The following is a 56707-nucleotide window of genomic DNA, read 5'->3' as shown; positions in this document are numbered from 1 at the left end:
AGATAGTGGCTCTGCGGATCGCGCCAGACGGGCTGATCGGCGTGGCGCAGCAGTTTACCTTCCTGCATTTCCGCACGTGCAATCAGCGTTGACATACTGATGCCAAACGCGCCGGAAAGCCGTGCCAGCAACGCCGCCGTCGGGCTACTTTCGCCGCGTTCAATTTTGTGGATCATCGCCCGCGACACCCCGGCGCGCTCCGCCAGTTCGCTCAGCGACCAGCTACGTGATTCACGTTCAACGCGAATTCGCGCACTGATCCGTTGATTTATATTGTCTGAGATAGTATTCATAACGTAATACTATAGTGTACAAATTTGAGGTTCAACCATGAATATTCGTTACGCCGGGAAAGAAGATTGCGCGGCTATCGCCGCCATTTACAACCATGCAGTGGTTAATACCGCAGCCATCTGGAATGACCAGACGGTCGATGTCGACAACCGTATCGCCTGGTTTGAAGCACGCGGCGCGCTCGGCTATCCGGTGCTGGTCAGCGAAGAAAACGGCGCAATTACCGGCTATGCCTCGTTTGGCGACTGGCGCGCTTTTGACGGTTTTCGCCACACGGTTGAGCACTCGGTTTATGTTCATCCGGAACACCAGGGCAAAGGCATCGGCCTGGCACTGATGGAGCGCTTAATTGAGGAAGCCAAACGCATCGGTAAACATGTGATGGTCGCGGGTATCGAAGCGCAGAATCACGGCTCGATTCATTTGCACAGCAAACTTGGGTTTGTGATTACCGGGCAAATGCCGCAGGTCGGCACGAAGTTTGGCCGCTGGCTGGATTTGACGTTTATGCAACTGCAACTCGATGACCGCACCGAACCGGACGCCATTGCATGAATCAGTCGCTCACCCTCACCTTTTTGATTGCTGCCGGTATTGGCCTGGTGGTGCAAAACACCTTAATGGTGCGCATTACCCAGTCGGCCTCGACGATCCTTATCGCCATGCTGCTGAATTCGCTGGTCGGCATTGTGCTGTTTGTCTCTATTTTGCTGATCAAACACGGGGTCGCCGGGTTTCAGGAGTTGTACGCCAGTGTGAAATGGTGGACGCTTATTCCCGGTCTGCTGGGGTCGTTTTTTGTCTTTGCCAGTATCAGCGGTTATCAATATGTCGGTGCGGCAACCACCATTGCGGTACTGGTGGCAAGCCAGCTTATCGGTGGTCTGGTGATGGATGTGGTGAGAAGCCAGGGCGTGGCGCTGAAAGCGCTGATTGGCCCGGTATGCGGCGCGGTGCTGCTGGTGATTGGCGCCTGGCTGGTAGCCAGACGCCAGTTTTAATTACAGTATCTCGCCACCTTTGGTGAGCTGTTCGCGTCGCGCTTCCATATCTTCTTTGTGCTGCCGACCATGGTGCGCAATTGCCTGACGCAGGCGCTGTTGCTGGGTGTAGCGTTCATCCCGGCTCAGTGCCGCATCATCGCTGAGTTCGACCAGTAACGCATTCATCCCGATAATAACGCCCTGTTCGATAGCCGCGTCGACACGTGCGATAACCTCATCCAGATGTGACATAGCCTCTCCTTTAATTCAGCTTCGCTTTAGAAAAATCGCTGCCCATCAGGCTGACGGTATAACCGCTGACATTACTGCGGGTAGCGTAAAACGTTTTGCCGTTAGCCAGCGCGATCCACGGTGCCTGCTGGTAGAAAATCTCCTGTGCCTGGCTGTAAAGTTTGGCGCGCTCGGCAGGAGCGGCAGTGACTTTGGCTTTCTGCACCAGGGCATCATACCCCTTATCGCACCAGCGGGCGGCGTTGGAGCCGGTTTTGATGCTGTTGCAACCGAGCAGCACATCAGCAAAGTTGTCCGGGTCGCCGTTATCCGACATCCAGCCGAACAGCGCGGTATCGTGTTCCCCTTTGCGCATCCCGGCCAGATATTCACCCCACTCGTACGAGACGATCTTCGCCTTCACGCCAACTTTCGCCCAGTCCGCCTGAATCATCTCGGCGATGCGCCGCGAATTCGGGTTATACGGACGCTGCACCGGCATCGACCACAGCGTGGCTTCAAAGCCCTTTTCCAGCCCGGCCTGCTTGAGCAGTGCTTTGGCTTTTTCAGGATCGTAGCTGTAATCCTTCAGATCTTTATTAAACCCGAGCATGTTCGGCGGCAGCGGTGATTTTGCCACCGTACCGGAGCCGAGGAACACCGCATTGACGATAGCTTGTTTGTCGGTCGCATAGTTCAGCGCCTGGCGCACCAGCACATTATCAAACGGCTTTTTCTCGGTGTTAAACGCGAGGTAGCCCACATTCAGCGCATCAATGGTATGCAGCGTTAAGTCTTTATTGTTTTTGATCTGATCAAACTGCACCGGTGCCGGGGCGGGAATAATCTGGCATTCATTGGTTTGCAGCTTCGCCAGACGGGTTTGCACATCCGGCGTAATAGAGAAGATCAGATGTTTGGTAGGCACTTCACCCTCCCAGTAATTTGGGTTGGCGATATAACGGATTTGCGCGTCGGTTTTGTACTGCTGCAAGGCGTACGGGCCAGTGCCGATTGGCCAGTTATCGACGTTTTCCGGCGTGCCTTTTTTCAGCATCGCATCCGCGTATTCCGCAGAGAGAATCGAGGCGAAATCCATGCCCCAGTCGGCAAGAAACGCGGCATTAGGCTCATTCAGTACAAACTGAACATGGTTATCATCGATTTTTTTCACTTCTTTGATCAGCTTATCAAGGCCGACATCGGTGAAGTATTCGTAATTACCTTGCGAAACATTATGATAAGGATGTTTCGGATCCATCTGGCGCATCACAGAGAAGACGACGTCATCGGCGTTAAAGTCGCGCGTCGGTTTGAAATATTTATTGCTGTTAAATTTAACGCCCTGGCGCAGCGTAAAGGTCCAGGTTTTACCGTCTTCAGAGACTTTCCAGTCGGTCGCCAGCGACGGCACCGGTGTGTTTTTCACCGGATCAAAGGTGACCAGGCGGTTATAAAGCACCTGCGAGCTGGCAACAAATGTCGGCCCGGAGCTGGCAATTTGCGGGTTGAAGGATTCCGGTGACGCTTCGGAGCAGTAAATGATTGTATCGTTGGACGCCGCCCATGCGGCACTTGCCGGTAACAGTGTGCTCAGCGCAAGGGCGAGCAGCGTTTTTCCCGTGGACATTATCAGGAGCCTTCTTTTTTTATATGGAGCATTAATCTCAGCACAGCAGATGAGAACTGGCAAATAATGATTCCGCATCAGGTTATTCTAAAGCATTTGTTTTTGCTGAAATATCCACCATTATTAATGAATAAATTTGCGTTAAATAAATTTCGTGCCGTCAAGCGTGTTCGACGCGCTCAATGCGTCGAGAATTCAATGGTTTTGCGCTTTCTTCTGCCTTTTACTGGTAAGAAGTTTGCGTATAGTAGACGCGTGAAGAAGTCTATGGGATGAAAACGTGGCAAAAACTCTCTTGCGTAGCGGCGATTTGGATGATTTCCAGGCCGTTGGCGGCGGCGGTCAGGCCGTATTCGATTCGGCATTGCAAATTCGTGAAGCACTGCGTCTGCGTAAGCAGCAGGCGCTGGTAGATTGCCTGGCAATACCCCAGGTCAATGATGAAGGGGATCGTGTCGACTGGTATTCGCCCATTGATGGTCGCGCCCAGTCATGGAAAGCGGCTGAACCCGAGGCGCGCGCCCGTGCGCTGCGTTACCTTGAGAGCACGCTGGACAGCGCCGCCGCGCTGAGCCGCAAATGCCTGCAATCACCGAAAACCGCGCAGCAACTGTTTGGCTCGCTGCTGGAAAAAGCGCTGCAATTCCCCGGCGAAAACCATGTTTTCCTTGTTGATGGCAAACCGGTCATCACCTTCTGGGGCTTTGTGAATCTCAATGAAAGCGCCCGCGAAAATGTGCTCGAGTGCCTGCAAGAGCCGGAACCAGAAATCCCTGAAATTATTATCGAACCGGAGCCAGAGCCGGAAGAAGAGCCCGCTGTCGAGGTGACATTCAGCCAGGCAGATGCGCCGTTACTCACGCCGCAAGCGGAAATCAAACCGCAGCCCGTAGCCGCACCTCCCGTGCAGGAAGCAGCACCGGTGGTTGCCCCTGAACCCGCTCCTCAGCCTGAACCTGCACCGGTGGTAAAAAAACGCCGCCGCTACGGTCTTTGGGCGTTGCCCGTTGCTGCGGCAGTCGCGGCGGCAATTGCCGTGCCGCTGGTGCTTAATCAGCAACAACAAGCGCCTGCCCCTGCCCCCGCCGAACCAAAAGCGGAGCCGGTCGCTATTGCGCCGCCGCCGATGCAAGCCGAGCCGCTGCCTGAACTGGCGGGGAAATTGCCGCTGCATCAGGCTGAAATTGTTGCGCCTGCGGTCAAAACACCGGAAGTCAAACCGGTTGACAAAGGGACGGTGGTTATCGCCTCTATCCCGAAAGATGTACTGGTGATGGATGCGTTAGAAGTGAAAATTGGCTCCACCAAATTCCTTAACGGTAACTGGCGTGTGGCGATGGATGTGAAAGATCCGGTCACTGGCAAAGCCCCTGCCGTGCGTTACCAGATCCAGAACAATAAAGGGACGGCGCGTATTGTTATGGGTAAAAATGTGACCTGTCGCGCCGATCTGTTCTCCGGCCTGCATGAAACCGGCGAACTGCTGATTAAGAGCCGCAGCAACGCACGTTGCAGCGACGGGACGCGTTACCCGATGCCGGAAATTTCCTGTAAAGCAAGCAGCAATGACGTCGCGGAATGCAGCGCGCGTTTTGACGCCAACACCACCGTTCCGGTGACGTTCAGAAAAACAGGTGACTGAGTTTATGCTGGTTAATCTTTGCGACTACAAACAGAGCGTGACGCTGATTGCCAATAGCGGCGTGCAGTTTCTTGATTTTGGCCTGACACCCCAGGATTCCGCCAATAGCGGTCGATTTGTGCGTAAAACCGCCAATGGCCCGCTGCTGCGTCTGGATTTCGATCTGGTCAACGAGCGTTATACGTTGCCGAACCGCGACGGCGGTCAGCCGGAAGTGGTAAAACCCGAAAGCACACATTCGCTGCAATATTCGTTGTCGATCCTTGATGGTATCTGGCTGCCGATCCCGTTCCTGCGTTTCAACCCGCCCCGTACTTTCGTTGAAGGTCCGGATAACTGGGCACGCGTGCAGATCCGCAAGCTCAGCGAACCGGACAGCGCCGGAAATACCCACCGCGTGGCGCTGGCGCTCGACAGCCAGATTAACGGCAACTCGCCTGCCGCACTGGCGCCGCAGGAAAACGATATTCTCAATGGTACGCGGTTCTCACTGGCCTGGCGTGACGACGAAGTGGCGGATTTCCTCGATCAAACCTGGGTTGATGGCTGGTTGCGCGAAGCGTTTTTGCAATTTATTACGCAACACGAAACCCGCAGTGAGCGCGAAATTAACCAGGCATTGCGCGGTTTTGAATACCAGGCGCACTGGCTGAATCTGATGAGCCTGCTCGGCATGCAATTGCAGGTGCCGGAAGTCAAAATCGTCACGCACACGCTGAGCACCCCGGCGATCCCGGTCGATCTGATTCTGGATGTCGGCAACACCCACACCTGCGGCGTGATCATTGAAGATCACGGCGATGCCAACGATGGGTTGCGCCAGACGGCGGAATTGCAGGTGCGTTCGCTCAGTGAGCCTCAGTACCTCAATGAGCCGCTGTTTACCAGCCGTCTCGAGTTTTCTGAAGCGCGCTTCGGCAAACAGCACTTCTCGGTCGAGAGCGGTCGCGAAGACGCCTTTATTTGGCCTTCGATTGTCCGCGTGGGCGATGAAGCCCGCAAACTGGCAACGCAGCGCCTCGGTACTGAAGGCAATAGCGGTATCTCCAGCCCGCGCCGCTATCTGTGGGACGAAACACCGGTATTGCAGGACTGGCGCTTTAGCCAGATGAACAGCAAAACCCAGCGCGAACCGCTGGCGACCGCCTTCCCGTTAATGAACCTGATGAACGACGAAGGCCAGCCGCTGTATAGTCTGCCGCTTGATGAGCGTTTACCGGTCTTCTCCCCCCAGTACAGCCGCAGCACGCTGATGACTCACATGCTGTGTGAATTGCTGTCGCAGGCGCTCGGGCAGATCAACAGTGTTGCCACGCGTCTGCGTTTGGGTTTTCCGGCGTCACCGCGCCAGTTGCGCACCATTATTCTTACCCTGCCCTCGGCGATGCCGAAGCAGGAGCGTGAAATTTTCCGTCGCCGCATGTTTGAGGCTATCGCGCTGGTATGGAAAGCCATGGGCTGGCATCCGCAGGATGAAGACTTTGCTAACCGCAAACAGCAGGAAAAAAGCGTGGTGCCCGTACCGCACATTCAGATGGAGTGGGACGAAGCCAGCTGTGGCCAACTGGTATGGCTGTATAACGAAGCGATTTCCCGTTTTGCCGGGCAAACTGAAACGTTTTTCGCCTCGCTTGCCCGCCCGGATCGCGAAGAAGCACCTGGCGCGGTAAAAGGCCGTTCGCTGCGCGTGGCCTCCGTCGATATCGGCGGTGGCACGACAGATATGGCGATTACCCATTATCAACTGGATGATGGCACCGGCAGTAACGTCAAAATCACCCCGCAACTGCTGTTCCGCGAAGGGTTTAAAGTCGCCGGGGATGACATTCTGCTGGATATCATTCAGCGCTGTGTGCTGCCGGCGCTGCAAACGCAGATGCAGAAAGCGGGCATTACCGATGCCGCGGCGATCATGGCGACGCTGTTTGGCGATTCCGGGCGTATTGATACTCAGGCCGTACTGCGCCAGCAGACGACGCTGCAACTGTTTATGCCGATTGGTCACGCCATTCTTGCCGCGTGGGAAGAGAGCGACATTAACGATCCGCTCGCCGGATTGCATGCAACCTTCGGCGAACTGCTCACGCAATTGCCGACGCGCAATGTCATGAACTACCTGAAGCAGGCGATCGATCATGCGCTGCCGTCCGGTTCAGCGGAATTCGATGTGCTGGCTGTCCCGCTGCAGGTCAATTTCCGCGAGTTGCAGGATGCGATGCTGGCCGGACAATTTACCCTGACCGCCCCGCTGCATGCGGTTTGCGAAGCCATCAGCCACTACTGCTGCGATGTGCTGCTGATCACCGGCCGTCCTGGCTGCTTACCCGGCGTGCAGGCGCTGATTCGCCACCTGCAACCCGTGCCGGTTAACCGCATGATCTGGCTTGATAAATACCGCGTACATGAGTGGTATCCGTTCAGCCAGCAGGGTAAGATCGGCAACCCGAAATCAACCGCCGCCGTTGGCGCGATGCTGTGCAGCCTGGCGCTCGATTTGCGTCTGCCGCGTTTTAACTTTAAAGCGGCGGACATCGGTGCCTATTCCACCGTGCGCTATCTCGGTGTGCTGGATAACGTCGTCAATACCTTGCGCGATGAGAATATCTGGTATCACGATATCGACCTTGATAAACCCGGCGCAAAACTGGACGCGCGTTTACACTTCCCGCTGCGCGGCAATGTTACGCTCGGTTTCCGCCAGCTCGCGAACGCCCGCTGGCCAGCTACGCCGCTCTACACGCTGAGTATCAACTCGCAGGAACTGGCGAAAACCATCGCGGGCGACGGCGTGCTGAATGTCCGTTTGCAATTCAGCGGCGGCAATAAACAGCACGGGCCCGAATCGTTCACCTTGAGTGAGGCCTGGCTCCAGGACGGTACGCCGGTCGCCGCAGACGCGTTAACTTTTAAACTGAATACGCTGGCCGATCGCCGCCATAGCGGCAGCCATTACTGGATCGACAGCGGGAGTGTGTATCTGAAATGAGTGCGAGCGTAAAAACCACCCAGGCACTGGCGACATGGATCAACGAAAACCGCCAGCACGCACCTTTACTGGATGATGATGCCGACGCGCTGCTGTCGCGTCTGACGACTGCCGCCGCCGAGGAAAGCGCGCTGCGTGAAGCGGTTGACGCGCCCTGCACCGTTGGGTTGTATGGTCATTCACAAGCGGCCAAAGCGCATCTGCTGACAGCCCTGTGCGGCAGCGGTAACGGGCGGCTTAATGTGCGTCCCGGCGAAAAAACACTGGATTACTTCACCCATATCAATCCCGGCCATGCCCTGACCAGCATGGCGCTGCGCTTTAGCCAGCATCTCGCGCCGATGGATGAGGGTTTCCCGCTGTGCCTGCGCATTATCAGCGAAGCCGAGCTGGTGCAGATCTTTATTGCTCATGCCGTTCAGCAGCCGGAATTGCGCGCCGTTGATAAATCGGTGATCGAAGACCGCGTCGCGAAATGGCGCTCACTGCGCCAGCCGAATGCAGTGCCGGGGATCACGGCGGAAGATATCGGCGCGATTGCCCGCTTCTGGCGCGCGGCAGTGCCTTCGTCGCAGCAACAGATGGATGATGCGCTGTGGTATCAGTTTGCCTGCCTGTTGCCTTCCCTCGATCTCAGCGCCCGTGCCAGCGCCTGGTCGCTGTTATGGGGCGAGCAGCAGGAACTCACGCAGCAGTGGTTGTCGCTGGCGCACACCCTTCACCAGACCGGGAACGCGCAGGAACTGGCGGCGCCGCTCAGTATTCTGGTGGATACCTTTGCCCTGCCAACCGACGGTTTCTTAACACCCTCGGAACCCGGTAGCGATGAGATCCATGACGAAGTGGTGGTTCACCCGTGGTCAAACGAGCAGTTGCACAATGCGGTCAGTATTCCGCTGGCCACCCTTGCGCTGATTACGCGCGAACTGGTGTTGCCGGTGGAAAACGCGGTGTTAACGACCGTGGATATTCTCGATATTCCGACACCTGGCCCACAGGATGGCCAGCCGTTGTGGCGTAGCAAATGCCGCTGGTTGCTGGAAAGTTACCGCCAGCGCCTGCAACCGGATGTGTTGATGATTTGCAATGCGACGCTGGAGCGCTCAGCAACCGCAGCCACTGCGCGCGCATTATTAAACTGGGTCAAGGAGACACAATCCGGTCAGGAAACGGCGCTGCCGGGGCTGGTCTGGGCGATTACGCCGCAGGATGCGCGCTTTACGCTGGCACAGAATCTGGACGAAGCCGTACAACAGCTCATCGGTAAACCGGGTCAGCACTGGGGAACGTTGCAGGCGCTGGATGCCAGCAGTCTGCAGCGTCTGCTGGAGTGGCTGGTGCAGGCGACAGCGCCTGGCCTGCGTCAGCAGCGTCTGAAAGCGCTGACTGAGCGCCATCAGCGCGCCCTTCGCGATCTGCTGCAACCCTGGCTTGCCACCGCCGCGAAAGACGCGGCGGCGCAACGCGCGAGCGCGGAGTCCGTGGTGCGTGAACTGCAAGGCCAGGCTTCACGCCACGGTGAATTACTGGAAGGTTTACAGCCGGATATGCAGCAGTTCGATACGCTGTGGAAAGTTCAGCAGCCGCGCGAAGAGAAAGTCAGCGGCTTGTTTAATGAATCTATCGATCTGTTTGCTGAATCCGCAGAAAGCAGCGAACCGCAGGCGGTGTCGAAAGATATCGGTCAGCAGGCGCATGCCTTGTGGGTCAACCATGTTCGCCAGTGGAGCCGCAACGATGATAATGCCGCGCGTCTGGGGCTCAGCCCTGCCACGCTGCGCCAGATGGCGGAGATTGTTATCGTCAGCAGCTACCGGCTGAATTTACCCGATCAGTTGCAAAAAATTATGCAGCGCGATACCGCATGTGCCGCGCAACTGTACGCCGCGATTGGTAACTTTGTCGCCTGGCTGGGTTATGCGGAGATCGCACAAGCGGATCGCCCGGAAAGCCGTGTCAACAAAGGCAGTACCATTTTTTCCAGCGGTACGGATGGCGCTACCCAGGCGCGGTTAACCCGTCTGAGCGAACAGCCGGTACACGCCGCCACCCGCTATGTTTATGACTGGCTGGTGGCGTTGTACCACCGGGCTATCGAAAACATTGGTTACAGCCATCCGCTGGATATCAGCCCGGCGGCGCGTAAAAAACTCAAATCCCTGCTTCCCTGAAAATCACCCGGCCATGCAAATGTGCCGGGTTTCTTTTTACTCATATTCCGCAATAAATGCCGCTAATGACTGTGCCAGTAAGGCTGGCTGTTCGTCAGACATTGAATGACCCGCTCGCGGAATAATGCGCAGCTCAATCCCTTGTTGCAGCACACTGTCGGCATCGTTATCCGGTAGTGACAGCTCGCCAAAAATCAGCGTTTTGGGGCGCGGAAACCGGGCAAATAACGACATCCATGACGGCTCAATACCATCAACCAGGCTTTTCGCGCCGCGCCATACTGCCCAGGGCGCGCTGCTTTGCAGGCTTCCGGCCCAGGCGGTTTTTTCCTGCGCCAGCATCGCCGCGTAGCCGCAGGTGACAAAATCGGCCTCATCCTGGGCCGCGATAATGCGGCTAAACGCCCCGCCACCGGCGTGAAAATTAGGTTCAGATACCGCCAGCGCGTTGACACGCTGCGGGATACGCGAAGCGACTTCAATGGCGATACTGCCGCCCATGCTGTGGCCGTATAACCAGAATGCGTCGAGCCCAAGATGATCCAGCAGTTCAATCACCACTTGCGCCTGATCGCTGGTGCGATAAGAGAAGCTCGCCGGACGTTCACTGTAACCGTAGCCCGGCAAATCGATAAGAATGGCGCACCTGCCAGCAAACGCCGGATCGGCGACGATGCGCGGGTATTCGTACGAAGACGCGCAACCCAGACCATGAATAAAAACCACCGGATCGCCTTTGCCCGGTAACGCGTGCCAGCGCACCTGCGCCTGCGCGTGGAGTGAATAGAGACTGTTCATACCTGCCCTCTCTGCTGCAATACTGTTTTTATATACAGTATCACAGCATTATGGCAAGGACACGATTAAAAGAGAGAAAAAAGTAACGCGACGGGAAAACTGATGGGCCAGGTCGCACCGACTAACAAAGCGCTAAGCAGGCGGATTTTGCGGCTATCTTTGACGAGAAACCAGGTTGCCACGGCACATAACACCGCCATGACAACGTAGAAAATAAGCAGTTTGGTGTAGAGTTCCAACGTCTGTCTCCTGTCCTTAGGTAAAACATCCGCCTAACATGTTGCACTAATTTTCAAGGCGTTATCGCTTTCGCCGTCACGCTTTGCTGGCAAAATTTAGAATATGGAAAATAACAGCGCAACCGGGAAGCTCATGGGCCATGTCGACCCCACTAAAAACGCGCTCAGCAGGCGAATACGTTTACGATCGTGAGAAAGAAACCAGGTTATCAGCGCGCAAATCAGCGCCATGACAAAGTAGAAAACCAACATTTTTTGGTATAACGACATAACAAACATTAACCCAGAAATAACAAAACGAACGCAATATGCTCTTTTTATTGATATATATCAAGTCGAATAAGGATTACCACGAAAGGTGTAGCGGCGAGCTTTGATTTAACAGGCTGATAGTTCGAAAGAAGCAGTAAGCACTGTCTCGGCCTTCGACCTGCCAATACGCTTCACGCCGCTGCGCCACAATCGTGTAATTTGCTGAACAGAATGCTGATTTTGTCAGTGACAAAACGTTTCGGGGCAAAGCGCGCTGGCAATCGCTTGCGACATGACGGTATGAAGAAAAAGAGAAGCATGGTAAATCTTGCCTGTATTAAGGCGGTAGACACTGCCGGGTTGTCCCGGACGAAACAACCCAGCGCTCATTGCAAGTTTCTGCAAAGCTGCCGAGCCAGCGATCTGGCGACGCCAGTGAAGGATATTGCAGACCCTGCTCTGCCGCAGATAAGCGCTGAACAGCATAGCGTGTCACCAGCGTTCGGGTCTGCTCAAATAAAAAGTTTCGTGACGCCTGCTTAATCCCTGAATTTCCCAGGCATCATTCTTTTTAACGTGTTATCCCGCCAGATATAGTGATGCATCAGGGCTGCCGCGGCATGTATACCAATGATGAAATAACCGGTGTTAGCCAGTAGTTCGTGAATTTCCTTCAGGCTGTGTTGTAAAAAGGTATTTTTAACGGCCGCTACGGGCATAGTAATAAACAGGAAAACCCACTCTTTCTGCCCAAAATAGAGCGAAACTACACCAAGAAGAGGAAGTACGATAAAAAGCGCATATAAAATAAAATGAACAACAGTGGCGCTGAGTTTCTGCCATTGCGGTAAAGGTGGGATAACCGGTGGCTCCGGCGTAACAAACCGGAATATCATTCTGACCAGCATCAGAATAAATACAGAAACGCCACACGTGTAATGCGTAATAGCCATCCAGTAACGCCCTGCAGACTCTTTAGGGAAAATACCCTTAAATTCCATCGCTGCGTACGTTATCGCAATCAGTAATAAAACCAGCCAGTGTAACGCTATCTGACTACCCGAATATTTTTTCATTTCTTATCTTTCCTGAGAATTAAACGATCTTCTAAGCCAGTACATGGCCGGCAAGTGTGCCTGCGCCCATTGATACAGCCATTGCCATGGCACTCCAGAAAGTGATTCTGAGTATCGCTTTCAGTGGTGATGCTTTGCCCACAATCGATGAGATATAGCCAAGGAGAGTGAGTGAAAAGAGTGTGGAAAGGATGACGAAGGGAAAAACCAGTGTTGCGGGCGCCAGCCATGCAACAATCAACGGCAACACCGCGCCCGCAGAAAAACTCAGCGCCGAGAAAATGGCCGCTTGCAGAGGTTGTGCCGAATTGGTTTCCGTCAGTCCCAGCTCCTCACGGGCATGCGCGTCCAGCGCATCCTTTGCCATAAGCTGCTGTGCAACCTGATGAGCAAGAAGAGGCTCCAGACCCCGCTGAATGTACAACGAAGTCAGCTCCAGCACTTCGCCCTCATAATCGTCAACCAGCTCCCTTTTCTCCTGAGCGAGAGCTGCGTTTTCTGTATCCGTCTGGGAGGAAACGGAGACATATTCTCCGGTTGCCATCGACATTGCGCCCGCGACAAGCCCGGCAATCCCTGCCAACAAAATACCTGATGATGGAGTGCCCGCCGAGGCAATACCGAGCACGAGACTCGCCGTTGACACGATACCGTCATTTGCCCCCAGCACTGCCGCCCTTAACCATCCCACTGTTCCGATACTGTGTCGTTCCAGATGCATTGTGCGGTTTTCCTGTTAATCAATAATTAATAATTCATACATTACTGATATTAAAAAGCTGCGTTAGCCGATAATTTATTCTCTCAGCCTTAACACCACATTAAGATCACCTGAGTATAATCCCAAATCTGTTTTTTATTTCGCGTGGCAGCCATATGCGTAATGATAATGGGTGTCAGTAACGTTCAGCCCGTACACAAAAACATCTGCCGGCGCTGACATTAATTTTCTTTCACCGCTTATGCGGATGCTTATTTGCATATTATCAGGATCGCAGGGGTTGATTGCTGATGGTATTCATTCTCTTTCTGATTTAGCCACTGATTTTTTTCGTGTCGCCAGACAATAAAAAAATCTGACCGCTTTCACCATTATGGGCAAAGCAGTATTTGCAAGATGCTTCAATGCGTTTGGGGACGATGTTAATGCAAATAAATTGCGGTATCTGGCAACGCTTGCTGAGTTACATATTGCCACTTTATGGCTGACGATGAGGGCAGTAATAATAAAACAAGGCTAATCCGGGGTGCCCTGTGTCTCCTGTTTGCAAACGCATGGCATCGCATCAGCGTGGTAGACGAAGGACAATGAAACGATATATCCAGTAATTTAACTTAAGGATTAACTGATGTGTTATTGCGGCCGCTAATAATGTCGGGAAGTTTGGCGAGCCGCGATCATCTCTGATATTGTCTACCGGCAAGGCAGACATCAGATGAAACAAGGTAAGGTTATGCAGAAATATGACGACCTGTGGCAAGCCATAGAAGTTCGGGTGCGTGAAAACAATGACATAACGCACGTCGATATGACCACTGATACCGCCCGGGGCAATGCGGCCCGGCAGCGCATCGCGCAGATATTCGTCCTTGAAGTGTTGCTCTCTCGCCACCGGGAAAAGTACGCCAGCAGCTTCGTTCCGCTTGCGGGTGAAGAGGCGCTTTATCATTTAATATTTAAACGCACCGGCTGGAAACCCTTTGAAGTAAAACAACTCTCGTTTATTGATGCCATGTTCGTGCTGGCGGAATTATTCCGCGATGAAACGCTGCCGGCGGAAGTGCGCGCCGTTCTGCGTTCGCAGGGCGTAAAAGATGAGCCCTTCTCGACATATGATTTTTCAGAGAAAGATTGGGCACCGCGTGAAAATGAGGTATTCCTGAAAAGGTAAGCCTGCAAATTAATTGCATTGTTAAATAAATAAGGGCTCTGATGAGCCCTTATTTTTTAATTCAGCATGGAGGGTGCCGTTTCATTACCCGCGAGACTTTCAACGCGGGCAAAATAAAACTCTTCACCTTCGCAATAGTAGGTTTCGATAGGCATGCTGGCACTTGCCGCCCCGCCATCGAGCCCCGCTATCGCCCATTGTACCGAGGTTTCGCCATCTTCAACGGTCAAAAATTCAGACGCGCCCCCTGGTACGAGCACGACTACGATTTTACTCATTACTCTTTTTTCCTTGCCTGATTTTTTTAAAAGCCAGACATTCTTGCCCACGGTAATGACTGCCATTTTTCGCGCTGATGACATTCATGTGACAACCAATCGGGCCAATGTCTGTGTGCGGTTTTATTTAAATGTTTTTATTTCGCCACTCCGCTGATGGCTGGCTATTATTAAACCAGTTTTTCATTAATAACAACACACTTAATTTACTATGCGATTTACCTCATGTTTCCTAAGGAAATAACCGCGATAAACGCCGTCCGTGGCGTTTATTTGTGGATTAATGTTTGATCATCACATGGCGAACTACGGTGTAATCTTCCAGGCCGTAGAGCGACATATCTTTGCCATAACCTGAGAGTTTCTGCCCGCCGTGCGGCATTTCACTCACCAGCATAAAATGCGTATTTACCCAGGTGCAGCCATACTGCAGACGCGCACTCAGGCGATGCGCGCGCCCCACATCCCTGGTCCACACCGATGACGCCAGGCCATATTGCGAATCGTTGGCCCAGCTCAACACCTGCTCCTCATCATCAAACACCGTGACGCTCACCACCGGGCCAAATACTTCCCGCTGTACAATCGCGTCCTCCTGTTTTGCGCCTGCCAGCAGCGTTGGCGGGTAATAATAGCCTGCGCCTTCATGCCTTTGACCACCGGTCACCACACGAATATGGCTGAGCGCTTTGGCTTCATCGACTGCCTTGCTAACTCGCGCCAGATGCGCTGCGGAACTGAGCGGCCCAAGCTCTGTCGATTCATCGTCCGGCGCGCCCATTTTCAGGCTGGCGACCGCCGCACCCAGTTTTTCTACCAGTGCGTCGTAAATACCTTTTTGCGCGTAGATACGGCACGCGGCAGTGCAATCCTGCCCGGCATTGTAAAAACCGAAGGTACGCACACCTTCCACCACCGCATCGAGATCCGCGTCGTCAAAGACGATCACCGGCGCTTTGCCGCCGAGTTCCATATGGGTGCGCTTAATCGACGAGGCAGTATGACCAATAATGTGTTCACCCGTGGCAATCGAGCCTGTCAGGGAAACCATGCGCACTTTTTCATGGCCGGTCAGCGGATCGCCCACGGTGCTGCCGCGCCCGAACAACACATTCAGCACACCCGCCGGGAAGATATCTTTCGCCAGTTCCGCCAGTTTTAACGCGGTGAGAGGCGTAATTTCCGACGGTTTGATCACCACGCAGTTACCCGCCGCCAGAGCCGGGCCGAGCTTCCAGGCCGCCATCATCAGCGGGTAGTTCCACGGCGCAATCGAGGCGACTACGCCCAGCGGATCGCGGCGGATCATCGACGTGTGCCCTTCCAGATACTCGCCCGCCGCCAGTCCATTCAGGCAACGCGCTGCGCCAGCGAAGAAGCGGAACACATCCACTACCGCCGGAATTTCGTCATTCAGGACACAGTGCAGAGGCTTACCGCAATTGAGGGATTCCAGCCGGGCGAAAGTTTCCGCATTATCCTCAATCACCTGCGCCAGTTGCAGCAGGCATTCGGCGCGCGCCTTAGGCGTCGTTTGTCCCCAGCTGGCAAACGCGCGATCGGCAGCCTGCACGGCGGCGTCGACTTGCGCGGCAGACGCTTCGGCGATCTCCAGCAACACGTCACCGGTAGCCGGGTTATAAACGGGCTGCTTCTCGCCTTCGCCGTTAACCTGTACTCCATTGATAAGCAGTTGATGTTGCATAGTTCAGTCCTTTTAGCATGGTCAGTTATTTGCCGGTTCCGGCAATCGTGTCGGTATCACGGGTCAGCCACCAGGCCCCCAGAATCGGAATCATCGTCACCAGCATTACCAGCAACGCCACAACGTTAGTGACGGGCACATCGCGCGGACGCCCCAACTGGTTGAGCAACCACAGCGGCAGCGTACGCTCGTGACCTGCGGTAAACGTGGTGACAATGATTTCGTCAAATGACAACGCAAACGCCAGCATGCCACCCGCCAGGAGCGCCGAACCCAGATTGGGTAACACCACATAACGGAAGGTTTGCCAGCCGTTCGCGCCCAAATCCATTGATGCTTCGACCAGGCTCCAGGAGGTTCGCCGAAACCTGGCAATCACGTTGTTAAACACCACCACGACGCAGAACGTGGCATGCCCCACGACGATGGTGAAAAAGCCCGGCTCCAGATTGACCGTTTTAAACGCGGTCAACAGCGCAAGCCCGGTGATAATTCCCGGTAAAGCAATCGGTAACAGCAGCAGCAAGGAAATGGCGTTTTTACCGAAAAATTCGCTGCGCCATAAGGCCATTGCAGCAAGTGTGCCAAGAACCAGGGCAATTGCCGTCGCCAGCGCCGCGATTTGCAGTGACAGTGTCACCGCATCGAGAATATCTCCCCTCGCCGCCGCCACGCTAAACCAGCGCAGCGTGAAGCCCTGCGGCGGGAAGCTGAACGCGGCATCCTCAGTATTGAAAGCATAGATGGCGATGATCAAAAGCGGAAAGTGCAGAAAGATGACGCCGCCCCAGGTGGCGACTTTGAGCAAAAACGGTGCGCGTTCAGAGTGCATCAAACGCTCCCAGGCGTTTCACAAACGCCAGATAAAGGGCTATCAACACCATCGGGACAAGGGTAAACGCGGCGGCCATCGGCATATTACCAATCGCCCCTTGCTGCGAATAAACCATATTGCCGATGAAATAGCCCGGCGGGCCAACTAACTGCGGCACGATAAAATCTCCCAGCGTCAGCGAAAAGGTAAATATCGAACCGGCCGCCACGCCCGGTACCGCCAGCGGTAACACCACATAACGGAAGGTCTGACGCGGATGGGCGCCTAAATCGGCTGAAGCTTGCAGCAGCGACGGGGGTAAGCGTTCGAGCGCCGCCTGAACCGGCAAAATCATAAACGGCAGCCAGATATAGACGAACACCAGAAAACGGCCCAATCCTGAAGTGGAGAGCGTATTGCCGCCCACGGCGGGTAGCGTCAAAAACGCAGCAAGTAGCGGCTCCAGCCCAAGATGGCTTAAAAACCACTGCGCCACGCCATCTTTCGCCAGCAGCAACGTCCAGGCGTAGGCTTTAACGATGTAGCTCGCCCACATCGGCAACATCACTGCGATATAAAAGAAGGCTTTCCATTTGCCCTGCGCATAACGCGCCATATACCACGCCATCGGAAAAGCGAGAATGGCGCTCGCTACCGTCACACATAGCGCCATCAGCAGGGTACGAAGAATGATGTCGTAATTGGCCGGATTAAACAGCGCCAGCAGATTGGCGAACGTTAAATCCGGCGTGACCGACATGGTGAAGTCATCGAAGGTGTAAAACCCCTGCCATAACAACGTGAGCAGTGAACCTAAATAGACAATGCCAAACCACATCAGCGGGCCGAGCAGCAGCAAAAGCAGCCCGTACACCGGTTTGCGCCAGAAGATGGCGCTAAGATTGCCGCGGCGCGGCGAGCGTTGCGCAATACTCATCACCCTTTCACCCCGCTCCCTGTAACGGCACCATCGCCTCGCGCGACCAGGAAACCCGCACCGATTGGCCCGGTGCCAGCGTTTCCGGCAGTAACGCATCGGAGAGGTTCGCCTGGCTGACTAACAGTTTTTCTCCGTGCGGCAGCGCCAGTTCAAAGCGGGTAGCTGCGCCCTGATATTGCACCGCCTGCACCACCGCGCTGGCCTCGATCTCCCCTGGCGTATTCAGGCGAATATGTTCCGGTCGCAGCGAGTAAACCCCGTTCATGCCGCAGAGTTTTTCCGAAAGCTTCGCATCAAACACATTTGAGGTGCCGACAAACCCGGCGACAAACGGCGTGCGCGGGCGCAGGTAAAGCTCGCGTGGTGTATCGATTTGCTCGATACGGCCATTATTGAACACCGCCACGCGGTCAGACATCGACAAGGCTTCGCCCTGATCGTGGGTAACAAAAATAAAGGTGATGCCGAGATCCTGTTGCAGCTTTTTCAGCTCCAGTTGCATCTGTTCGCGCAGCTTCAGATCCAGCGCGCCCAGGGGTTCATCGAGCAATAACACTCTGGGTTCATTTACCAGCGCGCGGGCGATGGCGACGCGTTGCCGCTGGCCGCCGGAAAGCTGCGAGGGTTTACGCGCATGCACAAAACCGAGCGCCACTTTTTCCAGCGCGTCACGGGCGCGGGCATGGCGCTGTTTTTTGTCCATGCCTTTCACCATCAGCCCGTAGGCGACGTTATCGAGAACAGACATGTGCGGAAACAGCGCGTAATCCTGAAAGACGGTATTCACGTCCCGCTCCCAGGGCGGCAGCTCGCTGGCTTCGCGGCCAAAAATACGAATGGCACCGCCGCTAAGCTGTTCAAACCCGGCAATCAGCCGCAGGCAAGTGGTTTTGCCGGAGCCGGATGGCCCCAGCATGGAGAAAAACTCCCCGTCGTTGACGGCGAACGTTACGCCGTCAACCGCCCGGACATCACCAAAGACTCTGGCGACATCCAGGAATTCTACCGCATAGGTCATAGCGCGCTCCTGGCAGGTTAACGGCCGCCCATTATGGCGATGTAATCCTGCGTCCAGCGGCTGTAAGGCACATATTTGCCGCCTTGCGCTACCGGCGTTTTCCAGAAGGCGATTTTGTCAAAGAAGCTGTAACCGTTGGTTTCGCAGCCCTTTTCACCCAGCAAGGTGCTGGCTTTGCACCCTTCCGGTACCACCGGCAGTGAACCAAACCACGCCGCCACATCGCCCTGCACTTTTGGCGTCAGCGACCAGTTCATCCACTTATAGGCGCAGTTCGGGTGTTTCGCGTCGGCATGCAGCATGGTGGTATCCGCCCAGCCGGTTATCCCTTCTTTGGGAAAGACAGTGGCAATCGGCTGATTTTCACCTTTCAGGGCATTCGCCTGATAAGGCCACGCGCTGGAAGCCACCACGCCTTCATTCTTGAAGTCGCTCATCTGTACCGTAGTGTCATGCCAGTAACGGTGAATGAGCAAATGCTGATCGCGCAGGGTTTTCAGCACCGCCTGATACTGCGCTTCGGTAAGCTGGTACGGATCGTCAATACCCAGTTGCGGTTGCGTGGCTTTCAGGAACAGCGCGGCATCGGCGATATAAATCGGGCCATCGTAGGCCTGCACGCGCCCTTTATTACTTTTGCCATCCGGCAGATTTTGCTGCACAAAGACCACCGACCAGCTATCCGGCGGCGTCGGGAACGTTTTGGTGTTATACATCAGCAGGTTGGGCCCCCACTGATACGGTGTGCCGTAGGTTTTTCCACCGACGTTAAACCAATCGCCTTTGACCAGCTTCGGATCAAGCGTTTTCCAGTTGGGAATAAGCGCGGTGTTGATTGGCTGGACGCGTTTCCCCATGATCAGGCGTAAAGAGGCATCGCCGGAGGCGGTCACCAGGTCGTAGCCACCTTTCGCCATCAGGCTCACCATCTCATCGGACGTGGCAGCGGTCTTCACATTCACCGCGCAACCGGTCTCTTTTTCAAAGGCGGTCACCCAGTCATATTGCTTATCGGTCTGGCCGCGCTCGATATAGCCGGGCCAGGCGATAATATCCAGCCGACCTTCTCCCTTTCCCACTTCGGTTGGTTCGGCGGCGTGTGCGGTCATGACGGTCAGACCCAGCGCACACAGGCTGCTGCGGGCAAATTTCTTGCTCATTATTTTCTACTCCTGTCGCAATGAAAAAAGTGCGGCAGCCTTGCCGTAAATATATCTCCCTTAATAAAAATAGACGGCGCGCTGACGGCATGAATGTGGCCCGTCGGAAATTTCGCAAGGATGTGACAGATGACGCATTGCGTTAACAACGAAAATGCTACTGCGCGCTCTTTTGGAGTATAGACAAGGGGTTAGCGAACGTCCGTTAATCTGTGTTGTTATTCACATTTCCTATGAATACCAGGTTCGGGAGCGCAGAAAATAATGACGGCGCACGTCATATTTTCGCCGCCGTTATTTTTAACGGGAGAATAAGTTATTCATAAAATAAGAAAGACGGGTGCGTTTAATTCATCATCTGGCGAATTAATTCACCCAATTGCATTGCCGCCCGCTCCTCTTTATCGCCCCAGACCCAGGCGCAATTAAAGCGGAAAAACGAACGCCAGTTGTCGGATGTCGAAAACATTTTTCCCGGCGCAATGCTGATATGGTGCGCCAGCGCCTGCCGGCTCAGTTCACCGGCATCCAGCCCGGCGGGCAACTCCAGCCATAAGAAATAGCCGCTCTCATTACGATAGATTTTCACTTCCGGCGGCAGATGCCGCAGCAACGCCTGCCAGGCCAGATGTTTGCGCTCGGCAAGCTGTCGACGCAGGCGGCGCAAATGAGCGTCGTAGTGGTGCGTCGATAAATAATCGACCAGCGCCAGTTGCAGCGGTGAACTGGTGGATAAAGTGCTCATCAATTGCAATTGCTGAATGCGCCTGGCGTGGCGTCCGGCCGCAACCCAGCCGACGCGAAACCCGGCGACCAGACATTTAGAAAAGGAGGAACAGTGCAACGTCATGTCTTGCGTGTCCCAGGCTTTGGCCGGTAACGGCTGTTCACGCCCGTAGTAAAGCTCGCTGTAAACATCGTCTTCAATCAGCGTGACGTTATGTTGTGCCAGCAGCGCGACCAGTTGCGCCTTTTTCGCAGCACTTAAGGTAAACCCGAGCGGGTTCTGCGCATTGGTCATCAGCCAGCAGGCTTTGACCGGATAGTCGCTTAACGCCTGCGCCAGCGCCTCAAGATCGATGCCCTCTTTTACATCAGTCGGTACCGACAGCGCTTTTAACTTCAGCCGTTCCAGCGCCTGCAACGCGCCGTAGAAACAGGGGCTTTCAATAATTACCCAGTCCCCCGGTTCTGTCACCGCCTGCAGGCTGAGGTTCAGCGCTTCCAGCGCGCCTGCGGTGATAACAATCTCATCCGGCGAAATGTTCATCCCCTGGCGGGCATAGCGTTTGGCAATGGCGTGGCGCAACTGGCTGTTTCCCGGCGGCAGGTTTTCTATCACGCTCATGGCGGTGGCGCTTTTGCTCACCTTTGCCAGCGACCGGTTGAGCTGCGGCATCGGGAACAGTTTGGGGTCGGGAAAGGCGGAACCAAACGGCAGCACCGAGGCATCGCAGCTGGCCTGTAACACGTCAAAAATATAGGTATTGATATCCACCGCTTCGTCACGCGTGATCCTGGCCGCCGGCGCACGCGGCAAGCCAGGCGCTGGCGCGACAAAATAGCCGGACTGTGGCCTGGCAATCACCCGTCCCTGGCTTTCCAGCAACTGATACGCATGACCGACGGTCATAAAACTCAGCCCGCTGCTGACGACCTGCTCGCGCAGCGACGGCAGCTTCTCTCCGGGTCGCCAGACCCCAAGCTCAATTTGTTCTGCGATTTGCTGCGCCAGGCGCTGGTATTTTTTCATGATTTTTCACGTGTTAACAAAACGACTACATCATGGCACGCGGTGCGCCATCTTGCTATATCAGTTTATACAAAACAGCCCATTATGCGCACTGTTATGGTTACGGGTTACCGCTTCGTCTGGACTAATCCGCAACCTGCCATACCCTTTACAGGGAACTGTTATACGAAAATTACCTGTATCTGTTTCTGCAAGTTCACGCTTGTGCTCATTAACATTGACGCCACAACATTGACATTGGGGTTGTGCATGTTCGGTTTAGACGCGTTTTACCTGGCGAGAATACAGTTCGCCTTCACCGTTTCTTTTCATATCATTTTTCCGGCAATAACCATCGGCCTTGCCAGCTATCTGGCGGTGCTTGAAGGTTTGTGGCTTAAAACCCGCAACCCGGACTGGCGCACGCTGTACCATTTCTGGTCGAAGATCTTCGCCGTTAACTTCGGTATGGGGGTGGTGTCCGGGCTGGTGATGGCGTATCAGTTCGGCACGAACTGGAGCGGTTTTTCCCAGTTCGCCGGTAGCATTACCGGGCCATTACTGACCTATGAAGTGCTGACCGCCTTCTTCCTTGAAGCAGGTTTTCTTGGCGTGATGCTGTTTGGCTGGAACAAAGTCGGCCCTGGCCTGCACTTTTTGGCCACCTGTATGGTCGCGCTGGGCACCATTATGTCCACCTTCTGGATCCTCGCGTCCAATAGCTGGATGCATACGCCGCAGGGCTTTATCGTTGAAAATGGGCAGGTGGTGCCGGTCGACTGGTTTAAGGTTATCTTTAATCCCTCCTTCCCGTACCGGCTGATGCACATGACTATTGCGGCATTCTTAAGCAGTGCGTTGTTTGTCGGCGCGTCTGCCGCCTGGCATCTGTTACGCGGCAATAATACGCCAGCTATCCGCAAGATGTTTTCTATGGCGATGTGGATGGCGCTGGTTGTGGCACCGATTCAGGCGATGGTCGGCGATATGCACGGGCTGAATACGCTTGAACATCAACCGGCAAAAATTGCCGCCATCGAAGGCCACTGGGAGAACCCGCCCGGCGAAGCGACGCCGTTGCTGCTGTTTGGCCTGCCGGATATGGAGCAGGAGCGCACGCGTTATGCCGTGGCGATCCCGGCGCTCGGTAGCCTGATCCTGACGCACAGCTTCGACAAGCAAGTGCCGGCGCTGAAAGATTTCCCTAAAGATCAGCGCCCCTATTCCCCGATTGTCTTCTGGTCGTTTCGCATTATGGTCGGGCTTGGCGTGCTGATGATTGGTCTGGGCGTCGCGGCGCTATGGCTGCGTTTTCGCGACCGGCTCTATCAGTCGCGACCGTTTTTACACTTCGCGCTATGGATGGGGCCCGCGGGGTTGATTGCCATTCTTGCCGGTTGGGTCACGACGGAAGTGGGTCGTCAGCCTTGGGTGGTATACGGCTTGTTGCGTACGGCCGATGCGGTTTCCGCCCATGGCGATCTGCAAATGAGCCTCAGTTTGCTGGCGTTTTTTGTTGTCTACTGTTCCGTTTTTGGCGTGGGTTACAGCTACATGGTGCGGCTGATCACCAAAGGGCCGCAGGAGCGTGATGAGCACGCCACGCAAGGTACTCCGGCGCGACCGCTGTCTGCGGCGGGCGAACATCTCCAGGCGGATGAGGATAAATAATGGGCATCGATCTTTCGTTAATCTGGTTTGTCATTATCGTCTTCGCCACCCTGATGTATATCGTGATGGACGGTTTTGACCTTGGTATCGGTATCCTGTTTCCCGTCACGCGTGACGCTCACGATCGCGACGTGATGGTCAACAGTGTCGCGCCGGTCTGGGATGGCAACGAGACCTGGCTGGTGCTCGGCGGCGCGGGGTTATTCGGCGCGTTTCCGCTGGCGTATGCGGTGATTGTCGATGCGCTGACCATTCCGCTGACCTTAATGCTGATCGGTCTTATCTTTCGCGGCGTGGCCTTTGAGTTTCGCTTCAAAGCCACACCCGCGCACCGGCCGTTCTGGGACAAAGCGTTTCTCTCCGGCTCGCTGCTTGCCACCTTTACCCAGGGGGTGGTGGTGGGCGCGGTGCTGAACGGTTTTCCGGTGACGGGCCGTACGTTTAGCGGCGGTGCGCTCGACTGGCTGACGCCGTTTAACCTGTTTTGCGGCGTCGGGCTGGTCATCACTTACGCCCTGCTCGGCGCGAGCTGGCTGGTGATGAAAAGCGAAGAGCCGTTGCAGGGGAAAATGCGCAAGGCCGCGAGAAAACTGTTGCTGGCGATGTTGGTGGTGATTGCCGTGATTAGCCTGTGGACGCCGCTGACGCATTCCGCAATTGCCGATCGCTGGTTCAGCTTGCCGAATCTCTATTTCTTCTCGCCGGTACCGCTGTTAGTTGTGGTACTGAGTGCCTGGCTGTGGCGCAGCCTCGGCAACCCGGATTCCCACACGCTGCCATTTGTGCAGACGCTGGGGCTGATTTTCCTCGGGTTTAGCGGGCTTGGCATCAGTATCTGGCCGCACATTATTCCGCCGGATATCACGTTGTGGCAGGCCGCGGCACCTGTGCAAAGCCAGGGCTTTATGCTGGTCGGTGCCCTGCTGATCATCCCGATTATTCTGGTTTATACCTTGTGGAGTTACTACGTGTTTCGCGGCAAGGTGCAACATGGCGCGGGGTACCATTAATGAAACAGTCGTTTTTTAACCGCCTGATGTGGATGTTAATAATCTGGGGAGGCAGCGTGCTGGCACTGTTTGCGGTCAGTATGGTGTTCCGGCTTCTGATGTCGGCGGCGGGGTTTAAATCGCACTAACTGGCCATGGGCAACGCACGATCCCGGCTAGAAATTTCCGGGATCGTTCACTACGCTTTTCGTTGTCCAATTTACATTAGAGCTGCGATTTTTCATGCGTTTAGGGAGAAATAATGATTAACCTCGTTCAGACGCCTTACAATCTCCGGTCGGGTTACCCGATTGTTCGCCGTACGCTGGAAGACAAAAAGAAGTTGGTTAAACAAGATGGTTTTGGCCCGGAATCGTGCTGCGCCACCGTCGAATACACGCTGCGCGGTAATTCCCGCTACGCCTTTGGCAATAGCCAGATGCGTATTGAGATGCCACCGGATATTTACACCAATAACTGGGTAAAATTGCATGGCGAAATGGCGGCACTGATTGCGGCGATACGACGCATTGAGAACTCTGGCAATGTCGATGAACAGTTGCCGATCACCAGCGTGTATATCGAATTACGCCCCTGCGAAGCCAACTGCATGCAGGCGTTGCAAAATATCCTGCCTGATAACACCACCGTTTATTTCTCCTTTCTGCACCCCGATCAGGTTGATGAGTGGAAACAAAGCGCCCGCGCGCTTTGTGCCGCATAACACTGACCAGAGACGCTCGTCATTAGCGTCTCTGGTCACCACGGCGTTACCCGTGCATCACCACACTTTGCTCAACGGGAATCCGCGGCATGCGTGTTTTCGCAGAGGGCGCAGACATATCGGCATAACCAAACGAGATGCCGAACAGCAGCCGATAATCAGCGGAAACACCGAGTTCTTCGCGGATCATATCGGCGTGAAAACCCAGTAAAGTCTGCGGAATTCCGGCAAAACCACGCGCCGTCAATGACAGCAAAAAGCTCTGCGCATACATGCCAATGTCGGAGGCAACGCGGATGTTGTCGCCAAAAGATGGCATAAACAGAAAAGCGGCGTGTGGCGCGTTAAAAAACTGATAATTTCGCAGATAAGCCTCTTTGCGCCGTGCTTTATCTTCACGCGCCACGCCTATCGCCTCGTAATAAATCCGCGCTTGCTCATGAGCGCGCTCAAAATAGTCGCCATGAAAATCATCATAAGAAAAGGTGAAATCCGGCGTCTGGTGCCCTTGCAGATCGTTTTCCGTCATCCTTTTTCCAAGACGATTTTTCGTTTCACCGGAAACCACATGCACATGCCACGGCTGGGTGTTGCAGTTAGACGGGGAATATTGCGCATCCTGCAACACGTCCCGAATTTGCTCGTCCGTTAACGGGGTTGGTAAAAATGCGCGGGCGGAAAAACGCTGGCGGACGGTTTCATCGAAGGCTTTCACTATAGTGCTCATGATTCTTCTCCGTATTAATTGTTCGCGTAGCTTAACGATGAAACCTGTTCGCAAAAACACTACAATGCGCCATAGACCTTTGCGGATTACGCACAGATGAATAAGCTCAGTCAAATTAGTGCCCGCTCAATGCAGCTGTTTCTCGCCATTGTTCGCGAGGGAAATTTATCCGAAGTCGCACGCAATGAAGGTCTGGCGGCCTCATCGCTATCGCGCGTGGTTCAGCAACTGGAGCAGGCGCTGGAAACCCAGTTGTTGTACCGCAACACGCGCGCGGTGATTGCCACCGAGGCGGGTCATATCTATGCCGACACGTTTCGCGCCATGTTACAGCAGCTTGCGGACGCGCAAACGCAGGTGGACGAGCGTCGCGATGAGCCTGGCGGGCGCATTCGCATTAATGCGCCAATCTCGTTTGGCCTGCGCCATATTGGCCCCAAAATCAGCGAACTGAGCGAGCGCTATCCGCGTCTGCATATCGAACTGAACCTGAACGATGACTATATCGACCCGTTTGCCGACGGTACGGATCTGCTGCTGCGTATCGCGGCGCTGCAGGATTCTGAGTTGCACGGTCGGCTGATTGCGCATCAGCAGTGCCATTTGGTGGCGACCCCCGCCTACGTGCGCCGTTATGGTCAACCGAACACGCCAGAGGAGTTGCAATCGCACCGGTTACTGGCGTATCGCGGGAAAAGTGGTTTACAGCGCTGGCGTTTTCAGCGGGGAGAGAAATATGTCCAGTTTTCGCCGCAGGCCAAAATCGTTTCCGATAACGCGGAATTGCTGTTACAGGCCGCACTGAGTGATGCGGGAATATTACTTTTCCCGGACTGGCAAGTGGGTGAAATGCTGAATCGCAACGAGCTTGTGGCGCTCATGCCTGATTTTACCGCCAGTTATTCGGCAACGCAGCAGTCGCTGTGGTTGCTCTATCCTGGCGGGAAATACCCGTCGCTTAACACCCGCACGGTGATCGATTTTTTACTGGCGAGTTTCGGTTCACCGCCTTACTGGCGCTATCTTCCTCCGCGCCGCCAGGAATAATCCCGAAGGCGTAACGCTCCATAATCCCTTCACTTTTTTATCGTCAAATCGTCGCCACGCAACAGAACGAGTAAGGATGAAAAAGATGAAAAAGAGTGCACTGGTGACTGCCATTCTGGCGGTGAGCTTCTCTTCGATGGCGTTTGCTGACGAACGTCCGCCGCTACCGCCGGAACAGTACCAAAATGGCCCGCAGCATAACGGTGATAAAAAACCGTCGCACGATGCGCCGCCGCCGAAACATAAGCAAGATAAGCCGCCGCGCCCGGATGACAAACACCGCGACAAACACAACGGTAAGAAACCACCGCTGCCGGAAGAAAGTCGTCCGGGTGACGACCGCTAATCCAGCCCGCAATGCAAACAGGCCTTTCGTGATGGCGAAAGGCCTGTTTTTTTATCTGGCAGATACGGTTTTAACGCCGCTTGCTCAGGAGATTACGATCCCATCGCTTTGGATAACCAGGACTTGCAGATGCCACGGCGTAAATTCCACGGTTTCGCCGGTTTATCCTGGTAGCGGTCATACACTTTATCCAGATCGTCCTGGCTGGTGATATTCAAATCCGCCGGAATTTCGACCGCGCCGCGGGAGCTGATTGCCACATAGTGTTTTCCTTTTTCAAGGAAAAATGCGGTCTCATGGATCCACATCCTGCCGCTTGAATTATCCTGAACAATTAATGTCCAGTATTGATCGCCTTTCAGACGGCTGGTAAAAAGCCGGTCAACAACGCCTTCCAGCATATTATTGCTGATGTAAATCATCTCGGCGGAATTAAAGCAGTCGCCCTCTTTGTTATAACGCTGGAAATAAAAAAGCCCTTGATGAGCCTTATTAGCCTGGGTGTAGACCACTGTCGCGTCGCTACCGGTATAGGCCTGATAACGCTGCGTTCCGAGCGGGCCAGGCGTACAGGCAGACAATAAAAAAGCACCAGCAACAAGCAAGGCGCTTAACGTAAATTTACGCATTTCCTCTCCGTGAATATCATCAATAAGCCATTTCTTATTATTTTCGCCCGGCTAGATTAACGTATTACGGTTATTAACGCATGCTTGTTATTAGCGCGGCGGGATAATTTATAGCTATTCAGAAGAATTGTTTTAGGGACAGTAAAAAAACAGGGTGGCACAGCGCCACCCTTTGTTTATTTGCGTTTTGGCAACGTTTTTACTAAGTCATCGGCGCTTATCGACGCCACTACGCTGCCCGGCAGGGGCATTTTCAGGATATGGTGCTTAATTTTGCCAATCACATGCATTTCACACGGACGGCAGTCAAACTTCAGCGTCAGCACTTCGTCGCCATGCACCAGTTGCATCGGCGTCGCGCGCCAGCTTTTGATGTTGCCTTTCGCCTGTTTCGGGCACAGGTTGAAGGCGAAGCGCAAACAGTGTTTGGTGATCATCACCGGCACATCGCCCTTCTCTTCATGCGCTTCGAAGGCGGCGTCAATCAGCTGCACACCGTAGCGGTGATAAAATTCACGCGCTTTATGGTTATAGACGTTTGCCAGGAACGACAAGTGTGTTTCCGGATAAATCGGCGCGGGTGTCGCCACCGGTTTGCGGCTGCCGCGCTGGTAATTCGCCAGCCGGGCCTCTTCCAGCATCTCTACCGTTTCGCGACGCAGCTGGTTGAGCAGGCTGTTGGGCACAAACAGCGCACCCGGCAGATTCACGGTGATCGCCTGTGCGTAATACCGGGTTTGCCCCAGTTTCGCCAGCCCGTCTTTCAGGCTTTCCAGCGCTTTTTGCGCATTATTGGCTTCGTCAAACTGCCCGTCCAGCGTGTGCGTCACGCTGACGCCATCTTCGCTGGTCAGCGTCAGCACCAGTTGCTCCTGCCAGCCGCCCAGCTCAATATCCACGCCGATGCGACGCTCGCTGGAGGTTTTCAATAATGCCTGCTGCCAGTTATGGTCAAGGTTACGGTTCAGCGCGTGGTGCGGGCGCAGTGTTCGCAGCACGTCCGGCATTTCGTTCGGGAATACGCGGTAGCGGTTCTCGCCCGTTTTCTCGGCGACGTTGACACGAAAACCCACCACTTCACGCTTCACCAGCACGTTCAGGCCATCACCGTTGGCCAGCGGTTCGGTCACTTCAACATCGAGATGATCTTTCGCTACTTTCAGCACTTCACCGACCGGCAGGCCGATAAATTTCGGTGAATCAAACGCGCCGATATCAATTTTACGCGCATTGACAAAATAATCGGTGCTGCCGCGATGGAAGGTTTTGTCCGTCGAGGGAATAAAGAAATGTTCGGTACGTCCGGCGGACGCACGCGCCAGGTCGCCGCGATCTTCGATAATGGCGTCCAGCATCTGGCGGTAATGTGCGGTGATGTTCTTCACGTAGCTCATATCTTTGTAGCGCCCTTCAATTTTGAAAGAGCGCACACCGGCATCGATCAGCGCCGCCAGGTTGGCAGTCTGATCGTTATCTTTCATCGACAGCAGGTGTTTTTCATAAGCCACGACGCGGCCCTGATCGTCTTTCAGCGTATAGGGCAAGCGGCACGCCTGAGAGCAGTCGCCGCGGTTAGCGCTGCGCCCGGTCTGCGCATGGGAGATATTGCACTGTCCGGAGTACGCCACGCACAGCGCGCCATGGATAAAGAACTCAATGGTGGCGTCGGTCGCGTTATGAATGGCGCGGATCTGCTCCAGGTTCAGCTCACGCGCCAGCACAATCTGGCTAAAACCGACATCGGAGAGGAATTTGGCTTTTTCCACGCTGCGAATGTCGCACTGCGTACTGGCGTGCAGCTCAATCGGCGGGATATCCAGCTCAAGTACGCCCATATCCTGCACGATCAGCGCATCGACACCGGCCTGGTACAGGTCATGGATCAGGCTCTGCGCCGGTTCCAGCTCGTCATCATGAAGGATCGTGTTCAGGGTGATAAACACTTTCGCGCCGTAGCGATGCGCGAACGGCACCAGTTCGGCGATATCGCGCAGGCTGTTACCGGCGTTGTGGCGCGCGCCAAAGCCAGGGCCGCCAATGTAGACCGCGTCAGCGCCATGAAGGATCGCTTCACGGGCGATGGCGGTGTCGCGGGCCGGGCTTAACAGTTCAAGATGATGGGGGTGCAGGCGCATACAATCGTCGTTATCCATTATGTACAAAATGGCGGCTATTGTAGTCACAACCGGGGCGTTTCACCACCTGCCGCAGGGGGAATTTGCGTCTGTCGGCAATGCAATGTCGAAATTGCTATTTCCGCTGCGTTTCATGCGGCGATAGAGTGGTGGCTCGGACATTCCTCGTCACGTTTTATCCACCGTACTGCCGGTTGCAGGTGAGGCTGAACTTTCCTGCAGCCCGAAGTATCGCGGGTCAACGTTGTCATGTTATTTATCGTCGTCGTTTTTAGCCGCAGGCGTGCTTGCGGCTTTTTCTTTTGGATAATGGATCAACGAGTGGAAATGCACGGTGTGTGCGGAACTGTTGCGATAGGCATGGGCCTCATCGCCCGCAAAGCGCACACCCATTCCGCTGGTAAATGTTTTCCACTGCCCGCCGAGACATAAATCCAGCGCACCATTGATGACAATCACATGCTCAATCACCCCGCTTTCGTGCGGCGTCGATTCACTTATCGCCCCCGGCGCCAGCGCTATTGAAAAGAGATCAAAGTGCAGCTTTTCATCCCACGGGAAAATGGGCGTGATTACCATCGCCTGCTGTTCAGGATCGTAGGCGTGCGGGGTATCGCTCTCCGGCGGCGCAATAAAGGTAGAAAACGGCACGTTCAGGCCGGTGGCGATTTTCCAGAGTGTGGCCACTGTCGGGCTTGATTCATTACGCTCAATTTGCCCGAGCATCGCTTTGGAAACGCCCGTTTCTTCTGCCAGCCTGGAAAGGCTCCAGCCACGGCCCTGACGGAGAAGTTTTAAGGTGCTTGCCAGGTAGTCTGCGATGTTCATTACGCCTCCGGGAAGAAAAATCCGGGGCAGTATAGCGCAGCGTTTCTTTTTTAGAGAGCGAAACTATAACCACGCTAAATACCTTATTGCACTGCCAGCTTGTGCGCTATAACGGCCAGTGATATTTTATGCGGATGCTATAACGCACAAGGATTATTTCATGTCGCACGCCACCTTTACTCGCGCGTCTGCCCTGCCTTTTTCCAGCCTGCTGGCTGGCTTTGTCGCGGTGCTGGTCGGTTATGCCAGCTCCGCCGCCATTATCTGGCAAGCGGCATCGGCGGCGGGCGCAACTGCCACGCAAATCGCCGGCTGGATGACCGCGCTCGGTCTGGGTATGGGCATCAGCACGCTGGTGTTAAGTCTTTGGTATCGCATGCCGGTGCTTACGGCCTGGTCAACACCAGGCGCCGCGCTGCTGGCGACCAGCTTACAAGGGGTTTCACTGAATGAAGTGGTGGGCGTATTTATCTTTGCCAATGCATTAATTGTCCTGTGTGGCATTACCGGGCTGTTCGCCAGGCTGATGAAAATCATTCCCCACACGCTGGCCGCGGCCATGCTGGCGGGCATTTTGCTGCGCTTCGGTTTGCAGGCGTTTAGCAATATTCAGGGGCATTTCGTCTTGTGTGGCAGCATGCTGCTGGCCTGGCTTATCTGCAAAGCGCTGGTACCGCGCTATGCCATTGTCGCCACACTTCTGGTCGGGGGGCTGGTGGCGTGGCTAAGCGGTGACGTTGTCACGCAAAAAATCACTATCGCGGTCGTTGCCCCGACTTATATCGCGCCGGAATTCCACTGGTCCTCGCTGGTGAGCATCGGTATACCCTTCTTTCTGGTGACAATGGCCTCACAGAATGCGCCCGGTTTTGCCACGATGCAGGCGGCGGGATACCACGTGCCGGTTTCACCGTTGATTATTTTTACCGGCGCGCTGGCACTGCTGTTCTCGCCGTTTGGTGTCTATTCCATTTGTATTGCCGCCATCACGGCGGCGATTTGCCAGAGTCCGGATGCTCACCCGCAGGCGGAAAAGCGCTGGCTGGCCGCGGCGGCAGCCGGGGTGTTTTACCTGCTAGCCGGTCTGTTTGGCGGCTCGATAACCTCGCTGCTCACCGCCTTGCCATTAAGCTGGATCCAGACGCTGGCAGGGCTGGCACTGCTGGGCACGATGAGCGGCAGCCTGCACCAGGCGCTGATCACCGAACGCGATCGCGATGCCGCGATGGTCACCTTTCTGGTTACCGCAAGCGGCGTCACGCTGCTGGGGATTGGGTCTGCATTCTGGGGCTTAGCGATCGGCGGGATCTGCTACAGCGCATTACGCTTAGCGCGACGCGCGTAACTGCGAGGGCGTAATGCCTTTCGCCGCTTTGAAGCGGTTACTGAAGTGGCTGGCCGAGTTAAAACCGCAGGCCAGCGCAATGGTGGTCAGCGGCTGAACGCTATGAAGCAGCAGATCTTTCGCCCGCGCCATGCGCCGTTGCATCACGAACTGGTGCGGCGCCACGCCCATTGACTGGCGGAACATGCGGGCAAAATGGTATTCGCTCAGCGCGGCCTGCGCGGCCAGATCCGCCAGCAGCAGCGGTTCTGCCAGATGCGCATCGATATACTCCAGCACCGTGCGAAGCACCACGGGCGCTAAGCCGCCCGTTACGGTCGGCAGTTGCCACTGCACGTTGCTGTAGTGCTGCACAAGGTGCGTCAGTAACAGCGTCGATGCGGTACTCAGCGTTAACTGGTTGGCGTTTTGCTGCCAGTCGCAACCGAGCAAAAACTGGCGATAAAGCGCGGTGATACGCGCATCCTGGGAGAATGTTTTCTCATCCAGCGTGAACGATGCCGGGCTGCGATCCCACACCTGCTCACCCACTTCACGCAGGTGCTCATCGGTGCAGTAAAGGTGGACAAAAGACAACGTATCGCGGATATCCCACACCGATTCGCTCTCTTTCGGCATCAGGCAAAAGCGATCCGGCCCGCCGCCATTTTTCCAGCCGTAGGCGGTTTTGTGATAGCTCTCATAGCCGTCGGCAACGTACAAACTCAGGGTATGGTGATTGCAATATTGGGTGATGTTGTCGCGTTTGTTCGACCAGGCCGCCAGTTGAATGCCAGAGTGCAGCGCCACCGAGTTGTGCAATACGGCGTTGTGTTTACTCAAGTTTTCAAAGGCTTCGTAGTGTTCAGACATTCACGGAAATTATCATAAATTCACCAGAACCCCAGTCTATGAATAGCTGGCGGCGGATACCAGCGTTGTGTAAAGAAAAGCGCAAGAATATGCAAGTCCGGCGCAAACCGGTGCAATCGCCTGCGTTGCGGTTTTGCCACACTCAGCATTCGTTTTACGCACTGGAACTCAATATGAACGCATTGCTGTACGGTTTGGTGGTGGTTATCTGGGGGACAACCTGGATTGCGATTTTTCTACAACAAGGGCCGGTCGCCGCGCCGGTGTCGATCTTCTGGCGCTTTGCACTGGCCACAGTGGCAATGATGCTGGTACTGCTGGCACAGCGTAAGTTGCGCGCCCTGCCGCTGCGCGATCATCTGTTTTGCCTGCTCCAGGGCTGCTGCGTGTTTGGTTTTAACTTCTGGTGCTTCTATACCGCTGCGGCGTGGATCAGCACCGGGCTGGAGTCGGTGATCTTCTCGATGGCGGTGTTATTTAACGCGGTAAACAGCTATCTCTTTTTTGGTCAAAAGCCACCGGCGCGCTTTTTTGTCGCGGCGCTCCTCGGCCTGACGGGGATTGTGACGCTGTTTTGGCAGGATCTGGTCACCAGCGGCTGGAGCATAACGTTACTGATGGGGATTGGCCTGTCGGCGCTGGGCACGCTGGGTTTCTCGTTTGGCAATATGATAAGCCTCCGCCATCAGCGCAAAGGGCTGGAAACCATCACCACCAACAGTTGGGCGATGCTTTATGGAACGTTAATTATGGGAGCGATTGGCCTGCTGCGCGGTGACGATTTCACCCCGCAATGGACGGCCAGTTACCTTGGCGCGCTGGTCTACCTGGCGCTGTTCGGATCGGTGATTGGCTTTGGCGCGTATTTTACGCTGGTCGGGCGCATTGGCCCCAGCAAAGCGGCTTACAGCACCCTGCTGTTTCCGCTGGTTGCGCTGACGGTTTCGACGTTTTTCGAGGGCTATATCTGGCATTTCAATGGCGTTGCCGGGTTACTGCTGATCCTTACCGGCAATCTGGTGATGTTTGCCCGCCCGGAAACCTGGCTGGGCGGGCGCGGAACACGGCGAAAAGCTAACGCTTGCTGATATCAAACATCGTCGCGTCGGTCGCCATATCGTCAATAACTTGTTTCAGAGAGTCGACGGTGACCGGCGCATTTTCGTTATTCACATCTTTCCCTTGTCCCTGGCGCACCACTTTCAGCACCGGCGCATTGGTCTGCGCATCAATTAGCTCGCCTTCAAAATAGAGGTGCGTGTTCATCGTGCGATGACCGGTTGCCATCTGCGTTCCCGCCACGACCATGGCCACCGGCACCACTTCATAGAACTGTAACCCCTGTTTGCTGGCATCCACGCCGGTTATCGCCCCGCGGAAAATCAGGCTGTGCTGGCCTGGCGATGTCACCAGCGGTTTACGCGCGGCGGCGGCAGCTTTCAACTTGCTGTTGGTGTAGTTGAGAACGCCATCCAGCACCTGTTGATTTACCTGGCTGGTAGGTTTCGCCAGCGGATAATAGACCACCGGGTGATAGACAATACTGTCGTATTTCGCCGGATCAAAACCCGGTGCCACCCAGCGAAGTACCGGTTTACCGGTGGCGGAAGTGGTTTCCTGCAGCCCTGAATAATCTTTTAGAAACCCGGAGTATTTTTCCGGTTGCGTCACTTTTGACGCGCAGCCTGATAACGCCAGCAGGCCGGAAAAGACGGCAACGCTAACCAATGCATGAGTACGCATGAGGATGTCCCTGTGAGTGCGGAATTGCTCTTAAGGTATAGCAAACGCAGCGGCGTTTTGTGGGGGGAAAAACGGCAGCGTTGACAACGCCGATACCCTCAAGGTTAACGCGCAGAGAAATGGACGAGCAAACCGCTAACGTACAGGGTTCGCTCGCCCATTGATGGCTATTTCTTCAGATCGACTTGCCAGAAAATATGTTTGCCAAACGGGTCGATTTCGTAGCCCTGCACCTCTTTGCGTACCGGTTCGAAAATCGTTGAGTGGGCAATCATCACCGCCGGCATTTGATCATGCATCATCTGCTGCGCCTCTTTATACAGCGCGACGCGTTTTTCATGATCGGTCGTGGCTTTCGCTTCGGCGATAATTTTGTCAAATGGCGCGTAACACCATTTCGCCGAGTTAGAGCCGCCATTGGCTGAGGTACAGGTAAACAGCGGGCCAAAGAAGTTATCCGGATCGCCGGTGGCGGTAGTCCAGCCCATCAAGGCTGCCTGGTGTTCGCCGCCCTTCACCCGTTTCAGGTATTCGCCCCACTCATAAGTGACGATTTTGGTCTGCACGCCCACTTTCGCCCAGTCCGCCTGGATCATCTCGGCCATCCGTTTGGCGTTCGGGTTATAGGGGCGTTGCACCGGCATGGCCCATAAATCGATGGTTGTTCCCGGCGCAAATCCGGCCTCTTTCAGCAGCGCTTTGGCTTTTTCCGGATCGTAGTCGTAATCCTTCAGTTCGCTATCCGCGCTCCAGACGCCCGGCGGCAGCAGGTTTTTCGCTGCGGTGCCCGTTCCCTGGAACACGGCCTGAATGATCGCCGGTTTGTTGATCGCCATCGCCAGCGCCTGGCGCACTTTGACATTATCCAGCGGCGCTTTTTGCGTATTGAATGACAGGAACCCGGTGTTTAACCCGGCTTTGCTCATCAGCGTGATGTCTTTATTCTCTTTCAGGCGCGGTAAATCGGCCGGATTGGGGAATGGCATGACCTGGCACTCGTTCTTCTCCAGTTTTGCCACCCGCACGGACGCATCCGGCGTGATGCTGAAGACCAGACGATCAATTTTGGCTTTGCCCTGCCAGTAGCCGTCGAACGCGGTAAACAGAATGCGCGAATCTTTCTGGTACTGCGCCAGGCGGAACGGACCGGTGCCAATCGGATCCATATCGACACGTTCCGGGGTTCCTGCCTTTAACATCGCATCGGCGTATTCCGCTGAGAGGATCGACGCAAAATACCAGCCAAGATCGGCGACAAACGGCGCTTCCGGGTGCGCCAGCGTAAAGCGCACCGTATGGTCGTCGAGTTTATCAATCGCGGTGATCAGCGAACCGAACTCCAGGCTTTCAAAGTTCGAGTAAGTGCCGTTAGAGACATTGTGATAGGGATTACTGGCGTCTTTTTGCCGCATAAACGAGAAGATCACATCATCGGCATTGAAGTCGCGCGTTGGCGTGAAGTATTTATTGCTCTGGAATTTCACCCCCTTGCGCAGATGGAAGGTGTAAATCTTGCCGTCTTCACTGACATCCCAGCTTTCCGCGAGGCTGGGTTGCAGTTGCGTGGTGCCCACTTTGAAATCCACCAGCCGGTTGTAGACCGGCACCGCGCTGGCATCCACGCTGGTGCCCGAGGTATAGAGTTGTGGGTTGAAGTTTTCCGGCGAGCCTTCCGAGCAATAGACCAGCGTTTTCGCCGCCACAGAAGAACTCACTATCATCGCGGCCAACGCCAGAGCAAGTGTTGTCGGTTTGCTAATCATAGTTTTTCCTGTTGTTTTATTGTAAAGGCTTGTTGTTTGCCCTCTCATAAATAACATTAAAGTGAATTTGCAAACACCTGATAATTCGAATAAAGAAGGAATCACTATGACGTCGTCGCTCTCCAGTCAATTAACGCATCGCTTCTTTCGCTATCTCAGCATCACCAGCCAAAGCGATCCGGCGGCCACCACTTTACCCACCACCGTCGGGCAGTTTGATATGGCGCGTGAACTGGCTAATGAGTTGAAAACACTGGGTCTTGAAGAGATCATTATTGACGATCACGCGACCGTCACCGCCGTCAAAAAAGGCAATGTTCCCGGTGCGCCGCGCATTGGTTTTATCACCCATATCGACACCGTGGACGTCGGTTTATCCCCGCATATTCATCCACAGATCCTGCGCTTTGAGGGGCAAGATCTCTGCCTGAACCGCGCGCAGGATATCTGGCTGCGCGTTGATGAGCATCCGGAGATCCTCGCTTATCCGAATGAGGAGATAATCTTCAGTGACGGCACCAGCGTACTCGGTGCGGATAACAAAGCCGCGGTTACCGTGGTGATGACGCTGCTGGAAAACCTGACGCCAGAACAGCGTCACGGCGATATCGTGGTGGCCTTTGTACCCGATGAAGAAGTGGGCCTGCGTGGCGCGAAGGCGCTGGATTTAGCGCGTTTTGATGTTGATTTTGCCTGGACAATCGACTGCTGCGAACTGGGCGAAATCGTTTACGAGAACTTTAACGCCGCCAGCGCGCAAATTCAGTTTACCGGGGTGACCGCGCACCCGATGTCGGCGAAAGGCGTGCTGGTGAACCCGCTGTTAATGGCAATGGATTACATCAGCCACTTTGATCGTCAACAAACGCCGGAGCACACGGAAGGACGCGAAGGTTATATCTGGTTTAACGGTATCAATGCCGTGCAGAGCTACGCGACGCTGAACGCCAACATTCGTGATTTCGACAGCGAGAGTTTTGCTAAACGCAAACAGCAAATCGCCGATGTTGCGGCAAAAATTGCGGCTCAGTATCCCACCGCGAAAGTAGAGTACAGCATCAGCGATACCTACAGCAATATCAGCAACGCGATTGGCGAAGATCGCCGGGCGATTGATTTACTGTTCACAGCCATGGAATCACTGGGTATCACGCCAAAACCGACCCCGATGCGCGGCGGCACCGACGGTGCGGCGCTTTCTGCTAAAGGTTTGCTGACGCCAAATTTCTTCACCGGCGCGCATAACTTCCACTCGCGTTTTGAGTTCCTGCCGCTACGCGCTTTCGAAGCCTCTTATAACGTTGCGCTGCAGCTCTGCCTGCTGGCGGCGCGTTAAAACAGACCGGGGATGGCGTTGGAACGGCATTCACCCCGTAATGATAGTCCGATCTAACCTGCCGGATGGCCTTGTAATCCGGCATTTGCTACCCATGTGATGGCAATTTATCCCCGTCATCCTTCAACCCTTTGCAGGAGGCATTTACCCGGCGAATAGCGGGAAGTGGCGCAGTAGAGATTGAAAGAGAAATACGGAGGGCTGGCAGTAAAAACCGGAGGCCAGCTTCCGGCGCTTTTACTGCCGCAGCAGGATAAGTTACGCGGATTTGCGTGCCAGCATCGTGGCGAAACGTAATTTGATGCGGTTACCGTTGGCATCGGTGCGGTGAAGTTCACCCACCTCTTCGTTGTATTTCAGCAGTTCCCAACCGACGTAGTAATCGCGCAACTCCCCCTCTTTAAAAGCAAACGGGAAGCCGACCGTGCACGGGAAATCTGCCGTGTCCATTGCCGCGACAATCAGGTTATAGCCGCCGGGTTTGGTGCAGCGCTGCATATTGGCAATCAGCCTTGGGATGGTTTTCGCTTCCAGAAACATCAGCACTACGGTCGAGAGAATAAAATCGTACTCGCCGTCAAAACTGAGATGGTTGAGATCAACCGCCTCAATATGTAAGTTTTCCAGCCCTTCTGTTTCACGAATATTTTGTAAGTTGCTCAGACTGTTCGGGTTTTTATCCCACGCGGTGACATCAAAACCCCGGTTGGCGAGAAACAGACTGTTGCGGCCATTACCGCAGCCGAGATCCAGCGCTTTACCCGGCTGGACATAATTCATGGCGTTAAGCACTTCCGAATGGGTCGGGGTCATGCTGTATTTTTCAGTAAAGTAGTTATCAGTGCGGGTGGTCATGCTGTTCCTCAATACGTCGCGAATTTATAAGTTGTATTTTTTGTGCATTTTATTGCTTTCGCTGGCGGATAGCCAGCGGCGTAAAATTTGCTACGTTTAACTCAGGCAGATGGGGGAAATGTAGCATGAATAAGTATCGGCTCAGTGATGAGCAACGGACAATGCATTACCAGATTGGCGGCGAGAAGCGATCCGTCGCCCTGCGCCAGATTATTGCCCTGCGCGATTTCAACGATGTTGTGGCGGGCAGCGCCGGTGGCTGGGTCGATAATGAAAACGTGCTCGATCAGCAAGGAAACTGCTGGATTTACGATGAAAACAGCATGGTTTTTCTTGGCAGCGCAGTGCGTGGCAATGCGCGGATCACCCAGCCGTGCGTGATTTGCCACGATGTCATAATTGCGGATAACGCCTGGGTTGACGGCAGTGAGATAAGCCACGGCGCGCAATTAAGTGACAACGTCACCGTTCAGGCCTCTACGGTGCGCGGTGGATGTCATTTACGCGGCGATGCGCGCATTCTCAGCGGCTGCGACATCATTGCCGCGAAAGGTTTAACGCTGGATAACGAACAGATTTTGCAGATTTACGATCGCGCCACCGTCAGCCATTCGCGCGTGGTGCATCAGGCGCAAATTTATGGCGATGCCATCGTCAATTACGCCTTTATTGAACACCGCGCCGAAGTCTTTGATTTCGCCCTGCTCGAAGGCAACGAGCTCAATGATGTCTGGGTGTGCGACTGCGCCAAAGTGTATGGCGCCGCACGCGTGGTCGCCGGGACGCTTGACGATGAGATCCCGACCATTCGCTACAGCTCGCAGGTAGCCGAAAACGCCGTCGTTGAAGGCAACTGTATTTTAAAACACCACGTGCTGGTAGGCGGTCGCGCCTGGCTACGCGGCGGGCCATTGCAGCTGGATGAAAAAGTGGTGATTCAGGGCAATGCGCGCATTCACGGTAATGTGCTGATCGAGCATCAGATTGAAATTTACGGCGATGCGGTCGTCGAGGCGCAGGAAGGCGAAAGCATTCTGTTACGCGGGCCGAAAGTGATTAACGACACGCAGCACATTACCCGCACGCCGCTGGTTGGCTCTTTGTAAGGCGCTTGTCTGTTATCAAAGCCGACGTCGTTTATCCGCGACTTTTCATATTGTTGCAGGTGGTTTATGAGGCACCCGGCGGAGAAAACGCCCCCCCTGACCTGTTCACTTTCCTCCTGCCAGGCTGCGGAATTTTCGCTTCAACAACCTTTGCGCAGTTTTTGTAAACCGTAGCGGCCGTCACCCGGCTGGCGGCAAAGACGGCACCTTTGCCACGCACTTTGCGACGAGACATCCCTGATAACACCGGGCCTGCAACGAACACTCTGTTGCAGGCTTTTTTCATAAAAATTTTTTTCTTTCGTGTGGAATAAACCCGCCGTTGCTTCGTCTTATCCGCTCATGATTAGCAGGTGAGCGACTATGACAAACACTCCTTTTACGACCGGCCAGATCCTTGCACGCCTTGCGGCAATCGCATTTGTTCCGCTGGTGTTGATTGTGCTGTTTCTGTGGGGCGGAGGCTGGTTAACTCCTGCGCGCCTGAGCGCAGATAAACTGGTTAATGTCTTACAACAAGCGGGCGGCGAGCATCCGGGCTATCGGCGAAATCACGCCAAAGGGCTCTGCGTTACGGGCAGTTTTATCTCTAACGGTAATGCCAGCACGCTATCGCGCGCCTCGGTATTTGCTGTCGGAGAAACGCCAGTAACCGGGCGTTTTGCCATCGCCGGAGGAAACCCCGCCGCGCCGGATTATGCTGTGCCTGTGCGCAGTCTGGCGCTGGCGTTTCAGTTAGCAAACGGTGAACAGTGGCGCACCGGCATGAACGCAATGCCCTTCTTCCCGGTCTCCACTGTTGAGCAATTCTATGAATTACAGGTTGCCTCGCTGCCCGATGCGGCAACCGGCAAACCGGATGCCGGGAAATTCAAAGCCTTCGTGCAAAACAACCCGGAGGTCGCGCCGTTTCTGGCATGGGCAAAACAGAATGTGCCTTCGTCGAGCTGGGCCAGCGATCGGTTTAACAGCCTGAACGCATTCCGGTTTATGGATAAAGCAGATGTCGCGCATCTGGTGCGCTGGAGCATGGTGCCACACACCGATTATCAGCCCATCAGCGCCGACGAAAAGCGTGATAAAAATTTCCTGCAAACGGATCTCAAACAGCGTCTGGCGCAGGGGCCACTGAAATGGGATCTGCTGATCACCGTCGCCCAGCCGGGTGATGATGGCAGCAATGCGGCGAAAGTCTGGCCGGCCGACCGGCAAACCATCAACGCCGGAACGCTGGTTCTCACCCGGGCAACCGAACAGCAAAACGGGCCATGCAATGACATCAATTACGATCCGCTGATCCTGCCGGATGGCATTGCCGCCTCCGACGATCCGTTACTCAATGCGCGTTCTGCGGCTTATGCTAAATCTTACAATGCGCGCACCCGTGAACAATCCGCCCAGGCTGGAGCTCATTTATGAAACAGGTTGCCTATTTCCACCCGGCGCTACGCGTGCTGCACTGGTTAATGGCGGCGGCGATCATCGCGATGCTATTTATTGGCGTCGTGATGGTTTCCACCGTCTCATCCCTGCACAGTCTACTGGTGTCGATCCATAAACCACTGGGTTTGATGATTTTTGTGCTGGTGCTGGTTCGTCTGTGGCTGCGGTTTTATACTGCCACGCCGGCGTTACCGGCGACGCTTGCGGGCTGGCAACGCGCCATGGCGCATCTTTCACACTGGGCGCTCTATGCCATGATGCTTGCGCAACCGCTGATTGGCTGGGGAATGCTCTCGGCAGCGGGCTATCCGGTGACTGTCGCCGGTTGGGTGTTACCGCCCGTCCTGCCGGTGAATAATGATACTTACGCGCTACTGCGGCCACTGCATTCCCTGGTGGCGCTGGCGCTGTTCGCAACGGTGATGCTGCATCTGGCCGCCGCACTGTTTCATGCCCTCGTGCTCCGCGATGGCGTTTTTGAAAGTATGTCGGGAACCCGCAAGCGATGAAGGCAAGCTATGCAACTGACTGATGATGAGATTCGTCAGGTGATGCCACATTTGCAACGCTTTGCGCTGTGGCTAACCCGCAACCCGCACAGCGCGGAAGATTTGGTGCAAAGCTGCCTGATGAAAGCGCTGACGCGTAGCCCAAATAGTGATGGCGAACGGAGCCTGCGCGCCTGGCTGTTCGCCATTCTTTACCGTCAATTTATTGACGGCGAGCGGCGTAAGCGGCGGTATATGAAAATCCTCGCCTTTTTCACCGGCGAGGAGGCCACCGGCGCGTCAACCGAGTCACTGGCCATGGCGGATGATACGCTGGCAGTGTTCGCCACGCTGCCGACCGATTATCGTGCCATTCTGTTGCTGGTGAGCATTGAAGGGCTGAGTTATAAAGAAGTCGCCCAAACGCTCGATATCCCGACCGGCACCGTGATGTCGCGCCTGTCGCGCGCACGTAAATTGCTACATGAGAAATTAGACGGTACGGCAGCGCCGCTGCCGCTGAGGAGACTGAAATGACGTTGCCACCGGATGAACACGATCTGCATGCCTGGATGGATGGCGAAACCGATGAGGCGACCTCAGCGCGTATCGAGCGCTATCTGGCAGAAAACCCCGATGCCGCCGCGCAGGTTGCAGGCTGGCGGCGTGACGCGCAACAACTCCGCCAGGCCATGAGCCAGCAAACTATCGCCCTGGAAAAACCGGAGCCACACTATTTACGCCGCCAGGTACGCCAGCAGCGACAGTGGAAACTGGCCACCGCGTTCGCGCTGGTACTGGCGTTAAGCGTGGGCGGTTATACGGGCTGGGAGCTGAAAGAGTCGCAGATGTTAATGACTCATCAGCCGATGGAGGACGCGGTTCAGGCTTATAAACTTTTTGATAATGCCGCCGTCACGCCAATGGATGTGGTGGCAAGCCAGCAAACCGAACTCACCCGCTGGGTCGCCCGGTATTTTATTAACGGTAACCAGCCGCCGAATCTCGAACAGTATGGTTTCACCTTATCCGGTGCGCGGCTTATCGCCACCGCGCAAGGCCCGGCGGCGCTGATTATGTATCAGGACAGGAACGGAACGCGGGTCGGCTGGTATATCCGCCCGTTAAGCCCGGTCAAACTCCCTCACGGGGAACGCGAGGCCGAAGATGTAATGGCCCAGTACTGGAGTGATGATCACTACAACTACGCGCTGGTCACACCGATGAACTCACCGGCGGTAAACGGCCTGCGCAAAGCGGTGTCGCAGGCCACCAGTTAGCGCGATCAGGCCTTATCGACGATCTTCGCCCAGATATTCTGATCGTCGTAGCTGCCGTTGAGAAATTCTGCCTGTTTAAGGCAGCCTTCGAGCGTAAAGCCGTTGCGCCCGGCAACCTGATTGCTGGCATGATTCGCCACCCGGCATTTGATGACAAAGCGGCGGATATCGCCGCGGCGGGCATAAAAATCGATCATTGCCTGCATGGCCTGAGACAATATCCCCTGCCGCTGGCACTCTTCATCCAGCCAGTAGCCGATATAAGCCGTTTTGTTTAACGGCTCAATCGCGTTAAACGCCAGCACGCCCACCAGCACATCGTCGCGCACAATCATGAACATTTTGGCGTAGCCGCGCTGGTGCAACAGTATATTGCTCTGCACGGTTTTACGGGTGTCATCAACGGACGTGACCGACTGCGGCCAGTTGAGAAACTGCTGTAGCCAGTCGCGGTTTTTGACAATTAACTGGTGCAGATCGTGCACAAACCGCTCGTCGGCGGCATGCAGCGTGAGATGGTCATTCACCGGTATAAGGGTATCGTCCATTGCGGCTCCATAAAGCATTCGCCCCCTGACGGGGGCGAAGTGGGTTTAGCGCATGACGCGGTCATCAACGTAGTTACGTTTGTCTGGCGCGGGCGGGAAGTATTGATAAAGCCAGGTTTCGCTGATGGCGTCACCCTGGCAGCGCAGGAACAGACGCATGTCTACCGGATCGGTGGAATCATTGGTCGGATACCAGTCGAACAGAATGCGATAACCGTCAAACGGTTCGACATAGAGGATCTCAACCTGTTTCGCTTCCCCGTTTGAAAGCGTGATCACCGGTTCAATGCCTTTCGGCGCGGCCGCTTTCAGGTCACCGCCAACAAAATCAATGGCGAAACGACGCGCCCATTTATCCGGATAGTGTTCGCCCGGCGCCCAGCCTTCCGGGAAACCGCCCATGCCGGTACGGGTGGCGTAAACGCGGGCCAGTGGAGAACGCACCGGCGGCATCGCGCTCCAGTACAAGCGGTACTGGAAGGCAAAATCATCGCCCGCTTTGACCGGTTTTTCCGGCTGCCAGAAGCAGACAATGTTATCCAGCGTTTCGCCGGTGGTCGGGATCTCCATCAGGCTGACCGCCCCTTTGCCCCACTTGTTACGCGGCTCCACCCACAGACTCGGGCGTTTGTTGTACCAGCCCATCACATCCTGGTAGTGGGAGAAATCACGATCGAGTTGCAGCAGACCGAACCCTTTCGGGTTTTCATCCTGATAAGCGTTGAACTGCAATTTTTGCGGGTTGTTCAGCGGGCGGCAGATCCACTCGCCGTTCCCGCGCCACATCGCCAGACGATCGGAGTCGTGGATTTGCGGATGAATGGTATCGCAGACGCGGCGTTCGTTATTACCGCAGCTGAACATACTGGTCATCGGCGCGATACCCAGTTGCTTAATGTCTTTGCGCGCATACAGGCGGTTATCGACATCCATGATCACCTGGCTCTCTTCGCAGTGGATCACGAACTTATACGCGCCGGTAATACTCGGGCTATCGAGCAGCGCATAAACGGTAAAGGTGGTGTCGGCGGGTTTTGCCGTCTCAAACCAGAAGGCGGTGAAATCCGGGAACTCTTCCGGCGTATCGGTAAAGGTATCAATCGCCACGCCGCGTGCGGAAAGACCGTACTGGAAGGTGCTGTCTACCGCGCGGAAATAACTTGCGCCAAGGAACGAGACGATATCGCGGCGCGCCAGTTCAGGCGCTTTAAACGCGCGGAAACCGGCGAAACCAAGATCGCTTTGCCCTTCCAGCTGTTTGGTATCGACGCCCGCGTCGTGGTAGTTAAACAGCTCCGGGCGGAAGTGAATTTCACGCGCCTGGTGCGTCTCCTGGTCGAGGGAGAACATGCGAACGCGGCGGCGAAATCCCATGCCGACGTGGAAAAACTGCACGTCCAGCAGGCGGCCATCAACATTGTTCCACAGCGAGTGCTGCGCATCGTACTGAATGCTGTTGTAAGCCTGCGGCGTCAGGTTCGCCAGCGTATTGGGAAGCGCTTTAGGCGCGCCGCCCCACTGCTGTTGCGCCAGATCGTGCGCCATGGACTGCAGCACGGAAAAATCAAAACGGCGGCTCTGGCCATCGGCGATGTCCGTTTCCGCCGCGAACGCCGCGCGGGAAAAGAGCGATGCAACACCGGTGGTGCCGTAAGTTGCGGCAAGGGCCATGGATGCTTGAATAAATCGTCTGCGGTTCATGCCTGGTAACACGTCCTTCTGGTCGTCAAATGGCATTTCGCGATGGCGCGAAACAGCGGCAAAAGCGTTCATTAATGAACGCATCACTCTAGACAAAATTCATTGAGAATCCAATTGTTGGCTGCCGAATATATGAACGAAACATGAAATATTTTCTGTCGATAAGAGCATCCCGAAAGCGGCGTAAAGATCTGTATAACGGCAGGGGTTTGCGGCGGAAATAAAAAAGCGCCTGCCGGACATCAACGGCAGGCGCCAGAGTGGTAATGCTTTATTGTGCGCTGACACTAACATCAATGCCGGGGAAGTACTTCTCCGCCAGTTTTTTGATGGTGCCATCAGCGCGGATTTTATCGATGGCGGCATCAAGTTGCTTTTTGGTGGCCTCATCACCTTTACGCAGCCCGAAACCGATACCACTGCCGAGGATCGTATCGTCCGATACCGGTTTGCCAATAAAGCCAAACCCTTTCCCCTGCGGCTTGCTGAGGAAACCTGCCTGTCCCGCCGCCGACATCACCAGTGAGGCGTCAATGCGACCGTTCAGCAAATCTCCCCACGCCATATTCTGATCTTTATACGACACCACCGTGACACCGTGCTTTTCCCAGTGCTCTTTGGCGTAGGTTTCCTGAATTGATCCCTGCAACACGCCAATGGTTTTGCCTTTCAGCCCCTCGGCGGTCGCTTCCATGCCGTCGCCACTTTTGCCGACCAGTTGTGATGGAATGCGATAAATCGGCTGGGTGAAATCGATGCTTTTACGCCGCTGTTCGGTAATGTTCATCGCCGAGTTGATGGCATCAAATTTCTTGGCAGTCAGCCCTGGGATCAAGGCGTCAAACGAGGTTTCCACCCAGCTACATTTCAGTTGCGCCGCTTTGCAGACAGCGTTCCCCAGTTCGATATCAAAACCTTCCAGTTCGCCTGACGCGTTGCGGCTTTCAAACGGCGGATATTCCGCTTCCACGCCGTAACGCAGCGCGTTTTCGGCAAACGAGGAGAATGAGCAGAGCAAACCCATGCCCAGACAGAGTGCTTTAAATTTCATCATTAACGCTCCTTAGCGTGGCTTAACACGACACAGGGCCTGCGCGCCTGCTCTTAATGTTGCCTCGTCTTTCGCAAAAGAGAGGCGGATCAACTTGTTATCTGTACCATCGGTATAAAACGCCGACAACGGAATGGTGGCGACCCCGCAGTCAATAATCAGCCTTTTTACCATCTCACTGTCGCTTTCATCGCTGAAGTGGCTGTAATCCGCCAGCAGGAAAAACGATCCCGCGCTGGGTAGTAAACGAAACGGCGACTCAGCGAGCAAGGTTTGCAGCAGGTCGCGCTTACGCTGGTAAAACGCCGCCAGCGACAGCCAACCCTGCGGGTCACGCATATGATCGGCAAAGGCATGCTGCATGGGGGTATCGGCGGAAAACATCAAAAACTGGTGTACTTTGCAGATCTCATCCATCAGTTCCGCAGGCGCAACGCAGTATCCCACGCGCCAGCCCGTCACATGATAGGTCTTGCCAAACGACGAGATAATCACGCTGCGCTCCGCCAGTTGCGGATGGGTTGCCATGCCGTGATGCGGCTCGCCGTCGAATACCACATGTTCGTAAACTTCATCGGAGAGGATCACAATATCGGTGTGCCGGGTGATCGCCGCCAGTTGCTCAAGATCGGCGCGGGAAAACACCTGCCCGCTGGGGTTGTGCGGCGTGTTCACGATAATCATGCGCGTGCGCGGTGTGATTGCCGCGCGCACTTCGTTCCAGTTCACCGCGAAATCCGGCACCGTCAGTTTGATGGCTACAGGCGTTGCCCCCTGCAAACGGACAATGGGCGCGTAGCTGTCGAACGAGGGTTCAAAGTAAATCACTTCATCACCCGGATGCACCAGCCCGCTGATAGCCGAGTACAACCCTTCGCTGGCGCTGGCGGTGATAAGAATTTCACTGTCTACGTCGTAATCCGTGCGGTACAGCTCGCTGATTTTCTGCGCAATCCGCTCTTTTAACGGGCGCAGACCGGTCATTGATGCGTACTGGTTATGATTGGCCTGCATGGCGCGCGTCACCCCGGCAATCAGCTGCGGATCGCAAGGAAAGTTGGGCGCGCCCTGAGAAAGATTTATCGCATTATGTTCGGCGGAAAGCTGGCCGATAACGGTAAAAATGGTGGTGCCGACATCGGGTAATTTGGAGCGAGTTTTCACCGGGGTACGCAGAGTCATGCCTGATCCTTTCACATAAAAAGTGCATAACCATTCAAACTAAACCCCGTTGAGCCGACAACCGAATTGTTGTCATAATAGCCATGAATAAATTGCATAGCTGGAGTTGTCATGTCGCCCCGATCTTTGCCGCTCAATGCCATCGACGCTTTTCTGATCACCGCCCGCCATCTTAATTTGACACACGCAGCAAAAGAGTTGTGCCTGACACAGGGCGCGGTTAGCCGCAAAATCGCCGCGCTGGAAAACTGGTTCGGCTTTCCGCTGTTTGAGCGCCACGCGCGCGGTTTACACCTGTCGCCGCAGGGCAGCGCCCTGTTACCGGAACTGCGCGGTGCGTATGAACAACTGGTAGCGGTCGCCTTTCAGGCGCGCTCGCAACAAACGGTGGTGCGCCTGAAAGCGCCGACCTGTGCGATTCGCTGGCTGGTACCGCGGCTGGTGAATCTGGAACAACGTTCCCCGGAATTACAGGTGGCATTGACGACTACCACCGATCACACCATTAACTTCAAAACAGAACCTTATGACGCGGCGATTGTGTTTGGCACCCAATTAAGCGCCGGGGATCTGCTGTTTGAGGAGGCGCTAACGCCGGTGATTAGCCACGCGCTGGCGCAGCGCAATGCGCTGGAAACCGCCACGTTATTACATCCGACGCGGGACAAAACCGACTGGTCGCTGTGGCTGGCAAGACAAAGCGCTTTTCAGCCCGTCATGAGTAAAAATCAACACTTCGACACCATGGATTTAGCCATTACCGCCGCCATTCAGGGGCTGGGGATGGCCATCGCCGATGAGACGCTGGTAGCCGAAGATATCGAGGCCGGACGCTTGCTGCGCCCATTTTCGCAGAGTGTCAGAACCGGTGCCAGTTACCGCCTGGTGCTGCGGGAAACGGAGAATAAAGCCGCCGGGCTGGCGGCATTCAGAGAGGGGTTACTGAGTGCTAATCAAGCTTGACATGGTGGCGCATAACCCGGCGAAAGAAGCTCAGACGGGCACGCATAAAGCGGTTAACCAGGCGAAATCCTGCATGTTTATTCAATCCCATGCGTAACAACCGATCGCGACCGCGCACGCATGCCAGCCAGTTGACCGGGCCGGGTAACGCTTCTGTACGGCGACTGGCCTGGGCGGCAAAACGGACCCAGTAATCGGCAATATGCGCGGCAAAGGCGAGATCGCGCGGGTTGACATAATGGCAGGACGGCTCCGAAAGCATAAGATTGTCGAATACATACGGCACTTCATTACCGTGCCACGCGCCGTTGATATAGGTGTCGTGTGCCGCTTCGGCAACATAATCAAACCAGTAACGCCAGCAGGGTTGCCCGACACGCTGCTGAGCCTGCATCACCACCAGGCCAAGCGTGGTAAAGGCCATATCGCGGCACACCTGGCGACCCAGTTCCGCATCCCCTTTCACCCCCGGATAAAGCAGGCGGATAAGCCCCAGTCCGAGCCGCTGTTCGCGGCGCATCTTTTCGATTTGCCCGGCGAGATCGACGCCAAACTCGGCCATCACGCTGGCTTCATCACTGTTCGACCCGATAATGACCGGCATCGGGTGTTGTCGACCGGCGAAAAAGGTATCGAGCATCGATTCCGGTAACACGCAGTCACCCGCGATGGGCGCAGGCGCAATTTTCAATGGCGCTTCCAGCGGCCAGAAGGCTTCTGCCGGCAGCGCGCGCAGCTGCCCGGCACTGGCATTTTCCAGGCCAAAATGTGCGGCAATCGCTTCACCTTTTGCCAGCGCCGCTTCGCGCGGCGTATCCGGCAAGGTATAACTGCTCTGAATAATGGCTTTGTGAAACAACCCTTCAGCCAGCGGCGAGGCCATCAGCGCCATCACGCTACGCGCACCCGCCGATTCGCCAAACAGCGTCACATTTACCGCATCACCCCCGAAAGCAGCAATATTCTCCTGTACCCAACGCAGCGCGGCTATCTGATCAAGCAAGCCAAAGTTGTAGACACGTTCACCGCTCTCCTGCTCAAGCGCCGGATGGGCGAAAAAGCCAAGATGGCCAAGGCGATAATTGATCGTCACCAGCACGACGCCGCGTGCCGCAAGCGCTTTTCCGTCATACGGCGGCAACCCGCCGGAGCCGATAGTAAACCCGCCGCCGTGCAGCCAGACCATCACCGGCAGCGGTTTTGTCCGCGAAGCCGGTGACCAGATATTCAGATAGAGACAATCTTCGGAGAAACGCCCCGGATCGCCGCCGCCGACCTGCTGGCAGTAATCACTGTTTTGCCAGCTGGCGGCGGAAAACGTGTCGGCGATGCGCACCCCCTGCCAGGGTTGCGGTGGCTGTGGCGCGCGCCAGCGCAGCGCACCAGTGGGCGGCGCGGCAAAGGGAATACCGCGCCAGACATGAAAGGCGTCTTCACTGCATCCCAGCACACTGCCCTGGCGGGTGTGTGCCAGCGGCGTTAATGGATTTTCCATAACAATATCCAGAAATAACTGATTTCTGGCAGATTACCTGTTTTACAGCAGACCGCAACGCCGTTTGCTGCGCGCTTCGGCTTCCGCATAGAGTGTGAATTCATCGAACACCGGGCAACCCAGCGCGGCCTCAAACTGCGCCTGGCTGGCGTTGCCATGGCTACGCGCCTGGGTTTCGTTGCCGAGGTTAGACTGGAAGATCCCCGCCGCGCTGACCGGCAGAAAATCCTCATAGGTAATGGGTTGCGCCACCACCCAGCCGCGCTCGATCAGCGGCTGCGGATCGTCGCCGGGATGAATCGCCTGCCGGTGCGCTTCGCCCGTTGGCGTCAGGCGATAGCGGAACCACGCCAGCCCCTGCTTGCGCAGCAGCATTTCGCTGTCAGGGAAGGCTTTAAACACCTCCTGCAAATGCAACTGGTGCGTCAGGTTATCTTTGCCGGTTCCGGCGCTGGTCAGCAGTTGATCATAGAGTGCGCGCCCTTTCTGCGTTAACGCGATGCCGCGCTGTTCGATTTCGCCAAAACGCGCGGTATGCGTGCCCTGGTGCTCACCGTTAAACAGCACCGGTTCATCCAGCGCTTTGAAACTGGTCTGGCGCAGCAAAATCGGCACATCGCGACGCGGTGGCCCTTCAATGAGGATTTTCGGTTCTATGCCGTACTCCGGCATCAGCGCCTGAACACGGTCAATATCCAGCGTGCGTGGCGTTAAGTGATTGATATGGCAGCCAGGGAAACAGACCACATCGGCAATCAGGCGGTGCTCATCATGCAGCGCCTGATAGGTTTGCGCATCCACCGTGGCATGGCGGTGCCAGCGGAACGTTTCCAGCGCTTCCTCAACAAAGGCTTTGGCTTGCTGCGGGGTAAAACCGCCATTCAGTTCATGCAGCTCAATCAGCTGGCGGCATGCCGGGGTGAATATGTCACGCTTTGCCAGAATGGCGGCGGCTTTATCACGCAGCGTGTCGTTCTCGATAAGCTCCAGGCGCAGCAGCGAGGTAAAAATACGAAACGGGTTACGCGCCAGCGCCGCGTCTTCGATCGGGCGAAAGGCGGTGGAGTGCACCGGAACGCCCGCCTGCGAGAGATCGTAATAGCTGACCGGAAACATCCCCATAATGGCAAACATGCGCCGCAAAGTAGAAAGCTCCTCGGCCGTCCCTACCCTGATGGCGCCGTGACGCTCGACATTGAGCCGCGCTAATTCATCGGCGTTGGCCAGTTGTTCATGCAGACGCGGGTTGTTCTCCAGCACCGCCAGATTCACATCCGCGACCAGCTCCAGCAGCGTGCCGTATTGTGGAACTTCCTGCTGATACATGGCTGACATCGCCTGTGAAAATTGTTCCCGAATCTCATCAGCCGTGATGCTGTACGCCATAGTGTAATCCCTCCAGTGTGTTCTCTCTGGAGTGTAGAGAAGCCTTTTTACGTGCGTGATGGGAAATTTACAAAGTGTGATCGTGGCAGAAAACGCGCGTGCGCCGCGCGGTAACGAGCATAACGAAAGATTATGGAACAGCGCCGCCAAAAACCCTTATCAACATGCAGGTTACGTCACATTGCGGGCAGAATCCGTTTGTAACTCAAAGAGATTAGATGTTAATAATATTTTGCTATCTGGTTATCAAAATTAAACAACTTAACTTGCCAGCGGTTCTGCACGGTTTTTAACATCATCTTATGGAAAAAAACGGTCTGTTTTCACAGCGCATTCGTCTGCGCCATTTGCATACATTCGTTGCCGTCGCTCAACAAGGAACTTTGGGGCGCGCGGCTGAAACCCTTAACTTAAGTCAGCCTGCGCTGTCGAAAACCCTCAACGAACTCGAGCAACTCACCGGTAAGCGCCTGTTTGAACGCGGCCGCATGGGCGCGCAACTCACGCTGGTTGGCGAACAGTTTCTTACCCACGCGGTTCGCGTTCTGGACGCGGTTAACATTGCCGGGCAGTCGCTGAGCCACAAAACCGAACTCAAAAACGACCTGATCCGTATCGGCGCGCTGCCGACCGCCGCGCTGGGGATCTTACCGGCGGTCATTGGCCAGCTGCACAAGCAGCAGCCGGATATCACCATTCAGGTTGCCACCGCCAATAACCCGATGATCCTCGCCGGGCTGAAATCCGGTGAACTGGATCTGGGCATTGGTCGCATGTCAGACCCGGATTTGATGAGCGGCTTGAGTTATGAACTGCTGTTTCTCGAGTCGCTAAAACTGGTGGTACGCCCGCGACATCCATTGCTGCAAACCACCGTCACGCTAAGCAAAGTGCTGGAATGGCCAGTGGTGGTCTTGCCGGAAGGCACCGTGCCACGGCAAAACACCGAGGATCTGCTCGCCAGCCAGAACTGCGCGCTGCCGTCTGGTTGCCTGGAGACGCTTTCCGCGTCGCTGTCACGCCAGCTCACGGTGGAATATGACTACGTGTGGTTTGTCCCTTCCGGTGCGGTAAAAGATGATTTGCGGCTGGGCTCGCTGGTCGCGCTGCCCATTACGCCGCCCGGTATTGGCGATCCGATTGGCATCATCACCCGCGTGGATAGCCCCCTGCCACCTGCCGCTCACGCGCTGATTGCTGCGATTCGCAAAACGATGCCGGGTTGATCCCGGCTGGCTTATCTTCTCTTCCGTTTGCGCAACAGGTGAACAGCTCGTTAATTGTGTGATAAAAATAGGTTGTTGAATAAGGGTTGTTGTTACGCAACTTACACTAACGCTGTAACAATCCGCAGCCGGAAGAAGAGATGAAATTCAAAACCGCAATTAAACCCTACCACGCTGCTGCCGGTGGTCTGGGCTCGCTGGAAGCGACAACGCGCTTCGTTATTGACAGTAAAAACGCGCTGAAAAATATGCGCAACCTGTTGCGCATGAACAAAGCGCGCGGCTTCGACTGCCCCGGCTGCGCCTGGGGTGATGATAATAAAAGCACCTTCAGTTTTTGCGAAAACGGCGCGAAAGCCGTGACCTGGGAAGCGACCCGTCGCCAGATTGACGCCACCTTTTTTGCGCAACACAGCGTGACAGCGCTTAACCGCCAGAGCGACTATTTCCTTGAATACCAGGGCCGGCTGACCGAACCACTGCGTTACAACCCGCAAACCGATCACTACGAACCAATTTCCTGGGACGATGCGCTGGCGATGATTGGCGAGCATATTAAGGCAATGGATAACCCCAATCAGCTCGAACTGTATACCTCCGGCCGTGCCAGCAACGAATCGTCCTGGCTTTATCAGCTGTTTGGCCGCATGGTCGGCACCAATAACTTCCCGGATTGCTCCAACATGTGCCACGAAGCGAGCGGCGCGGGGCTGAAACGCAGCATTGGCGTGGGTAAAGGCACCATTCACCTGGCTGATTTTGAGAAAGCAGACGCCATTTTTGTCTTCGGGCAAAACCCCGGCACCAACCACCCGCGTATGCTGCACAGCTTGCGGCACGCCGCCGATCGCGGGGCGCGCATTGTCACCTTTAACACCCTGCGCGAACGCGGTCTTGAGCGATTTGCCGATCCGCAAAAACCGCTGGAAGTGGTTACGCCGATGGCGGGTGCGATCAGCTCATCTTACTATCAGCCCAATCTCGGCGGTGATATGGCGGCGGTGCGCGGAATGGCGAAAGCGTTGCTGGAAACACAGCGCCAGCGGCTGGCTAACGGTGAAGCGAGCATTTTTGACGATGCCTTTATTGCGCAGCACACCCACGGCATTGACGCGTGGTTTGCGCAAATCGATGCCACCGACTGGCAGACCATTGAGCAACAGTCCGGTCTCACTCAGCAACAGTTGCGCGACGCAGCCGCCATCTGGCAGAACGCAAAACGGGTGATTTGTACCTGGGCGATGGGTATTACCCAGCATAAACACTCGCTGGACACGGTACGGGAAATCACCAACCTGCAACTGCTTGGCGGTCACTTAGGCAAACCGGGCGCGGGGTTGTGTCCGGTGCGCGGGCACAGCAATGTGCAGGGCAACCGCACGATGGGGATTGACGAAAAACCGCCGGCTGCCCTGCTCGACAGCCTTGCTCGCCATTTCAGTTTCGAGCCGCCGCGCGAGCACGGGCACCATACGGTAGAGGCCATTTCGGCAATGCTGCGTGACGAAGTGAAAGTGCTGCTTGCCCTCGGTGGCAATCTGGCCGCCGCCGCGCCGGATACGCCACTGACCTGCACCGCGCTGCGCCGTTGCGGGCTGACGGTCTACATCAGCACCAAACTGAATCGCAGCCATTTAATGCCGGGTAAACAGTCACTGATCCTGCCGACGCTTGGCCGAACCGAAGAAGATATGCAGGCAAGCGGGCGTCAGTTCGTCACCGTGGAAGACTCTTTCAGCATGGTGCATGCCTCTGAAGGCATTGGCAAACCGCTGGCCGCCACGCAGCGTTCGGAAACCGCGATTGTCGCTGGCATCGCCCATGCCACGCTGGGCAGTGACAAGGTTGACTGGCTGGCGCTGGCGGGTGATTACAACCTGATCCGCAATCATATCGCCGCCACAATTCCCGGCTTTCAGAACTTTAATGCTCGTTGCGAAGAACCAGGTGGTTTCTGGCTGGGGAATGCTGCCGCAGAGTTGCGTTTTAATACGCCTTCCGGCAAAGCGGAATTCAGCGCCGCCGCCCTGCCGCTGTCGGTCTGCCCGGAGACGCTAGCGCCGTTTGTCCTGCAGACATTACGCTCGCATGACCAGTACAACACCACCATTTACGGGCTCGATGACCGTTACCGTGGGGTTTATGGGCAGCGCGACGTGCTGTTTATGCATCCGCAAGATATTCACGCGCTCGGGCTGAATGATGGCGACCGGGTGGATATTGAAACCCAGTCGACTGATGGCGTGCAGCGCCGCGTTGAGGATTTCCGTCTTGTCGCTTATGACATCCCGCGCGGCAACCTGGCGGCCTATTATCCGGAAACGAACCCACTGGTGCCGCTGACGCGTTTTGGCGACGGCACCGGTACGCCAACCTCGAAATCCATTCCTGTCATTATCACGCCGGCAAAAACACGCGAAACGCTGCGTATTGCCTGATCGCAACGCCCGCGTTCGGCGGGCGTTCTCAAAAGCGCTTCCTGTTTAACCGGTTTACGGATGCATTACGGCGCGATCCGCTTACCGTTGCAATCAACAACCTGCTCCCCATCCTCTTTCGTAAACGCGCCTTTCTGCGCTTCAGGCAGGATCTCCAGCACCACTTCCGACGGGCGGCAAAGGCGCGTACCGCGCGAGGTAACAACAATCGGGCGGTTAATCAAAATCGGATGCTCAAGCATAAAATCGATCAGCTGAGCATCGGTGAAGCGATCTTCTGCCAGCCCCAGTTGTTCGTACGGCGCAACATTTTTGCGCAACAACTCACGCACTGAAATGCCCATAGCGCCAATCAGTGTTGTGAGTTCATCGCGCGAAGGCGGTGTCTCAAGGTAGTGAATAATTGTCGGCTCCACACCGCTGTTGCGGATCAGCGCCAGCGTGTTGCGCGAGGTGCCGCAGTCAGGGTTGTGATAAATCGTAATGTTGCTCATAAGTACTCTCACGACAAAGGAAAAGAGAGGCGCAATGCCAGCGCCACCAGCGTGACAAAAAGAACCGGCAGTGTCATCACGATACCGGTTCGGAAGTAATACCCCCAGCTCACCGCGATCTTCTTCTGCGCCAGCACATGCAACCAGAGCAGTGTCGCCAGGCTGCCAATAGGCGTGATTTTCGGCCCCAGATCGCAGCCAATCACATTGGCATAAATCATCGCCTCTTTAAGCACGCCCGTTGCGCTGCTGCCATCAATCGACAGCGCACCAATCAGCACTGTTGGCATATTGTTCATTACCGAAGAGAGGAATGCGGTAATGAAACCTGTGCCGATGGTGGTCGCCCATAAGCCCTTATTGGCCAGCAGATTCAGAACCCCGGAAAGGTATTCGGTGAGCCCCGCGTTTCGCAGCCCATAGACCACCAAATACATGCCCAGCGAAAAGACAACGATTTGCCATGGTGCACCGCGCAGCACTTTGCTTGTATCAATCGCTGCCCCTTTTTTGGCGACGGCAAACAGAATAAGCGCACCAACAGCCGCAATCGCACTCACCGGAATACCGAGCGGTTCCAGCACAAAAAAGCCTGTCAGTAGCAGGATCAGCACTACCCAGCCGGTGCGAAATGTCGCCGGATCTTTAATTGCGCGGGCAGGTGCTGCCAGTTTATCTGCGGCATAATTTTGCGGAATGTCGCGGCGAAAAAAGAGGTGGAGCATGGTAAGTGTCGCCGCGATTGCCGCGATGTCCACCGGCACCATGATGGAAGCGTAGGCGGTGAATCCCAGGTGGAAAAAGTCTGCCGATACGATATTGACCAGATTCGAGACAATCAGCGGCAGACTGGCGGTATCGGCAATAAAGCCTGCGGCCATCACGAACGCCAGTGTGGCTCGCGGGCTGAAACCAAGCGCCAGCAACATGGCAATGACAATCGGTGTCAGGATCAGCGCGGCACCATCGTTGGCAAACAGGGCTGCAACCGCCGCTCCTAACAACACAATATAAGTGAACAGCAACCGCCCGCGCCCGTTGCCCCAACGTGCAACATGCAGCGCTGCCCATTCAA

56 protein-coding genes (2 of these 56 running past the window's edge) are annotated in these 56707 nt (G+C 55.3%); 24 read left to right on the top strand and 32 right to left on the bottom strand.

The features are described from left to right. Positions 1–293: the 5' portion of a helix-turn-helix domain-containing protein gene (locus H650_RS01880; protein ID WP_016496005.1), read on the bottom strand. 283 nt of this gene lie to the left of the window's left edge; only the first 293 of its 576 coding nucleotides appear in the window; it begins with the start codon at positions 291–293; its stop codon lies beyond the left edge, outside the window. Between the two features lie 37 nt (positions 294–330). Between H650_RS01880 and H650_RS01875 the strand changes: the two genes are divergently transcribed. Next, on the top strand, positions 331–849 hold the full coding sequence (locus tag H650_RS01875) for a GNAT family N-acetyltransferase (RefSeq protein ID WP_016496004.1): 519 nt from the start codon (positions 331–333) through the stop codon (positions 847–849). Then, positions 846–1295, top strand: a complete 450-nt coding sequence (locus H650_RS01870) for a DMT family transporter (protein WP_016496003.1) — start codon at positions 846–848, stop codon at positions 1293–1295. The genes H650_RS01875 and H650_RS01870 overlap by 4 nt, the downstream gene beginning before the upstream one ends. Here H650_RS01870 and H650_RS01865 read toward each other — a convergent pair whose 3' ends face one another. Beyond that, a complete protein-coding gene (locus tag H650_RS01865) occupies positions 1296–1529 on the bottom strand; it encodes a DUF2526 family protein (RefSeq protein ID WP_016496002.1) in 234 nt (77 codons plus the stop codon). Between the two features lie 10 nt (positions 1530–1539). Continuing rightward, positions 1540–3138 carry an ABC transporter substrate-binding protein gene (locus H650_RS01860; protein WP_016496001.1) on the bottom strand — a complete coding sequence of 533 codons (1599 nt, stop codon included), beginning with the start codon at positions 3136–3138 and terminating at the stop codon, positions 1540–1542. A gap of 280 nt (positions 3139–3418) precedes the next feature. Here H650_RS01860 and H650_RS01855 point away from each other — a divergent pair, with 280 nt between their 5' ends. Genes H650_RS01855 through H650_RS01845 form a run of 3 tightly spaced genes read left to right on the top strand, consistent with a single transcriptional unit; the run spans position 3419 to position 9937 of the window. Next, positions 3419–4780 carry an SrfA family protein gene (locus H650_RS01855; RefSeq protein ID WP_016496000.1) on the top strand — a complete coding sequence of 454 codons (1362 nt, stop codon included), beginning with the start codon at positions 3419–3421 and terminating at the stop codon, positions 4778–4780. A 4-nt stretch (positions 4781–4784) separates the two neighbouring features. Beyond that, entirely contained in the window at positions 4785–7766 is a 2982-nt protein-coding gene (locus H650_RS01850) for a virulence factor SrfB (protein WP_016495999.1), read from the top strand. After that, complete coding sequence (locus tag H650_RS01845; protein ID WP_016495998.1) at positions 7763–9937, top strand: virulence factor SrfC family protein; 2175 nt, start codon at positions 7763–7765, stop codon at positions 9935–9937. The genes H650_RS01850 and H650_RS01845 overlap by 4 nt, the downstream gene beginning before the upstream one ends. A gap of 36 nt (positions 9938–9973) precedes the next feature. On the opposite strand, the gene H650_RS01840 is transcribed toward H650_RS01845, so the two are convergent. The 6 genes from H650_RS01840 to H650_RS01820 form a co-directional block, all read right to left on the bottom strand. Next, a complete protein-coding gene (locus tag H650_RS01840) occupies positions 9974–10735 on the bottom strand; it encodes an alpha/beta fold hydrolase (protein WP_016495997.1) in 762 nt (253 codons plus the stop codon). A gap of 65 nt (positions 10736–10800) precedes the next feature. Further along, positions 10801–10974: a GhoT/OrtT family toxin gene (locus H650_RS24310; RefSeq protein ID WP_016495996.1), complete on the bottom strand. Its 174-nt coding sequence runs from the start codon at positions 10972–10974 to the stop codon at positions 10801–10803. 96 nt (positions 10975–11070) lie between these two features. Next, on the bottom strand, positions 11071–11244 hold the full coding sequence (locus H650_RS01835; RefSeq protein ID WP_071925283.1) for a GhoT/OrtT family toxin: 174 nt from the start codon (positions 11242–11244) through the stop codon (positions 11071–11073). Positions 11245–11469: 225 nt separating this feature from the next. Further along, complete coding sequence (locus H650_RS25625; RefSeq protein WP_189660089.1) at positions 11470–11712, bottom strand: hypothetical protein; 243 nt, start codon at positions 11710–11712, stop codon at positions 11470–11472. Positions 11713–11765: 53 nt separating this feature from the next. After that, positions 11766–12302, bottom strand: coding sequence for a cytochrome b561 (gene cybB / locus H650_RS01825; protein WP_016495993.1), 537 nt, complete (start codon positions 12300–12302; stop codon positions 11766–11768). 31 nt (positions 12303–12333) lie between these two features. Beyond that, positions 12334–13023, bottom strand: a complete 690-nt coding sequence (locus tag H650_RS01820) for a VIT1/CCC1 transporter family protein (RefSeq protein ID WP_016495992.1) — start codon at positions 13021–13023, stop codon at positions 12334–12336. 172 nt (positions 13024–13195) lie between these two features. On the opposite strand from H650_RS01820, the gene H650_RS26175 reads away from it, so the two are divergent. After that, positions 13196–13372: a cation efflux transmembrane domain-containing protein gene (locus H650_RS26175; RefSeq protein WP_502690881.1), complete on the top strand. Its 177-nt coding sequence runs from the start codon at positions 13196–13198 to the stop codon at positions 13370–13372. 366 nt (positions 13373–13738) lie between these two features. Then, a complete protein-coding gene (locus H650_RS01815; protein ID WP_016495991.1) occupies positions 13739–14194 on the top strand; it encodes an ECs1072 family phage-associated protein in 456 nt (151 codons plus the stop codon). Positions 14195–14250: 56 nt separating this feature from the next. Here H650_RS01815 and H650_RS01810 read toward each other — a convergent pair whose 3' ends face one another. The 7 genes from H650_RS01810 to H650_RS01780 all read right to left on the bottom strand — a co-directional run bounded on the left by H650_RS01810 (position 14251) and on the right by H650_RS01780 (position 21862). Continuing rightward, on the bottom strand, positions 14251–14472 hold the full coding sequence (locus H650_RS01810) for a hypothetical protein (RefSeq protein ID WP_016495990.1): 222 nt from the start codon (positions 14470–14472) through the stop codon (positions 14251–14253). Positions 14473–14752: 280 nt separating this feature from the next. Next, the gene (patD, locus tag H650_RS01805) at positions 14753–16177 is read right to left on the bottom strand and encodes an aminobutyraldehyde dehydrogenase (protein ID WP_016495989.1); all 1425 of its coding nucleotides are present in this window, start codon (positions 16175–16177) and stop codon (positions 14753–14755) included. A 25-nt stretch (positions 16178–16202) separates the two neighbouring features. Further along, positions 16203–17009 (bottom strand): ABC transporter permease, encoded by an 807-nt coding sequence (locus tag H650_RS01800; RefSeq protein WP_016495988.1) that lies wholly within the window; start codon positions 17007–17009, stop codon positions 16203–16205. Further along, positions 16999–17928 (bottom strand): ABC transporter permease, encoded by a 930-nt coding sequence (locus tag H650_RS01795; protein ID WP_016495987.1) that lies wholly within the window; start codon positions 17926–17928, stop codon positions 16999–17001. Before H650_RS01795 ends, H650_RS01800 begins: the two co-directional genes overlap by 11 nt. 7 nt (positions 17929–17935) lie before the next feature. Then, positions 17936–18949 carry an ABC transporter ATP-binding protein gene (locus tag H650_RS01790; RefSeq protein WP_016495986.1) on the bottom strand — a complete coding sequence of 338 codons (1014 nt, stop codon included), beginning with the start codon at positions 18947–18949 and terminating at the stop codon, positions 17936–17938. Between the two features lie 17 nt (positions 18950–18966). Continuing rightward, a complete protein-coding gene (gene ydcS, locus H650_RS01785) occupies positions 18967–20109 on the bottom strand; it encodes a putative ABC transporter substrate-binding protein YdcS (RefSeq protein WP_016495985.1) in 1143 nt (380 codons plus the stop codon). Between the two features lie 346 nt (positions 20110–20455). Continuing rightward, a complete protein-coding gene (locus H650_RS01780) occupies positions 20456–21862 on the bottom strand; it encodes an aminotransferase-like domain-containing protein (protein ID WP_016495984.1) in 1407 nt (468 codons plus the stop codon). A 249-nt stretch (positions 21863–22111) separates the two neighbouring features. Here H650_RS01780 and H650_RS01775 point away from each other — a divergent pair, with 249 nt between their 5' ends. The 4 genes from H650_RS01775 (at position 22112) to H650_RS01765 (ending at position 25225) form a co-directional block, all read left to right on the top strand. Then, positions 22112–23512 (top strand): cytochrome ubiquinol oxidase subunit I, encoded by a 1401-nt coding sequence (locus H650_RS01775; RefSeq protein WP_016495983.1) that lies wholly within the window; start codon positions 22112–22114, stop codon positions 23510–23512. Then, positions 23512–24522, top strand: coding sequence for a cytochrome d ubiquinol oxidase subunit II (cydB, locus tag H650_RS01770; RefSeq protein ID WP_016495982.1), 1011 nt, complete (start codon positions 23512–23514; stop codon positions 24520–24522). The genes H650_RS01775 and cydB overlap by 1 nt, the downstream gene beginning before the upstream one ends. Further along, positions 24522–24650, top strand: a complete 129-nt coding sequence (locus H650_RS24305; RefSeq protein WP_016495981.1) for a DUF2474 domain-containing protein — start codon at positions 24522–24524, stop codon at positions 24648–24650. Before cydB ends, H650_RS24305 begins: the two co-directional genes overlap by 1 nt. Before the next feature lie 113 nt (positions 24651–24763). Further along, entirely contained in the window at positions 24764–25225 is a 462-nt protein-coding gene (locus H650_RS01765; protein WP_016495980.1) for a PH domain-containing protein, read from the top strand. A gap of 46 nt (positions 25226–25271) precedes the next feature. Here H650_RS01765 and H650_RS01760 read toward each other — a convergent pair whose 3' ends face one another. Next, complete coding sequence (locus H650_RS01760) at positions 25272–25952, bottom strand: nitroreductase (protein ID WP_016495979.1); 681 nt, start codon at positions 25950–25952, stop codon at positions 25272–25274. A gap of 96 nt (positions 25953–26048) precedes the next feature. On the opposite strand from H650_RS01760, the gene H650_RS01755 reads away from it, so the two are divergent. Then, on the top strand, positions 26049–26999 hold the full coding sequence (locus H650_RS01755) for a LysR family transcriptional regulator (protein WP_044489350.1): 951 nt from the start codon (positions 26049–26051) through the stop codon (positions 26997–26999). Between the two features lie 85 nt (positions 27000–27084). Further along, positions 27085–27345, top strand: coding sequence for a hypothetical protein (locus tag H650_RS01750; protein WP_016495977.1), 261 nt, complete (start codon positions 27085–27087; stop codon positions 27343–27345). 92 nt (positions 27346–27437) lie between these two features. On the opposite strand, the gene H650_RS01745 is transcribed toward H650_RS01750, so the two are convergent. From H650_RS01745 to H650_RS01735, 3 genes are all read right to left on the bottom strand, one after another. After that, complete coding sequence (locus H650_RS01745) at positions 27438–27974, bottom strand: hypothetical protein (protein WP_016495976.1); 537 nt, start codon at positions 27972–27974, stop codon at positions 27438–27440. 176 nt (positions 27975–28150) lie between these two features. Continuing rightward, positions 28151–30109 (bottom strand): peptidase U32 family protein, encoded by a 1959-nt coding sequence (locus H650_RS01740; RefSeq protein WP_016495975.1) that lies wholly within the window; start codon positions 30107–30109, stop codon positions 28151–28153. Positions 30110–30361: 252 nt separating this feature from the next. After that, positions 30362–30937, bottom strand: coding sequence for a helix-turn-helix domain-containing protein (locus H650_RS01735; protein WP_016495974.1), 576 nt, complete (start codon positions 30935–30937; stop codon positions 30362–30364). Positions 30938–31097: 160 nt separating this feature from the next. On the opposite strand from H650_RS01735, the gene H650_RS01730 reads away from it, so the two are divergent. Continuing rightward, positions 31098–32282: a benzoate/H(+) symporter BenE family transporter gene (locus H650_RS01730; RefSeq protein ID WP_016495973.1), complete on the top strand. Its 1185-nt coding sequence runs from the start codon at positions 31098–31100 to the stop codon at positions 32280–32282. On the opposite strand, the gene H650_RS01725 is transcribed toward H650_RS01730, so the two are convergent. Continuing rightward, entirely contained in the window at positions 32265–33134 is an 870-nt protein-coding gene (locus tag H650_RS01725) for a helix-turn-helix transcriptional regulator (RefSeq protein ID WP_016495972.1), read from the bottom strand. The genes H650_RS01730 and H650_RS01725 overlap by 18 nt on opposite strands. Positions 33135–33307: 173 nt before the next feature. Here H650_RS01725 and H650_RS01720 point away from each other — a divergent pair, with 173 nt between their 5' ends. Further along, complete coding sequence (locus H650_RS01720) at positions 33308–34222, top strand: DMT family transporter (RefSeq protein ID WP_016495971.1); 915 nt, start codon at positions 33308–33310, stop codon at positions 34220–34222. Here H650_RS01720 and H650_RS01715 read toward each other — a convergent pair. Then, on the bottom strand, positions 34209–34877 hold the full coding sequence (locus H650_RS01715; protein WP_016495970.1) for a DUF3313 domain-containing protein: 669 nt from the start codon (positions 34875–34877) through the stop codon (positions 34209–34211). The genes H650_RS01720 and H650_RS01715 overlap by 14 nt on opposite strands. A 167-nt stretch (positions 34878–35044) precedes the next feature. Next, positions 35045–36640, bottom strand: a complete 1596-nt coding sequence (locus H650_RS01710) for an ABC transporter substrate-binding protein (protein ID WP_016495969.1) — start codon at positions 36638–36640, stop codon at positions 35045–35047. Positions 36641–36746: 106 nt separating this feature from the next. On the opposite strand from H650_RS01710, the gene pepT reads away from it, so the two are divergent. Further along, on the top strand, positions 36747–37976 hold the full coding sequence (gene pepT, locus H650_RS01705; RefSeq protein WP_016495968.1) for a peptidase T: 1230 nt from the start codon (positions 36747–36749) through the stop codon (positions 37974–37976). A 258-nt stretch (positions 37977–38234) separates the two neighbouring features. Here pepT and tehB read toward each other — a convergent pair whose 3' ends face one another. Beyond that, positions 38235–38831 carry a tellurite resistance methyltransferase TehB gene (gene tehB / locus H650_RS01700; RefSeq protein WP_016495967.1) on the bottom strand — a complete coding sequence of 199 codons (597 nt, stop codon included), beginning with the start codon at positions 38829–38831 and terminating at the stop codon, positions 38235–38237. A 125-nt stretch (positions 38832–38956) separates the two neighbouring features. Here tehB and ydcK point away from each other — a divergent pair, with 125 nt between their 5' ends. From ydcK to H650_RS01675, 5 genes are all read left to right on the top strand, one after another. Continuing rightward, a complete protein-coding gene (ydcK, locus tag H650_RS01695) occupies positions 38957–39937 on the top strand; it encodes a YdcK family protein (RefSeq protein WP_189660088.1) in 981 nt (326 codons plus the stop codon). 363 nt (positions 39938–40300) lie between these two features. Further along, positions 40301–41356 carry a catalase family peroxidase gene (locus tag H650_RS01690; RefSeq protein WP_016495965.1) on the top strand — a complete coding sequence of 352 codons (1056 nt, stop codon included), beginning with the start codon at positions 40301–40303 and terminating at the stop codon, positions 41354–41356. After that, positions 41353–41889, top strand: coding sequence for a cytochrome b (locus H650_RS01685; protein WP_016495964.1), 537 nt, complete (start codon positions 41353–41355; stop codon positions 41887–41889). The genes H650_RS01690 and H650_RS01685 overlap by 4 nt, the downstream gene beginning before the upstream one ends. 9 nt (positions 41890–41898) lie before the next feature. Next, positions 41899–42405 carry an RNA polymerase sigma factor gene (locus H650_RS01680; protein ID WP_016495963.1) on the top strand — a complete coding sequence of 169 codons (507 nt, stop codon included), beginning with the start codon at positions 41899–41901 and terminating at the stop codon, positions 42403–42405. Beyond that, on the top strand, positions 42402–43148 hold the full coding sequence (locus H650_RS01675; protein WP_016495962.1) for an anti-sigma factor family protein: 747 nt from the start codon (positions 42402–42404) through the stop codon (positions 43146–43148). Before H650_RS01680 ends, H650_RS01675 begins: the two co-directional genes overlap by 4 nt. Before the next feature lie 5 nt (positions 43149–43153). On the opposite strand, the gene rimL is transcribed toward H650_RS01675, so the two are convergent. The 4 genes from rimL to H650_RS01655 all read right to left on the bottom strand — a co-directional run bounded on the left by rimL (position 43154) and on the right by H650_RS01655 (position 47630). Beyond that, positions 43154–43696 (bottom strand): 50S ribosomal protein L7/L12-serine acetyltransferase, encoded by a 543-nt coding sequence (gene rimL, locus H650_RS01670; RefSeq protein ID WP_016495961.1) that lies wholly within the window; start codon positions 43694–43696, stop codon positions 43154–43156. 45 nt (positions 43697–43741) lie between these two features. Further along, on the bottom strand, positions 43742–45397 hold the full coding sequence (locus H650_RS01665) for a glucan biosynthesis protein D (protein WP_044489646.1): 1656 nt from the start codon (positions 45395–45397) through the stop codon (positions 43742–43744). Positions 45398–45668: 271 nt separating this feature from the next. Further along, a complete protein-coding gene (locus H650_RS01660; RefSeq protein WP_097406822.1) occupies positions 45669–46448 on the bottom strand; it encodes an ABC transporter substrate-binding protein in 780 nt (259 codons plus the stop codon). Positions 46449–46460: 12 nt separating this feature from the next. Continuing rightward, the gene (locus H650_RS01655; RefSeq protein WP_016495958.1) at positions 46461–47630 is read right to left on the bottom strand and encodes a pyridoxal phosphate-dependent aminotransferase; all 1170 of its coding nucleotides are present in this window, start codon (positions 47628–47630) and stop codon (positions 46461–46463) included. A 111-nt stretch (positions 47631–47741) separates the two neighbouring features. On the opposite strand from H650_RS01655, the gene H650_RS01650 reads away from it, so the two are divergent. Next, entirely contained in the window at positions 47742–48593 is an 852-nt protein-coding gene (locus H650_RS01650; protein ID WP_016495957.1) for a LysR family transcriptional regulator, read from the top strand. Here H650_RS01650 and H650_RS01645 read toward each other — a convergent pair. After that, entirely contained in the window at positions 48580–50088 is a 1509-nt protein-coding gene (locus H650_RS01645) for a carboxylesterase/lipase family protein (RefSeq protein WP_016495956.1), read from the bottom strand. The genes H650_RS01650 and H650_RS01645 overlap by 14 nt on opposite strands. A 42-nt stretch (positions 50089–50130) precedes the next feature. Further along, positions 50131–51474 (bottom strand): 2-oxoadipate dioxygenase/decarboxylase HglS, encoded by a 1344-nt coding sequence (gene hglS, locus H650_RS01640; protein ID WP_016495955.1) that lies wholly within the window; start codon positions 51472–51474, stop codon positions 50131–50133. A 302-nt stretch (positions 51475–51776) separates the two neighbouring features. On the opposite strand from hglS, the gene H650_RS01635 reads away from it, so the two are divergent. Together H650_RS01635 and H650_RS01630 are read left to right on the top strand one after the other, a co-directional pair. Further along, positions 51777–52700, top strand: a complete 924-nt coding sequence (locus H650_RS01635; protein WP_016495954.1) for a LysR substrate-binding domain-containing protein — start codon at positions 51777–51779, stop codon at positions 52698–52700. 140 nt (positions 52701–52840) lie between these two features. Further along, entirely contained in the window at positions 52841–55138 is a 2298-nt protein-coding gene (locus H650_RS01630; RefSeq protein WP_016495953.1) for an FdhF/YdeP family oxidoreductase, read from the top strand. Positions 55139–55203: 65 nt separating this feature from the next. On the opposite strand, the gene arsC is transcribed toward H650_RS01630, so the two are convergent. Continuing rightward, a complete protein-coding gene (gene arsC, locus H650_RS01625) occupies positions 55204–55632 on the bottom strand; it encodes a glutaredoxin-dependent arsenate reductase (RefSeq protein WP_016495952.1) in 429 nt (142 codons plus the stop codon). 8 nt (positions 55633–55640) lie between these two features. Beyond that, a protein-coding gene (locus H650_RS01620) for an arsenic transporter (RefSeq protein ID WP_016495951.1) crosses the window boundary here: on the bottom strand, positions 55641–56707 show its 3' portion. It continues 226 nt past the right edge of the window; only the last 1067 of its 1293 coding nucleotides appear in the window; its start codon lies off the right edge, out of view — the gene reads right to left on this strand; the stop codon is at positions 55641–55643.

Origin of the sequence: Enterobacter sp. R4-368, assembly GCF_000410515.1 — a bacterium.
Lineage (GTDB): Bacteria > Pseudomonadota > Gammaproteobacteria > Enterobacterales > Enterobacteriaceae > Kosakonia.
Note: the sequence above shows the minus strand (reverse complement) of the source record. Positions and strands in the feature narration are given on the sequence as shown.

Excerpts from the sequence above, each read along its gene's own strand:
- H650_RS01875 (WP_016496004.1), top strand. The coding sequence starts at position 331 with ATGAATATTCGTTACGCCGGGAAAGAAGATTGCGCGGCTATCGCCGCC.
- H650_RS01870 (WP_016496003.1), top strand. The coding sequence starts at position 846 with ATGAATCAGTCGCTCACCCTCACCTTTTTGATTGCTGCCGGTATTGGC.
- H650_RS01865 (WP_016496002.1), bottom strand. The coding sequence starts at position 1,529 with ATGTCACATCTGGATGAGGTTATCGCACGTGTCGACGCGGCTATCGAA.
- H650_RS01860 (WP_016496001.1), bottom strand. The coding sequence starts at position 3,138 with ATGTCCACGGGAAAAACGCTGCTCGCCCTTGCGCTGAGCACACTGTTA.
- H650_RS01850 (WP_016495999.1), top strand. The coding sequence starts at position 4,785 with ATGCTGGTTAATCTTTGCGACTACAAACAGAGCGTGACGCTGATTGCC.
- H650_RS01845 (WP_016495998.1), top strand. The coding sequence starts at position 7,763 with ATGAGTGCGAGCGTAAAAACCACCCAGGCACTGGCGACATGGATCAAC.
- H650_RS01840 (WP_016495997.1), bottom strand. The coding sequence starts at position 10,735 with ATGAACAGTCTCTATTCACTCCACGCGCAGGCGCAGGTGCGCTGGCAC.
- H650_RS01835 (WP_071925283.1), bottom strand. The coding sequence starts at position 11,244 with ATGTCGTTATACCAAAAAATGTTGGTTTTCTACTTTGTCATGGCGCTG.
- H650_RS25625 (WP_189660089.1), bottom strand. The coding sequence starts at position 11,712 with ATGCTGTTCAGCGCTTATCTGCGGCAGAGCAGGGTCTGCAATATCCTT.
- cybB (WP_016495993.1), bottom strand. The coding sequence starts at position 12,302 with ATGAAAAAATATTCGGGTAGTCAGATAGCGTTACACTGGCTGGTTTTA.
- H650_RS01820 (WP_016495992.1), bottom strand. The coding sequence starts at position 13,023 with ATGCATCTGGAACGACACAGTATCGGAACAGTGGGATGGTTAAGGGCG.
- H650_RS01815 (WP_016495991.1), top strand. The coding sequence starts at position 13,739 with ATGAAACAAGGTAAGGTTATGCAGAAATATGACGACCTGTGGCAAGCC.
- H650_RS01810 (WP_016495990.1), bottom strand. The coding sequence starts at position 14,472 with ATGAGTAAAATCGTAGTCGTGCTCGTACCAGGGGGCGCGTCTGAATTT.
- patD (WP_016495989.1), bottom strand. The coding sequence starts at position 16,177 with ATGCAACATCAACTGCTTATCAATGGAGTACAGGTTAACGGCGAAGGC.
- H650_RS01800 (WP_016495988.1), bottom strand. The coding sequence starts at position 17,009 with ATGCACTCTGAACGCGCACCGTTTTTGCTCAAAGTCGCCACCTGGGGC.
- H650_RS01795 (WP_016495987.1), bottom strand. The coding sequence starts at position 17,928 with ATGAGTATTGCGCAACGCTCGCCGCGCCGCGGCAATCTTAGCGCCATC.
- H650_RS01790 (WP_016495986.1), bottom strand. The coding sequence starts at position 18,949 with ATGACCTATGCGGTAGAATTCCTGGATGTCGCCAGAGTCTTTGGTGAT.
- ydcS (WP_016495985.1), bottom strand. The coding sequence starts at position 20,109 with ATGAGCAAGAAATTTGCCCGCAGCAGCCTGTGTGCGCTGGGTCTGACC.
- H650_RS01780 (WP_016495984.1), bottom strand. The coding sequence starts at position 21,862 with ATGAAAAAATACCAGCGCCTGGCGCAGCAAATCGCAGAACAAATTGAG.
- H650_RS01775 (WP_016495983.1), top strand. The coding sequence starts at position 22,112 with ATGTTCGGTTTAGACGCGTTTTACCTGGCGAGAATACAGTTCGCCTTC.
- cydB (WP_016495982.1), top strand. The coding sequence starts at position 23,512 with ATGGGCATCGATCTTTCGTTAATCTGGTTTGTCATTATCGTCTTCGCC.
- H650_RS24305 (WP_016495981.1), top strand. The coding sequence starts at position 24,522 with ATGAAACAGTCGTTTTTTAACCGCCTGATGTGGATGTTAATAATCTGG.
- H650_RS01765 (WP_016495980.1), top strand. The coding sequence starts at position 24,764 with ATGATTAACCTCGTTCAGACGCCTTACAATCTCCGGTCGGGTTACCCG.
- H650_RS01760 (WP_016495979.1), bottom strand. The coding sequence starts at position 25,952 with ATGAGCACTATAGTGAAAGCCTTCGATGAAACCGTCCGCCAGCGTTTT.
- H650_RS01755 (WP_044489350.1), top strand. The coding sequence starts at position 26,049 with ATGAATAAGCTCAGTCAAATTAGTGCCCGCTCAATGCAGCTGTTTCTC.
- H650_RS01750 (WP_016495977.1), top strand. The coding sequence starts at position 27,085 with ATGAAAAAGAGTGCACTGGTGACTGCCATTCTGGCGGTGAGCTTCTCT.
- H650_RS01745 (WP_016495976.1), bottom strand. The coding sequence starts at position 27,974 with ATGCGTAAATTTACGTTAAGCGCCTTGCTTGTTGCTGGTGCTTTTTTA.
- H650_RS01740 (WP_016495975.1), bottom strand. The coding sequence starts at position 30,109 with ATGCGCCTGCACCCCCATCATCTTGAACTGTTAAGCCCGGCCCGCGAC.
- H650_RS01735 (WP_016495974.1), bottom strand. The coding sequence starts at position 30,937 with ATGAACATCGCAGACTACCTGGCAAGCACCTTAAAACTTCTCCGTCAG.
- H650_RS01730 (WP_016495973.1), top strand. The coding sequence starts at position 31,098 with ATGTCGCACGCCACCTTTACTCGCGCGTCTGCCCTGCCTTTTTCCAGC.
- H650_RS01725 (WP_016495972.1), bottom strand. The coding sequence starts at position 33,134 with ATGTCTGAACACTACGAAGCCTTTGAAAACTTGAGTAAACACAACGCC.
- H650_RS01720 (WP_016495971.1), top strand. The coding sequence starts at position 33,308 with ATGAACGCATTGCTGTACGGTTTGGTGGTGGTTATCTGGGGGACAACC.
- H650_RS01715 (WP_016495970.1), bottom strand. The coding sequence starts at position 34,877 with ATGCGTACTCATGCATTGGTTAGCGTTGCCGTCTTTTCCGGCCTGCTG.
- H650_RS01710 (WP_016495969.1), bottom strand. The coding sequence starts at position 36,640 with ATGATTAGCAAACCGACAACACTTGCTCTGGCGTTGGCCGCGATGATA.
- pepT (WP_016495968.1), top strand. The coding sequence starts at position 36,747 with ATGACGTCGTCGCTCTCCAGTCAATTAACGCATCGCTTCTTTCGCTAT.
- tehB (WP_016495967.1), bottom strand. The coding sequence starts at position 38,831 with ATGACCACCCGCACTGATAACTACTTTACTGAAAAATACAGCATGACC.
- ydcK (WP_189660088.1), top strand. The coding sequence starts at position 38,957 with ATGAATAAGTATCGGCTCAGTGATGAGCAACGGACAATGCATTACCAG.
- H650_RS01690 (WP_016495965.1), top strand. The coding sequence starts at position 40,301 with ATGACAAACACTCCTTTTACGACCGGCCAGATCCTTGCACGCCTTGCG.
- H650_RS01685 (WP_016495964.1), top strand. The coding sequence starts at position 41,353 with ATGAAACAGGTTGCCTATTTCCACCCGGCGCTACGCGTGCTGCACTGG.
- H650_RS01680 (WP_016495963.1), top strand. The coding sequence starts at position 41,899 with ATGCAACTGACTGATGATGAGATTCGTCAGGTGATGCCACATTTGCAA.
- H650_RS01675 (WP_016495962.1), top strand. The coding sequence starts at position 42,402 with ATGACGTTGCCACCGGATGAACACGATCTGCATGCCTGGATGGATGGC.
- rimL (WP_016495961.1), bottom strand. The coding sequence starts at position 43,696 with ATGGACGATACCCTTATACCGGTGAATGACCATCTCACGCTGCATGCC.
- H650_RS01665 (WP_044489646.1), bottom strand. The coding sequence starts at position 45,397 with ATGAACCGCAGACGATTTATTCAAGCATCCATGGCCCTTGCCGCAACT.
- H650_RS01660 (WP_097406822.1), bottom strand. The coding sequence starts at position 46,448 with ATGAAATTTAAAGCACTCTGTCTGGGCATGGGTTTGCTCTGCTCATTC.
- H650_RS01655 (WP_016495958.1), bottom strand. The coding sequence starts at position 47,630 with ATGACTCTGCGTACCCCGGTGAAAACTCGCTCCAAATTACCCGATGTC.
- H650_RS01650 (WP_016495957.1), top strand. The coding sequence starts at position 47,742 with ATGTCGCCCCGATCTTTGCCGCTCAATGCCATCGACGCTTTTCTGATC.
- H650_RS01645 (WP_016495956.1), bottom strand. The coding sequence starts at position 50,088 with ATGGAAAATCCATTAACGCCGCTGGCACACACCCGCCAGGGCAGTGTG.
- hglS (WP_016495955.1), bottom strand. The coding sequence starts at position 51,474 with ATGGCGTACAGCATCACGGCTGATGAGATTCGGGAACAATTTTCACAG.
- H650_RS01635 (WP_016495954.1), top strand. The coding sequence starts at position 51,777 with ATGGAAAAAAACGGTCTGTTTTCACAGCGCATTCGTCTGCGCCATTTG.
- H650_RS01630 (WP_016495953.1), top strand. The coding sequence starts at position 52,841 with ATGAAATTCAAAACCGCAATTAAACCCTACCACGCTGCTGCCGGTGGT.
- arsC (WP_016495952.1), bottom strand. The coding sequence starts at position 55,632 with ATGAGCAACATTACGATTTATCACAACCCTGACTGCGGCACCTCGCGC.